This is a genomic window from Bullifex porci, assembly GCF_009695635.1.
In the GTDB taxonomy this organism is placed as follows: domain Bacteria; phylum Spirochaetota; class Spirochaetia; order Sphaerochaetales; family Sphaerochaetaceae; genus Bullifex; species Bullifex porci.
In genome coordinates this window covers 1-57,671 of record NZ_VUNN01000003.1, presented here as the reverse complement: position 1 = coordinate 57,671, position 57,671 = coordinate 1, and the positions used below count along the sequence as shown (strand labels likewise).

Below are 57,671 nucleotides of genomic sequence, written 5' to 3'. Positions count from 1 at the left end.
GGGTGCTATGGTCTATCCTCAGGCTTATACTATGCTCCTTGCTCATCTGCCGATAGAAATGAGCTTTTAGCACTTTTGAGAGTTGTTAGAAAGCATGATAAGCTATTTTGTGTTCACCATAGAATTGAAGGTCCTGAGATTGTTTCATCAATTAAGGAGGTCCTTGATTTAGCCTTAGAGACAGGTGTAAGGCTTGAAATAAGTCATCTAAAGATAATTGGTAGAAAATTTGGATATCTTTTAGATGATATATTTAATTTATTTGATGAATATACAGCAAAGGGTGTTGATGTCAAATTTGATCAATACCCATATCACTATGGCTCAACCTCTCTATTTTCTCTTCTACCTGCACATGTACTTGCACTTCCTAGAATAGAACAAATGAGAGTTTTAAAGGATGAAAGAGAACGAGCTATTATAAAGGATGAGATGCTGCATCCAAATGGATGGGAAAGCTTATACCCTGTTGTTGGCCCAGATGATATTTCAATTTTATCTTTAGATCATACGCATGAGTATGATGGCTTATCACTAAGTCAAATTGGAAAAATAATAGATAAAGATCCTCTTGATACACTTTTAGATTTATTAGCAGATGAGAAGGGTGCTGCTGTTATGATAGATGTAACAGAGAGTGAAGAAACCTTAGAGAGAATATTAAAGCATCCATTAATGTGCTTTGGAACAGATTCCTTATATTCAACACCTATACCTCATCCAAGGAGCTTTTCAGCAACTATCCATCTGCTAAAGGATTTAGTTCTTGATAAAAGGATTATCACCTTTAGTGAGGCGATAAGAAGAATGAGTAGTGAGAGTGCTTCTCGATTAGGCTTAAAGGACGTTGGTATAATAAAAGAGGATATGAGGGCAGATATAAATATTTTAAATTTAAATACATTAGCTCCAACAGCTACCTTAAGTGGTGGCTTTACAAAAAATGAAGGTGTTGAATTTGTTATTGTTGGGGGTGTGGTAGCATATGAAAAAGGGGTATATAATAATACGCTAACAGGTAAGCTATTTTAAAGGGAGGATTAATGAATAGATTATATATTTTTGACTTAGGAGGAGTGTTAATAAAGAATTTCCATACACTTCCTGAGATGGCTAAGATAATGGGTGTAAGCGAGAAGGAGCTCAATGATGATTTCGAGCTATATGCTAGACCCCTTATGGAAGGCTATATGTCAACTAATGATTATTATGATCATCTTCTTACACATTATGGCTATAAGGTTAATGGAGATTTCTTTAAAGATACCTTCCATCCAGTTAGGAATGAAGTGATGATTGAAATTGCTGGAAAGCTTAAAGCTAAGGGCAATAAGACAGCTATAGGTTCAAATACATTTGCTCCTCATTGGCCAATTATTGATAAGCTTGATATTAGAAAAAGCTTTACAAATTGCTATGCTTCTCATGAAATTCACTTAATAAAGCCTGATAAAGAATTTTGGCTATATATAATGGATAAAGAGGGCTTTACACCTGAAAATACTACCTTTGTAGATGATTATATTGAAAATATCGAAGGTGCTGCAGCATTAGGAATAGAGACCTTCCATTATACAGGTGATGATGAAGCTTTACTTAACTTCTTTAAGGATAGGATCTAAAACAGAGCTTCTGTTTTAGACCCATTTTGTTTTATCTAAAAGAAATAGGGGAAGTAAATACACAATCTCCATTCTTTTCATATGCTCTAAGATATACAGCGCCTTGGCTTTCTGTTTTTATAGATTTTTTTATGTGGCAACAGCATTCTCTATTTGTTCTTAGTAAGCCTACTTCTATTGCAGGGGAAACGAAACCATTAATATATTGAGTCTGTTGAGTTTCCTTTAACTCTGACAGCTTAAATTCATAACATTTATTAATAATCTCATTATTCCAAAGGACTTTCACTGAACAAATAATTTTAGTGTTTTTATTACCTTCTACTTCAAGAGCTAAACCTGCAGTACTATCTGTTTGCGCTGTTGGGTTTCCATCTGTAACGACATGTAAAACTACTTTTTTACCATCAAAACTTAATCGAGGTAATGTTGAACCACTATCTTTAGGTACATCAAGAGGATCAACCATATCAATTCCTCTAAGCCTTCCAATATAGTCCTTTATCTCTCCATTTTCTGCCTCAAGTTCAATATCCCAAATAGCCGCCTTATGCTTTTTTCCCCATCCAAACTTAAATGAGATAAATCCTTCATAGCTGTCATCACCATTAAAGGAATACTCTCCTGCTATAACATTGCCATCTTGAATTATTTCAACCTTTTCGAGTTTATCAAAACCTGCTACAAACCCGTCTATGTTTATAAATCCATTATGTTTTGGAGCAATGTCCCCTGCTATAGCATTATTTACAATTAATAATGTTTCTATAGGATCCCCACTTGCGGCGGAAGTATGTCTTGCTTTAAGAGCATTCCAAATACTTTCTCTATCAATATTAGGAAGAAAAATTATTGTTCTTCCAGAGCCGTAGCTTCCTGGAGCCGCATTATGATGGTCTGTTGATCCAACTACACCGAAGTGGTGTTTTAAACTTAATCCTCCTTGATATGTATTTTTACCGCTTCTTGGCCCCATAGTATGTAAATACAAAGGATGAGCTTCATAGCTTTCTGCACATCCATGCATTGATACTATCTCTACTACTGGAGATACTTTTTCATTAAAGTATTTCCAACTAATACCTCTGTATCCTTCTTTATATCCAATATGATGAGGCGTTGAAAGGAATCTATCTGTTTGTTTCTCATCTCCATTTAGAAGATTTGTTAATCGATTATCCTCTTCCCCTTCTTCAACTGGATTTGGAAGGTCTTCATCTGTATTTTTACATAAAATAGTATAGTCTCCATACTTAAAACTATGATACTCATAGGAGAAGAATGGAATAAATCCATCACTTTCACACTCTTTCATCAACCTCTTGTACTCAGGCCAATTACGTCTAAGCTTTGCAAAGCCTTCCTTATGATATTTTACAACATCTGGTGGAATCATCATTTTGCTATCATTTTCCATATCAGGCCAAGCAAAATGTCCAGTTACAGAGAAGAAATCTAATTGTGTTTTTGCAAAAGCAATTGCATTCTCGAGTTTTCCGTAACCATAACTAATTCCACAATGGTTATGAATATCTCCAACATATGAATTTAATGAGGAAAACTCTTCATAGATTCCAAGTTCTTTAAGCTCTTTCTCAAAGTTTTTTGCAATTCTATTCATAAATTCCTCCATTAAATATATTGAGTTTTATCATTAGAAGGAGTAAATGAAATAAACTCTTTACCATCAACAAATAAAATGTTTTTATCTTCAATAAAAGTAGGGTTAAGTTTTATTGCATTTTCCTTGAATAATTTTTCATCTATCTCTCTGCCACCTGCTAAGACAAAGTATGCAGATTTTTGTGAATAAGCTCTTAGCTCACAATTTGCTAAATGGTCAGAATATGGAGATAGCTTAGTATTACACCAAATAGCAATCTTACCTTCTCCTAAAGTTAAGAATATCCAATTCTCATACTTTTCAACCTTCTCAAATTTACATTCAGGAAGATATAAATGTGTGAAATCAATAGGATAGTCATCATTTAGTACAAATATACTTGCAAGCATATTTCCATCTTGTCTTACAGCAGGCATTATACCATTTCCATACCAATATCCAGGTCTCATTGAAGATGAGTCTGAAGATGCTCCTGGACAGTTTGCAAAGACAAGGGCCTCTCCTGAAAGTGCTACAGACCACATATGTTGCTGATAACCAAAAGTACCAGGTTCAAAATAGGTAGTACCGTGGAAACGTTCATTAAAGCTCTTAGTATATAAATGAGTATTCAGATATTTCTCTGGATTCTTATCAAGAGTAACATTGTGCCAACGAACAAAATTATCATTCCTTGGTGATTGTACTGAGGTAAGGATATAATCATCTTTTTTATATAGCTTGATTAGTGCATCACCTGTAGAATACTCCTTATCTTGAGAATTATTCATTAACTCGATTAAATCTGAAGGGAGCTGGTATGATGAGGTTGCATAATAGCTAAGCCAGCCTTCTCCAAATGAAGTAGGATTTTCTGGATTAGCAAGGTTCATGAGAGCTTGGGCTCCTTGTTTAAATGGATTAATAACACCTCTATAAACCCTTCCCATTGGAGCAATAATACATCCTTTAAATGTATGGAGTGCTAATTCTCTAAGCATTAAATCTGTAATATTCTTAGCTCTTTTTGAGATTTCTTCATCTGCATAATCGATAATATTTAGTAGGCAGGCAAAGGTGACATTCATGTATACAGTGCTTAAAAATTCCTCGAAGCCATACTCTTCAAGATCATCCATCCATTCTTTTGTAAGCCTACGGCCAAATTCTGATAATTCCTTTCCTGTCATCTTAGCTCTTGGAAAATAATCATCAGGATACATTTGTCCTACAAGCATTGCACATGAGTAGAATAGCAGTGAGTGGTTTTCACTCCAAAAGCACATTGCATCACTACCTTCCATAGTCATCCAATATCTATAGTTTAAAAGTACCTCTTTTATTCTAGCTGAAAGAGTAGGGGCGATCTCATAGTTTTTTAGATATCGTATTACTCCTGAAATAAGAAAATCTGAGCAGTCAAAACGTCTTTCAATTTGATTTAGAGTTTCATAGAAATACTCTTCATCTCTTTTCCCTTCAATTCCTAGAGCCTTACGTGCTAAGATATTTTGGATATAAAATCCGAATTTATCGCCACGTGATAAGCCATCTGCTGCTGCAATCACTCCAAGCATGCGTTTGTAGTTTCCATCTTTATCCTTTATTGACGAATAAATTGGAATAACCTCACTTGCTATTTCAAATCTTCTTGATAGATTTTTAATTTTTAAGAGGATATACGGATTCCCTTTTGGAATATCTACCTCTGTGCAAGGATGAAGCTTTTCCCAGCTATATCTGTATTTTACTTTTCCATAGTCAGGAGAAGCCATGTCAAATCCAAGTTGAATATCATCTCTTTTTGAAGGAAGCATTAATTTATGGTCTTCAAGGACAACATTATCTAGGAAGGTTGCTATTATTTCATCCTCTTTGTTTCCAAATACATGAAATTCAATGTCTTTATCTTCCTCGTATGATATTCCAAACAGATTACGAGTATCTCTAACACCTAAATTTTGGAATAGAATTAATAATTCGTTGTCACCTTTTTTTGCATTTACTACAAAACAATGTTTCTTTATAGGTTTGTATACTGGAATGTCATCATTAGCTACCTTTTCTCCATTAAAAAATACAGTAACAGCCCCATAAGTCCAAATTGTAAGATTAATTTTTTTCTCTTTTTTTGAATGTAAATTTGTTACAGCATTAAATGAGACATAAGATAGTTCAGAGTAGAATGTAGATTTATCTACATAGTAATTACCGTGTGAATAGTAAAAATCCCATTCTTCATGGTTTAGATTAGTAGGATAGCTAAGGTTTCGAATAGCAACCTTTTCTCTAACCCGTTTTTCAAATCTCAACTGATCAACATCTGTAAACTGAGGATCATATTGTTTTTCTATAACATTTGAAATTCTAAATTTATCAACATATTTCATATTTTTAACCTTTAACAGCACCAGCTGTTGTGCCCTGCATAAAGTACTTACTAAATAATAAATAAATTAAAATCATAGGAATAATTGCGAGTGTTGCACCAGCAAACATAATATTCCACGCAGCTGCTCCATCACCATTATTTTTGAGCATATTTACGCCTACTGTAAGAGGTCTCATACTGTCATTTGACATTGTAAAGACTAAAGGAAGTATATATTCGTTCCATCCTGCTCTAAATGATAATAGTGCAACGGTAGATGTAATAGGCTTTAGAAGAGGGAAAATAATTTTATAAAAGGTTTGGAAGAATGTGCATCCATCTATTCTTGCTGCCTCGTCAAGCTCCTTTGGAATTGAATTGACAAATCCTCTACATAAGAAGATATAGGTCGCTTGACCTGTGCCTGTAATTATAAAAATTACACTCCACAAGGATTTATTTAGGTGTAGCTTTACTGAAAGTTCGAATAAAGGTCTTAGTGTTACAGAGCCAACATTTACAAACATAAAAGCTAAGAATATTCCATAAATAAACTCTTTTCCTTTAAATTTTTTTCTTGAAAATACATAGCCTGCCATTGTAGCTGTAATTACAGTAAGAAGCATAACTCCAATGCCAAGGAATATTGAGTTTTTAGTATAAACAGAGAAGTTAGCTGTCTGCCAAGCTTGAATATAGTTTTCAATTACCCACTTTGAAGGAAATAGCTTTGCACCACCAAGTAATAGTTCTTGGTTTTCCTTAAATGAACCTAATATGATATAAATAATAGGATACAGCATTAAGAGAGAAAAAAGGACTGTAATAAAAGAGATAATTCCTCTTCCTATCTTTTGATTTGTAGATAAAATTGCTCTTGATTTTTCCATTTTTTCCTCACATTACATCATCAAGTTTTTTAGCAAACTTATTATAGATTACAGTTACAGCACCAATAATTACGGCAGCAATAATACTTAATACAGTTGCATATCCAATTTGGATATTGAAACTAGATGTTGAACCAAAGATAAGCTGGTAAATGTATAAGAACATTACCTGAGAACGGTTGTTAGGTCCTCCTCCTGTTAATACCATTATCGATTGGTAATCCTTAAAGGCTGTAGTGATAGCTAATAAGAGAATAACTTTTAAAATAGGTGAGAGCATAGGAAGAGTAATCTTAAAGAAGGTTTGTCGTGCATTTGCTCCATCAATCATACAGCTTTCATATACCTCTGAGGAAACGCTTGAAAGTCCTGATAGAAAGTAAATCATATAGTTACCAACACCACCCCAAACAGCAACGATAATAACAGATGTCATTACCCATTTAGCATCTCCAAGCCAATCAATTGGTGCTGATATCAAATGCATAGATTGTAATACAGTGTTTAAAGGTCCCTTAAATACTGCAAATATAAAGGTAAAGATAAGAGCATAAATTGATGCACTTATTACTGTAGGTAGAAAGAATATCATTTTAAAGCCTTTGCTACCTGGAATATTTTTGTGAATTATTACAGCTAAAAGAAGAGAGAGAGGTATTACAATAATTAACTTACAAATAGCATATTCAAATGTGTGTAATACACTTTGCCAAAATACTACATCGGTAAAAGCTCTTTTTATATTATCTAAGCCGGTGAAGTATGCAACAAATCCATTGTAATCATATAGAACATATCTAAACAACCAGAAGAATGGATATATTGAAGTTATAAGTAGCAGTATTAAGCTTGGAGAAAGCATTAATCCTGCGCTAATACCTTCCTTTCTTCTGAGCCTTTTTGCTTCTTGTGTCATCATTTAAGTTATCTCCTGAAAAAATAACCCGGATGAGTATTCCCACCCGGGTGAAGGTTTAAAGTTAAATTACTTTGATAAGTATGAAATTTCACCAGCGTTAGGATTAAGTGGATCGTAATTAGCAATTACAACTCTTTTTACTTTGCCAAGTTTAATATCCTTCTCAAGTGCTTCATTATATCTCTTGTTAAGATCTGCAATACACTTATCAACATCTGTGCCACTAACAATACAGTTCCAAATTGCTTTAGCATAGCTATCTCCAGCAACAGAAACTGCAGGTACAGAAGGATATAAGCCTTCATAGCTTACTGGCGCGAAATCTGCTAAGCGACCAATTTTTGACATATCAACAACACTCTGCATGTATATTGAGAGAGGAAGTGCATAACCTTTTTCTACATAACCCTTTACAACACTTTCACTATTTAGATATTTTACTACTTCCCAAGCTGCATCCTTATTTTTAGATGATGAGAACATGAAAAGACCTTTCTGTGGACGAGAATCTACTGTTCCCTTTGTTGTTCCATCTAGTGAAGGAAGTTCTGTTACAGCCCATTCAAAATCTTTAATAGGGAATTGGTCAGTAAATACACCTGCTTCTTGTGATGCATTACCCCAAGTTGCAAATGTACCATTAGCGAACTGAGCTCTCATTGCATCAACGCCTTGGGTATTTGAACCAGGGAACATTGCGCCCTCTTTGAAGAATCTTTGAGCTAAGAGCATTGCTTCTTTGTAGCCATCAAAATTGAATACACCGTTTTTATAGTCATAGTGGTAAATACCACTCTTGTTGATAATACCCTCTAACCATCTTTCAAATTGAGCAGATGCACATGTTGAAATACCATAATATTCTCCATTGCCATCTTTTGAAATCTGAATAGTCATATCTACAAGCTCTTCAAGAGTCTTTGGGAACTCTGTATAACCTGATTTCTTAAGTAAATCAACGTTATAAATCATTCTAGTACCACTTCTCATTACATTGTAAATACCATAAGGTTTACCATCGATAGCATTGATACCTTCTACAATGTGCTTACTTGCATCTGTTACCTTTTCAAATTCAGGATCCTTTAAAAGGGATTCAGGATATGCTTCAAGCATGCCAGACTTAACAAAAGTTTGTAAATCAAAACCTGTTCCTCTTGCATTCATATAGAATAAATCTGGTGCATTTCCTGATGTGTAAGACATTACGAGCATGTTAGGATAGTCTTCAACAATAGTTGTGAGCTTTATTTCTATTTTATCGTTACTATTATTAAAGTCCTCTACAACTTTAGACATATATTCAGCGTCATGTCTGTCATTTGTCCAAATTTCAACTACTGTCTTTTCTGTTTTTGTAGTAGCTGCAGCTTCTTGTGAGCCTGATGCAAAAACTAAAGAAAGTGTACAAGCAATAAGCATTGCAATCAATACAATCTTTTTCATTTATATCTCCTTTTTTTTTGTTGTTGATAAAATTCTGAGTCTATTTTTTTAATCCTTGTATGACTCTTATTTTAGTAAATGTAACATTTTTTTAGGTTGCTATTTTGGTTTATGGTTATTTATAGTATTGAGTAGGTATGAGTAGTAAAACATTTTCAATTATAATAATAGATGATGAACCTTCAATTCGAAATGGGATTAAAAATATTATTGAAAAGGATCTTGAAGGTGTTTTTATTCCAGCTCTAGCTAAAAATGCGGCTGAGGGTTTTGAATTAATAAAGCAGTATAATCCTGATTTAATTATTTCAGATATTGTAATGCCAGGATTAACAGGATTAGAGCTATTAAAAAATCTTAGAGAAGAAGGGTATGATACTCCTGTAATATTAATCAGTGGTTATGATGAGTTTGCTTATGCTCAACAAGCAATTAAGTTATCTGTTAGTGCATATATATTGAAACCTATATCAAAAAATGAATTATTAGCAACAATCTTAAAAGAGATGAATAATAAGGTTGAAAATAATAAATACAGGTATGATGACGAGGCTATAAAAGCCGCATCAAATATGTTTTTAGAACGGCTTATTAGGGGTGAAGTGAAATCAGAAGAGGAAGCATCTAAGGGGATTAAAGCCTTTATTCCTAATATGAAGGAGGGGGATAAAACAGTTTGTATTATTGTTGCAAAGTCAAAGGCTGTTGATTTATCTGCTATAGATTATTTAGCTTCATTTCCTTATTTAGGATATACTATCGTAATTTTGCCTGGAAAAGAGCAATATGCTATTCACTCAATGAGAATACTACTAGAGTATGATAATACCTTACAAATAAGTGTTGGGTGCAGTGTTAATCAATTCTTTTTATTAACAAAGTCATATAATAGTGCATTACTCTCTCTTTCATATTCATTTTATAAGAATGGAAATAAACTTTTTACTCAAAGTGATATTTCTACCATTAGACCTAATATGACTACAAGCGATATAGATAGTGAGAGTGTTAAATCTATTTTACTCACAAGAAATGAAGAAGAAATTGAAAAATGGATTGATAAATTTATAAACTCTTTACTTGATGGAGGAACACCTCCTCCTAACTATATTAAAGGAATGTGTATCTTTTTATTAAATGATGTAACAAAAAGATTATATGATTCCTCCTTGCTCAATAAAAATTATTTAGAAAATTTATCTACAGCTGATATAAATATGGTTGATAGCATAGGTGAGTTAAAGGATATTCTTAATAGCAAGCTAAAATATTTAATGAATATTTCAATTCCTAATTCAATCATGGGCAATGATCCTATAATTCATCGTGCGAGACAAATGGTGCTATCAAGTTATGATAAATTAATAAAATCATCAGATATTGCAGAAAAACTTGGGATGAATGCTTCCTATTTCTCTGTATATTTTAAAAACAAGACTGGTGAGAATTTTAGAGATTTTACAAACAGAGTAAAGATAGATGAGGGGAAAAGATTATTAATTGAAAGTGATCTATCTGTTGAAGAGATTGCTCTTTCTCTAGGTTACTCTGATTATAGATCCTTTAATAGAATATTTAGAGGACAAACAGGAAAGACTCCTTCGGATTTTAGGAAAGATAAAGTATGAAAAATTACTCTGATTTAAAATTGCATCAGAAAATATCTATAGTAATGGCTACTATCTTTTTATCCCTTGCTATTATTTTAACATCTATCAGTTTAATGATGTTTACATCTTTTTATGAAAAAGAGGCAACTGATATTGCAACTCAATGGGCAAGAGTTTCTGAAAGAAATATCAGTCAGATTTGGTCTAATATTAGCGAGAGAGTATTAAAAACAGTAGTTAAGGGAGATTTTGTTACTAAAATTACAAATACAAAATTATCAGAGTTACAAAAAAGGGTTGATTTACAGGATTCAATTGAGAATATTAATTCATCCTCATCATTTATTTATTCATCCTTTTTCTTAACAAATAATAATGAAATTATTTATTCCTTTAATGATATTCCAACAGATGAATTAGGTAACTTTACTTTTGATAAATTGAAAAATATTGACGGCATTACTGTGTTAAAGGAGTGTAACTCTCCATTTAAAAGAGATGGTTTAGTTATTCCTATTTTAATACCTTATAAACAAATAGATAGTTCTCCTTATCTTGGGATTACATCTGATAGAGATGTTAATTTGATACTTGTAATCTTATTGAATTCTACTTTACTAAAAAATGAACTATATGAGAGTACTTCAAAGGAAGTCTTTTTAAATCCTAGATTATTTTTTAATGGAGAATTAATTTTAGGCCCTGAATTCGATATTGGTGATATGCTTGTTGTTAGAAATGAATGCTCAATTGAAGGCTTAGAGGTAGAAATCTCTGTAAATAGATCAGAGCTTACACCAATGAAGAGTATTTTATTTATTTGGGTTATTAGTCTTACTTTTATATTAATTTTAATAGGTGTTATTTTAATTCGTTTAACAGCATTACGTTTAACAGCACCATTCTCCCGTATTACCCGTATGATGAGGGAGATGAAGGATAGTTCGTATCATTTTGATGTAAAGCCTGAAAACAGTGATGAATCAGGATTATTAATTGCTGGATTGAATGATATGTACAAGGAACTATCAGATACAATGCAAAGAATAAAGGAGGAGGAAGAACAAAAATATAAGTATCTTTCTCAAATGCTTACAGAGCAAATTAATCCTCATTTTACATACAACACTTTAGAAATGATAAATATGGAAATTGCTAGTGGAAATTATTTAAGTGCTTCTGATATGGTTTCTGCTTTTTCTCTCTTTTTACGACATTCACTAAATCATGGAGAATATTTGATTACTGTTTCTAATGAGCTACTTCAAGTTGAAAATTATATGAAGATAATGAACTATCGGTTAAATGGAGTAATTGAATTCAGAGTTAACGTTTTAGATGATTGTAGTGATATTTTAATTCCTAAATCAATATTGCAGCCTTTAGTTGAAAACTCGATAAAACATGGTTTTGATAACTTAAATTCGTCCATGCTTTTTAATCCTTTTATCGAGGTAAGTATAAAAAAAGAAGAAGATGTTCTAATTATCAGTGTTGTTGATAATGGTATTGGAATTGATATTGAAAAAGCAAATGCTTCTATTTCTGGAGATGATAATAAGCAGGTAGGACTTGCTAATATTTCAAAGCGATTAAAGATGTTTGATAAAGATTGTATTATCTCTTTTTACTCAATTCCTTACTTTTCAAATGAAGTAAAAATTGAAATACATTTAAATAACTAATTACTGCATTCCCTGCTTTAATAATTATACAATTAACGTCTTCACAGTTTCTAAAACTTCTAAATCTGCAGGAAGCCAATTAACTGTTTTTAGCTCATCCTTTTTAAGCCATTTAGCATTTTCATGCTCCTTTAATATTAAGCTTCCACTTATTATCCTAGCTTGATAGCATAGCATAGAAAGATGGAAATTAGGGTAATCATACTCAACAGCTTTAATTAAAGATCTAACCTCTATTTTTGTATCAAGCTCCTCTAATATTTCACGCTTTAAAGCTTCTTCTGGGCTTTCACCTGCTTCAATCTTACCACCTGGAAACTCCCACCAATCCTTATACTCTCCATATCCTCTTTGAGTTGCAAATACTTTTTTATTATCGATGATTACTGCGGCTACAACTTTTATACTTTTCATTTTAAGTGGAATATACCACAGTAAGCGGTTTTTTTCCTTAAAAACTAAAAATAGACTTGAAATTAGAGTTGAATTTAATGACCATTTTAATATGGATGATTTAATTTTTAAGAGAAATACTATTATTTCTAGATCGATAAATGCAGAAAATAGAAATGGAGAGAAGGGTAGAGGAGGAATGGCATCCTCTGTCTTAGGACCTTCTAGAAAGGGTTCTCCTTGCTTACTAAATATCTTACCTAATTCGATAACAGAGTTATGTAATATTACAGGACTAGGTATGATAAGACATATTTGGATTACAGTTGATGATAGAACAGATGATAAAAATAGATTTCTTCTTCGAGATATTGTTTTAAGAATGTATTGGGATGATGAAGAATATCCATCTGTAGAGGTTCCTCTTGGTGATTTCTTTTTAAATGGATTTGGAGAAACCTATCCAGTTAACTCAGCTCTAGTACAGGTTGTTCCTTTAAGAGGCTATAACTGCTACTTTAAGATGCCTTTTAGAAAGAGCGCAAGAATAACTATTGAAAACCAACATGCAAATCCTATTCCAGCCTTCTTTTATCAAATTGATTATACTCTAGGTGATGCTATAGATGATGATACTCTTTACTTTCATGCTCAGTGGAGAAGAGAAAATCCAACAGTTTTAAAGAAGGATTATACACTCCTTGATAATATAAAGGGTGAAGGTGCATACCTTGGAACCTTTCTATGTATTTCAACTCTATCAAGGTACTGGTATGGAGAGGGTGAGATGAAATTCTATATAGATGGCGATGAGGAATATCCAACTATATGTGGAACTGGAGTTGAAGATTATTTTGGAGGCTCCTGGAGCTTTGCTCGCCATGAAAACAATAAGACAATTGAGACAAATTATTCATATCCTGATTTAGGATATCCATTTTACTCTCGCCATGATACAGGACTATACAATGCTTATCATAACGATGATGTTCCACCTATGAGAGCCTTCTATCGTTGGCATTTAAATGACCCTATTTTCTTTAAAAAGGATTTAAAAGTTACAGTTCAACAGATTGGAGTATCACATAGTGGACTTTTTGAAAGGTCTGATGACTACTCATCTGTTTCTTTTTATTATCAAAGTGAGCCGCATCAAAAATTTCCTGAATTGCCTAAAAAAGAATTAAGATGGCCACGCTAGGAGGTTTTTATGGTAATTAGCTATGAAGATTTATTTAATTTAATGAAGGAAAAGCTAGTAAAGCACTCTTGTCCTGAGGATTTAGCTACACGTGCTGCAAGAAATATGGCTTCATCCTCTCGCGATGGAGTTCTCTCACATGGAGTTTATCGATTTGAAAGACTTATTACTATGATAGATAGTGGATTTGTTAAGCCTGCAAATCGCCCAAGCTTAGAAAGAAGTCTAGGAGCCTTAGAGGTTTGGAATGGTAACCTTGGAATGGGTAATACTAATGCTGAGGATATGATGACTAGGGCTATTGAGCTTGCTAATAGCTATGGAATTGGCTGTATCGCTTTATCTCATACAAACCATTGGATGAGAGGCGGTGCATTTGGTGCTCAAGCTGCAGAAAAGGGTTATGCAGCAATTTGCTGGACAAATACAATTGCAAATATGGCTCCTTGGGGTGCTGCTAATAAAGCTATCGGAAATAACCCATTAGTAATGGCTGTCCCATATAAAGATAGCTATGTGCTTTTTGATGGAGCTATGTCTCAATTTTCTTATGGAGCTCTAGAGAAGGCTATAATAGCAGGAAAAAAGCTTCCAGTTCCTGGTGGCTATGATAAGGATGGCAATCTGACAGATGATCCAAAGGCAATTAGCGAAAGTGGAAGAGTACTACCTATGGGGTTCTGGAAGGGCTCAAGTATATCAATATTAATGGATATGATGGTTAACTCAATAGCAGGTGGTTTTACAGTCCCTGATATAGCTAAGCAGGGTAATACTCCTCTAGCAGAGCGTGATTTATCTCAAATATTTATAGCTATTAAGGTAGAGAAGGGTATTGGTGATAATGCTGTTTCAAATATAGTGGAGGCTATAAAGGGTTGTACTCCATTAGATGGTGCTAGTAGTGTTAGGTATCCAAGTGAGAATTTAATGAAAATTAGAGAAAAAAGCTTAAAGGATGGAATCGAAATCACAGATGATTCCTATAATAGAATAGTTAATTTATAGCTAATTTTTTAAGATAAGTAAGCGTTTTGCTTGCTTATCTTAAAATTATCATAAGATATATCATATGTAGTCACGTATATATAATGCTAATAGGATAATATTTTTATAAATTGATATAATATAAAATCTTATTTCTAAAACTAGACATTTGTATATATTTTAATGTGTTTTGTTTTATGAATAAATGGTGAAAAAAAATACATTTTTTTGTATAACACATTGACTTAAGAGTAGAAAAAGTTGTAAATACTTGTTATCAAGCTTAGAGATTAAAGGAGGTCAAAGATGACAGTTTTTAAAACAATAGATATTAAAAAGCCACTTCCTTTGATCGCTCTTATTTCTCTTATTATTGTAGTGCTACTTAGAAACTAAACCACCGGCTTAGTTCTTTTTTGTTGTAGCCCGTGGTTAAAAAGAATCACGGGTTATTTTTTTTATTAGGAGGTCTTGATGGAAAACATGAAGAGACGAACGACTCTTGCAATACTTGTTAATAACAAAGCAGGTGTTCTCATGCGTGTTGTCGGTCTGTTTTCTCGCCGCGGCTATAATATTGACTCACTTTCTGTAAGCGAGACAGAAAATCCACTCATTAGCCGTATTACTATTGTCGTTACTTGTGACGCAATTATTATTGAGCAAATAAAGAGACAGGTAGAAAAGCTATTTGATGTAATTAGAGTATATGAAATGACTCAGGGTGGATCCTTACAGAGAGAACTTGTCTTAATTAAGGTAAAGGCAGATGAGGAAACTCGTTCTCACATCGTTGAAATCGGGGACATCTTCAAAGCTAAGATTATTGATGTCACTCCTTATACTGTAACAATGCAATTAACTGGAACAAGTGAGAAATTAGATTCATTCTTCTCACTTATCAAGTCTTATGGAATTGTAGAGCTTGTTAGAACTGGTACTACTGCTCTTGAACGTGGTTCTAGAGCTTTAAGCGATATTGAATTTGAAAATTAAACTCATGGAGGATGATATGAGCAAAATGTATTATGAACAGGACGGAAATCTGGACTTACTCAAGGGTAAGACAGTTGCTATCATCGGTTACGGCAGCCAGGGACATGCACATGCCCTTAACTTGCACGAGAGCGGTGTTGATGTTGTTGTAGGTCTTTATCAGGGATCTAAGAGCTGGGCTAAGGCTGAGGAAGCAGGACTAAAAGTAATGACTGCAGCAGAGGCTGCTAAGGCTGCTGATATCATCATGATCTTAGTAAATGATGAGAAACAGGCAAAGCTCTATAAGGAAGCTATTGAACCAGGTCTAACAAAGGGTAAGTATCTTGCTTTCGCTCATGGCTTTAATATTCATTTCGGCCAGATTAAGCCACCAGCAGATGTTAACGTAATTATGATCGCACCAAAGGGACCAGGTCATACAGTAAGAAGCCAGTTCCAGGAAGGTAAGGGTGTTCCATCTCTTATTGCAGTTCATCAGGACCCATCTGGTGATTCAGAGCAGATCGCTCTTGCATATGCTTGTGGTATTGGTGCTGGTAGAGCAGGTGTATTTGTTACATCCTTCAAGGAAGAGACTGAGACAGACCTCTTTGGTGAGCAGGCTGTTCTTTGTGGTGGTGTTACAGCTCTTATTAAGGCTGGATTTGATACTCTTGTTGAAGCTGGTTATCAGCCAGAGATGGCATACTTTGAGTGCTGTCACGAAATGAAGCTTATCGTTGACCTCATCAACCAGGGGGGTCTTGCATATATGAGATATTCAATCTCTGATACAGCTGAATATGGCGACTATATTACAGGACCAAAAATCATCACAGATGATACTAAGAAGGCAATGAAGGAAGTTCTTAAGGATATCCAGGAAGGAACCTTTGCTCGTAACTGGTTATTAGAGAATATGGTAGGTAGACCATACTTTAATGCTCGTAAGAGAATTGAAGCAGAGAGCCTCTTAGAGACAACAGGTGCTCGCCTCAGAAGCCTCATGAGCTGGCTTAAGAAATAATCTTAATTAGGAGTTATAGAGATGGCAGATAGAGTCTATTTTTTTGATACAACGCTAAGAGATGGTGAGCAGGCTCCAGGTTACTCCATGAACTTGGAAGAGAAAATTAAAATTGCAAAGCAGCTCGAAGCACTAGGAGTAGATATCATTGAGGCTGGCTTTGCCATCTCATCTCCTGGTGATAAAGAGAGTGTTACTGCAATTGCTGGTGCAATAAAAAACTGTACAGTTGCATCCTTAGCTCGTGCCTTAAAGAAGGATATTGATGCAGCCTATGATGCTGTTAAGCATGCAGTAAGCCCTAGAATTCACCTCTTTTTAGCAACAAGTGATCTTCACCTACAATATAAGCTGAAAATGAGTAGGGAGGAGGCTCTTGAAAGAATTAAAGAGAATGTACGTTATGCTTCTTCTCTTTGTTCTAATGTTGAGTTTAGCTTGGAGGATGCTACAAGAACAGATCTTGATTATATGTGTCGTGTAGTTGAACTCGCAATTAAGGAGGGTGCAACAACAGTTAACCTTCCTGATACAGTTGGTTATTCTACTCCTGATGAGATCGCACTTATGGTCTCATATGTAAGAAATCACGTTCCAAATGTTGATAAAGCTATTCTTTCTATGCACTGTCATAATGACCTTGGCCTTGCAGTATCAAACTCAATGGCTGGTGTTGTAGCTGGTGCAAGACAGATTGAGTGTACTCTTTGTGGTATTGGTGAAAGAGCTGGTAACGCAGCTATGGAGGAGCTTGCAATGCTTATGCATACTCGTCCTGATTTATATCCATACCAGAATAATATTGTTACTACAGAGATTACTCGTTCTGCTAGATTATTATCCTCTACTACTGGTGTAAAGATTAATCCATCTAAGGCTATTGTTGGTCAAAATGCATTTGCACATGAGTCTGGTATCCACCAGCATGGTGTTATGGCAAATAGTAAGACCTATGAGATTATGACTCCAGAGAGTGTTGGCTTAACCCAAACCAATTTAGTACTTGGAAAGCACTCAGGTCAGCATGCCTTTACTAAGAAGCTTGTAGAGCTTGGTTATGATTTACCAAAAGAGGATGTTGATCGCCTATTTGCAGAGTTCAAGAAGCTGACAGATAGAAAGAAAACTATCTCTGATAGAGATATTATCGCTTTAGTAGAATCTACAGAGGATGTTAAGAGTCAGCTTTGGACACTTGATAATTTCGTTGTTAATAGTGGTAATCATATGACTGCAACAGCATGTATTACTCTCAAAAAGGGTGAAAAGCTCTATCAAGAGGTTGCTGCTGGTACAGGTCCTGTATATGCCGCATTAAGAACGGTAGAAAAGATTATTAAACACCCATTCAGCCTTGAGGATTATCAATTACAGGCTGTAACGGAACATAGGGACGCTCTCGGGGAAGTATTAGTCAAAATTAGCGATAACAATGGTGTGTTCCGTGGTAGAGGTGTTTCAACCGATGTTATTGAAGCAAGTATTTTAGCTTGTCTCAATGCTGTTAATAAGATGCTCGATGAGAATTCGAGTGGTATGAGAACTGGTGAAAGTGCCATGAAGATGAGCTTTGAAAATGATATGCTCATGGGTCACACCGATAAAACTGAGGAGAAGTGAGTTATGGGAATGACTATAACTGAGAAAATCTTAGCCAAAGCAGCCGGATTAGATAGTGTACATTCAGGTCAATTAATTATGGCTGATTTATCAATGGTTCTTGGAAATGATATTACTAGCCCAGTTGCTATTAAGGAATTTCCAAAATTTGGAAAGAAGACTGTCTTTGATAATACTAAGGTTGCAATGATCCCTGATCACTTTGCTCCTAATAAAGACATTAAAGCGGCAGAGCAATGCAAATGTGTAAGATGCTTTGCTAATGAACAAAATATTAAAAACTACTTTGAAGTAGGTGAGGCTGGAATCGAGCACGCTCTTCTTCCTGAGAAGGGATTAGTTACAGCAGGAGATGTTGTAATTGGTGCTGATAGCCACACCTGTACCTATGGTGCCCTTGGTGCCTTCTCTACTGGAGTTGGTTCTACAGATATGGCTTGTGGAATGGCAACAGGAAAGGCATGGTTCAAGGTTCCATCATCAATTAAGTTTGTTTTAAAGGGTAAGTTTAATAGATATGTAACTGGTAAGGATCTTATCTTACATATAATTGGACAAATTGGAGTTGATGGTGCTCTTTATAAAAGCATGGAATTTACAGGAGAGGGAGTTGCTTCCCTTTCAATGGATGATAGATTTACAGTTTGTAATATGGCTATCGAGGCTGGTGCAAAGAATGGTATCTTCCCAGTTGATGAAAAGACCTTAGCTTATTTAAAGGAAGCTGGTGCTAAGACTCCTGTAATCTTTAATAGTGATAGTGATGCTAGCTATGACGAAGTAATTGAAATTGATTTGTCTAAGCTTGAAAGCACAGTATCCTTCCCACACCTCCCATCTAATACAAAAACCTTTAGTAATATGCCTAAAGTAAAGATTGACCAGGTTGTTATTGGTTCTTGTACTAATGGTAGAATTTCAGATTTAAGAGCTGCTGCTGAAATCTTGAAGGGAAGACATATTGATAAGTCTGTTCGTGCTATCATTATTCCTGCAACTCAAAAGATATATCGTGAAGCAATGCATGAAGGTCTTTTTGATATTTTCCTTGATGCTGGCTGTGTAATTTCTACTCCTACCTGTGGACCATGTCTTGGTGGCTATATGGGTATCTTAGCTGCCGGAGAAAGAGCTATTTCAACTACAAATAGAAACTTTGTTGGAAGAATGGGTCATGTAGAGAGTGAGGTTTACCTTGCTTCTCCACATGTAGCTGCAGCAAGTGCTGTAACTGGTTATATTACAGATCCAAATGCACTATAAGGAGGAGTGATTATGAAGACTAAAGGAAAGGTATTCAGATATAAGGATAATGTTGATACAGATGTAATCATTCCTGCACGCTATTTAAATACTAGCAATGCTGAGGAGCTTGCTTCTCACTGCATGGAGGATATTGATAAGGATTTCGTTAAGAAGGTTAAAAAGGGTGATATCATCGTAGCTGATAAAAACTTTGGATGTGGCTCTAGCCGTGAGCACGCTCCATTAGCTATTAAAACAAGTGGTATTGGATGTGTAATTGCTCGTTCCTTTGCTCGTATCTTCTATAGAAATTCAATTAATATTGGTCTTGCTATCCTAGAGTGTGAAGAGGCTTGCGACAATATTGAAGCAGGTGATGAGGTAGAGGTTGATTTCGATAGTGGAGTAATTAAGAACCTTACTAAAAATGAGGAGTATCAGGCTGAACCATTCCCTCCATTTATGCAGAGCTTGATATCTGCAGGCGGGCTAGCTCCATATATGGCAAAGGAGAATAATTAATGAATTTAAAAATTGCTGTAGTTCCAGGTGATGGAATTGGACCAGATATTGTTGCACAGGCAATTAGAGTTTTAGATAAGGTTTGTCAGCTAAATAACCATAGTGTAAGCTACGAGACTGTTCTTGCAGGTGGAGCTGCTATTGATAAGGTGGGAGTATCTCTTCCTCCTGAGACTCTAGAGGTATGTAAAAAGAGCGATGCAGTTCTTCTTGGTGCTGTAGGAGGTCCTAAATGGGATAAGGTTGAGTCCTCTAATAGACCTGAAAAGGCTCTTTTAGGACTTAGAAGTGGCTTAGGACTCTTTTGTAATCTTAGACCAGCTATTTTATATAAGCAGCTAAAAAGTGCTTGTCCTCTTCGTTCAGATATCATTGGTGATGGCTTAGATATCATGGTTGTTAGAGAGCTAACTGGTGGTATTTACTTTGGTAAAAAGGGTAAAAGCGAAGATGGAAATGAAGCTTATGATATCATGAGCTACACAAGGCCTGAGATCGAAAGAATTGCAAGAAAGGCCTTTGAAATTGCTCAAAAGAGAAATGGAAAGGTAACTAGTGTCGATAAAGCAAATGTTCTTGAGACAAGTAGACTTTGGAGAGCAACTACTGAAGAGGTTAAGAAGGATTATCCAGATTGTAGCTTAGACCATCTTTATGTTGATAACGCTTCAATGCAGCTAGTTAGAAACCCACATCAATTTGATGTTATTTTAACTGAGAATATGTTTGGTGATATTTTATCTGATGAAGCAAGTATGATTACTGGTTCTATTGGTATGCTTCCATCTGCATCCTTGAGAGAGGATAGCTTTGGTATGTATGAACCAATACATGGCTCTGCACCAGATATTGCGGGCTTAGATATTGCTAATCCAATTGCAACTATTTTGTCTATAGCTATGATGCTCAGATATACCTTCAGCTTAGCTAAGGAAGCAGATAGTGTTGAAGCTGCTGTTTATCAAGCACTTGAGGATGGCTACAGAACTCCAGATATCTATACAGATGGAATGATTAAGGTCGGTACTGTTGGAATGGGTGACGCTATAGTGGAGAGAATTAAATGAAAAGAAGTGATGTAATGACACAGGGGCCAGAAAGAGCTCCTCATAGAAGCCTTATGAAGGCTCTCGGATGGACAGATAAAGAAATTAATATGCCAATGATTGGTATCGTCTCTGGTTATAATGAGATAATCCCAGGACATGTACAGCTTAATCGTATTGTTGATGCTGTAAAGGCTGGAGTTAGAGAAGCTGGTGGTAATCCTGTAACCTTCCCTGTTATTGGTGTTTGTGATGGTATTGCAATGGGACACACCGGTATGAAGTACTCTCTTGCTTCCCGTGAGCTAATTGCTGATTCAATTGAGGTTATGGCTACAGCTCATCCTTTTGATGCCTTAGTACTTGTTCCAAACTGCGATAAAATTGTACCTGGTATGCTTATGGCTGCCCTAAGATTAAATCTTCCTACTATCGTTGTATCTGGTGGTGCAATGCTAGCTGGTCACCTTCCAGGAGGGGACAAGAGAGGAATGAGTCTTTCTAGCATGTTTGAAGCAGTAGGTAAGCATGCAGCTGGAAAGATGAATGATGAGGAGCTTCTTCAGTGGGAAAATAGTGTATGTCCTTCATGTGGCTCATGCTCAGGTATGTACACTGCAAATAGTATGAACTGTCTTTGTGAGGCTATTGGTGCTGCGCTTCCTGGAAATGGAACTATACCTTGTGTATATTCAGCAAGAGAGAGACTTGCCAAGGAAAGTGGCTATAAGATTATGGAGCTTCTAGAGAAGAATATTAGAATTCGCGATATCATGACTCCAGATGCATTTGAAAATGCTTTAAAGGTTGATATGGCTCTTGGCTGCTCAACAAATACTATGCTTCACCTGCCAGCATTAGCTCATGAAGCGGGCTTTAAGATTGATATTTTCAAAGCTAATGAGATCTCTGCACAGGTTCCAAATCTTTGTCACCTAGCTCCAGCTGGTAAGGACCATATTGAGGATTTAAATCTTGCTGGTGGTGTTATGGCTGTAATGAAGGAGCTTGATAAGAAGAATCTTCTTAAGAGAGATTTGATGACTGTAACCTGTCATCCAATTTCAGATAGCTTTGATAAGGCTCATAACTGGGATAATGAGGTTATTAGACCTATTGATAACCCATATTCTGCAACTGGTGGTATTGCAGTCCTTCGTGGAAACCTTGCTCCAGATGGTGCTGTTGTTAAGAGATCAGCAGTAGCTCCAGAGATGCTAGAGCATACAGGTAAGGCAAAGGTATATAACAGTGAAGAGGAAGCTATTGCAGCAATCTTCTCCGGTAAGATTGTCTCAGGAGATGTAGTTGTTATTAGATATGAAGGACCAAAGGGTGGTCCAGGTATGAGAGAGATGCTCTCCCCAACCTCAGCTATTGCAGGTATGGGACTTGATAAGGAAGTAGCATTGATTACAGATGGTAGATTCTCAGGTGCTACTCGTGGTGCTTCAATTGGACATGTATCTCCAGAGGCTGCTCTAGGTGGTACTATTGCCTTAGTTGAAAGTGGTGATGAAATACACATCGATATTAACAATGGAGTTCTTGAGCTCTTAGTAAGTGATGAAGTATTAGAGGAAAGAAGAAAGAATTTAAAGCCACATCAGCCTAAGATTAATAGTGGATACTTAGCACGCTATGCTCAGAGAGTTACATCTGCCAATATGGGTGCTATCTTTAAGGAGAATTAAATTGCAAATAACAGGTGCACAATTAATAATAGAATGTCTTATTGAACAGGGAGTTGACCGTGTATTTGGTTATCCAGGTGGTCAGGTAATCCCTCTCTATGATGCATTGTATATGAATAGGGATAGAATTAAACATATCCTTACAGCCCATGAGCAGGGTGCTAGCCACGCTGCTGATGGATATGCTAGATCCTCTGGAAAGGTTGGTGTATGTATTGCAACCTCTGGTCCTGGTGCTACTAATCTTGTTACAGGATTAGCTACAGCATATATGGACTCATCTCCAGTAGTTGCTATTACAGGTAATGTTCCTGTAACTCTTCTTGGTCGCGATAGCTTCCAGGAGGTTGATATTACAGGTGTTACTATGCCTATTACTAAGCATAACTACATAGTAAAGGATAAAAATGAGCTTGCAGCAACTTTGAGAGAGGCTTTCAAAATTGCTAAAGAGGGTAGACCAGGTCCTGTCTTAGTTGATATCCCAAAGAATATTCAGCAGGATTTAATTGAGTATGAAAGAGTTGAGATCGAGCCAGTAAAGAGAAGCACCTCTAGATTAAGAGATGATGATATTGAAAAGGCTATTAATTTAATTTCATTATCAGAGAGACCTATGTGCTACATTGGTGGTGGCGTTATTAGATCTGATGCTTCAGCTGAATTAGTTGAATTTATCGATAGAATTGATGCTCCAGTATGTTCTTCTCTAATGGCATTAGGAGCTGTTCCAAGCTTTAATCCACGTTTTACTGGTATGGTTGGAATGCATGGAACTAAGGTTAGTAATTTAATGGTCAACTCCTGTGACCTATTAATAGTCATTGGTGCTCGTTTCTCTGATAGAGTTATTAGTAAGGGCTCTACCTTTGCAACTCAAGCGCGTATCCTTCAGCTCGATATTGATCCAGCAGAGTTTGACAAAAACATTATCTCTGATAGTCATGTTGTTGGTGATATAAAGGAGATATTAACAATTCTTAACTCTCGCCTTGAAAAGAGAGAGCATAAGGATTGGATGGATAGAGTTCAGGATGCAAAGAGACGCTTCCCTATGAAGGTAACCTTAGAGTCTAAAAGACCTAGAGAGATTTTAAAGGCTCTTGATGATGTTCTTTCTACTGAGAAGGATGCATTTGTTGCTACCGAGGTTGGTCAGCACCAAATGTGGGCAGCTCAATACTTAAAGCACAACAAGCCAAGACATTTCCTTACTTCTGGTGGCTTAGGTACCATGGGCTTTGGTACAGGTGCTGCAATTGGTGCTCAAATTGCTAATCCTGAAGCAAGGGTAGTAAATGTTGCAGGTGATGGTTCCTTTAGAATGAACTGCAATGAGCTAGCCACTATTGCAAGATATAAGCTCCCAGTAGTTATCCTAGTCTTTAATAACCATTGCTTAGGTATGGTTAGACAGTGGCAAAACCTATTCTTCCAAAAGCACTATAGTGAGACTACTCTTGATACTCCACTTGATTGGGTTATGCTTGCTAATGCTTATGGCGTTAAGGGTATGAGATTAAAGGCCGATGATGATGCTGAAGCAATCTTGAAATCTGCATTCGAACTTAATGAGGGTGTAGTTGTTGATTGTGAGATTCCTATCGATGATAAGGTTCTTCCAATGGTTGCTCCAGGGGCATCAATTAATGATATGATGGGCTTTATCGATAACGAAGGGAACTGAGCAATTAGTTTTTCTTGACACAGAAGAATAATCTGTTAATAATAGTATTGTTAGCAGATTATTTTCTACAATAAGAAATTGGCTCGGTATTGACGAATATTATTGATATTGGTAATATCGTAAAAGTGTCTTATCACGGAAATAAACTAGAGAGGTTAAAATAAATGGCAACTCCAAAGTATAAAACATCAAAATCTAAGGCAGCATCACGCAAGGCTGCTAACATGAAGCTCGCAGCTCCAACTCTTTCCCCTTGCCAGACATGTGGAAACCTTGTTCCATCACACCAGGTATGCCCAAAGTGTGGTTACTACAATGGTAAGCAGGTCATCGAGAAGGATGCTGAATAAGGAGAATTAAAATGACACAAGATCAAGTTCTTGCAAAAGTAAGAGATCTCGTTGCTGAGAAGCTTTCTGTCGATCCTGCAAAGGTTGTTCCTTCTGCATCTTTCAGAAAGGATCTTGGCGCTGACAGCCTTGATACATATGAGCTTGTATATGCTATTGAAGAGGAGTTAGGCGTTACCATTCCTGATGATATGGCTACTGAGTTCGAGACAGTAGGCGATGCTGTCAAATTCTTAAGCGAACAGCTCGGCTGATTGTGGAAAAGTACTACCTAAAGGCTCCTCAGCTTAATCAAAAGCGTATTGAGGAGCTTTCAGTTTTTCAAGATACAATTGGTATCCATTTTACTGAGATAAGGTTGCTCAATCTTGCCTTTACCCATACCTCATATGCAAATGAGGTAATAGGTGATGTTGATAATAATGAGCGTCTAGAATTTCTTGGTGATAGTATACTTGGTATGGTAACTGCTGAGTATCTTTTCGAAAATCTTCCAGTTCTTAAGGAAGGTGATTTTTCTCGCATTAAAGCATCTGTTGTTTCTGAGGATAGCTTAAATGAGGTTGCTTTAAAGCTTGGTGTTTCTGATTATCTACTACTTAGTAAGGGTGAGGAGATGCATCAAGGTAGAAAAAAGAAAGCAATCCTTGCCGATTGTATGGAAGCAATAATTGCTGCTATTTACCTTGATAAGGGCTTTGAATGTGCAAAGAGCTTTATTCTTTCCTTTATTGTTGGGCAGGTAGAGAAGGTTTTAGAAGGTAGAAATAATAATAAAGATTATAAGAGCATATTACAAATTTACTTTCAAAAGAAAAAAAATAAAGTACCAGAGTATTTCTTGGACCATGTTGAAGGTCCTAATCATGAACAGAAATTCTTTGTTAAGGTTTTCTTGGGACAAAAGTGCTATGGTATGGCAGAAGGAAGTAATAAGAAAATGGCAGAACAAAATGCTGCTCATTTAGCTCTTAAGCAGCTTGGACTTTGTGATTAAAGAGCAATAGCTTATAACTACTGCTCTTTTTTGTTCTTAAATATTATACCCTAATGATTTAGCGATAGATAAGAACTCTTCTTTAGGTAATTTTGAGTTCTCAATTGCACAGTCTAAGGTAATATTGCCTTTTTTAACTAAGTCTAATAAAGCTTCAGCCCTGCCTGATTTAAAGGATTTTTCAACATTCCTTGCAACATACTCACGCATAGCTTCACAAACTTCGTCTTCACCAATTTCACTTGTCTTATAATACATAGTACACTCCCTAATTACATCGTCTTTCATTGTCTTATAATCACTTGATATAAGGCTTTGCATTAAATTGTCTAATTCTTCTCTGCCTTTATTCTTTGCATTTATATAAATTATACGACTGCCATCATCAAGTGACAACTTCGATTGGTCATCATACCTCTTAAATTCATATAACTGCTTACCTTTATCAAAGATATCATCCTCCATCAAGAATATAACAATTTGGTCCTTTATTTTATTATAGTCCTTTTCTCCAGCTTCCAAAGTATATTTAACATCTATTGCCGATGATATATACCTTGCTCGCTTTCTCAAATTACCCGTGTTAGTTGCTTGTACCTCTATGTTATATAAATTACCCTCACTATCAACTGCAAGGCAGTCTAGTATGACAGAGTGACTATCTTTAAAGAGGTGAATATCATCTTGAGTATTTACACTTAAGATTTTTATATCATCTCTATTTAAAGATAATCTGACGATATGCTCTACAAGAATAATATTACCCTTAGCCATTGTTCGAAATAAGGTGTCATCAATTGGCCTTAATTCCTGCACAATTTCCCTTTCTTCTTTTGTATATTTTGTTCTTATGATCAAAATTATAATCCTTTTTGAAAATGTAGTATTTGGCGAGAAAGTATAACGAGAATTTACTTTCTCTTTTTTTATTACCTCCTACTAGTAATACAAAAAAATTTTTAATTTTTCACAAATTTGAGGTTTAAGACAATTTTGATAGAAATAATTTAGTAAGATTAATGAGCTTATCCCTATCATTTAGCGAAGGATCCTCAATAACCTCTTCGAGTAAGTATGAGAGAACATTTCCGATAGTTTTACCTTGAACATTAAATAAGCTTTTAATGTCGTTTCCATTAAGCTTTAAGTCTTTTAGAGTAAGCGCATTTTGAGTTTCTAGTTCTTTTTGAATTCTATTTTCAAATTCATTTAAGAGTGTAAAATCTGCTTTTTCATCCATTGATAGAGCATCTGCTTTTCTCAAGTCAAAGAGATATGGAATATCATTTATCCCTACACGTAATATAAATCTTCTAACAGCACTATCTGTCCAATTTGGAGTATATGAGAACATATGATTTTTTACTAAATTGGTTGTTCTCTCAATTTCTTCATTTGAGCACTTAAGCTCTGTTAGATTTTTTCTTGCAATATTTGCAGAGATTAATTCATGACCATAGAAGGTGTAGCCTTCTTGAGCGCTACCTCTACGAGCCTCTATTTTTCCAAGATCATGAAATAATATAGCTAGCTTAACTATAAATGGATAACCTAAGCTTTTAGCAGCCTCAAGCGCAGAAAGGGTATGAAAAAAAACATCTTCCTTATGATTTCCTAATTGCTCAAAGCCATATGCTTGGTCTAAGCATGGAATAATATACTTTAGCAACCCTGATTCTCTTAAGAGCTTAAAGCCATAAGAAGGGTTAGGGCTATCAATTATTTTAAATATTTCTTCTCTGATTCTTTCCTTTGAAATAATAGTTATTCTTGATGAGTCCTTTTTTATAGCATCGAAGGTAGTATCTTCAATTTTAAACCCAAGCTTTGATGCAAAACGTATTGCTCTTAGCATTCTTAATGCATCTTCATCAAAACGTTGCTTAGCACATCCTATAGCCCTTATAACTTTATTTTTTAAATCCTCAAGGCCATTGTGCAAATCTATAATAGCTCCATCCTTTGTAGAAGCAGCAAATGCATTTACAGTAAAGTCTCTTCTAGATAAATCTTCCTCAAGAGAGCGTACAAAGGATATATTATCTGGATGACGGCTATCTGAATACTTACCCTCTGTTCTAAAAGTTGTTATTTCATATGATTGCTTATTAAAGATAACTGTAACAGTTCCATGCTTGATCCCAGTTGGAATTGTTGCTTTTGGAAAAAGCTTTATTACTTCATCTGGTGTTGCATCTGTTGTGAAATCAGCATCATCATTTTCCTTTTTAAGGAGAAAATCACGAACTGCTCCTCCTACAAGATATAGTGAGAAGCCTGCTTCATTAAACTTCTTTCCGAGTGCTAACATGTCGCTATTAAAAGGGTATTTTGTCATCAAAAATAAGTGTATGAAAAAACTCATAAATATGCAAACACACGATTATAGTTTCTCTATGTCATATTGAACAAAATATGAGTATATAATAACATAATTGCAATATCTTTTAGGAGATTTCATAATGTTTAAGAGCGTAAACAATAAAGTTGATTTTGCTTCAATGGAAGAGGGTGTTCTCAGCTTTTGGAAGCAAAATGATATCTTTAAGAAGTCGGTTGAGGGTAGACCGGCTGACAATGAATATGTATTTTATGATGGACCTCCTTTTGCTACAGGTCTTCCTCACTTTGGTCACTTTGTTCCAGGTACAATAAAAGATGCAATTCCTCGCTACCAGACTATGAAGGGTAAGAGAGTAGTTAGAGGCTTTGGATGGGACTGCCATGGACTCCCAGTTGAGAGCTTAATTCAGAAAGAGCTTGGAATTTCAGGTCATAATGCTATAGTTGAATATGGTGTTGACCGCTTCAATGAAAAGTGTCGTTCATCTGTTTTGAAATATACTAAAGAGTGGGAATATGCCGTAAATAGAATGGGTCGTTGGGTTGACTTTGAAAATGGATATAGAACCATGGATAAGGACTATATGGAGTCCATTTGGTGGGTATTCAAGACCCTATATGACAAGGGACTTATCTATGAAGGCTTTAACATCCTTCCATATTCTCCTGCTTTGGCTTGTCCTCTTTCAAATATGGAGGTTAACCTTGGCGGCTATAAGGATGTAACAGATCCAGCTGTTACTATCCGCTTCGCAGTAGATGGTGAAGAAAATTCATATTTCTTAGCATGGACAACAACTCCATGGACACTTCCATCAAACCTTGCGCTTTGTGTAGGTCCAGATATTGACTATGTTAAGCTTGAGGATGTTGAGAGCCATGACTATTACTACCTTGCAAAGAACCTAATTGGTAAGTATTACAAGGATGCAAAGGATTATAAAATCGTTAAAGAGGTTAAGGGCTCTGAGCTAAAGGGCATGACATATGAACCTCTATTCCCTTACTTTGCAGACCTCAAGAAGCAGGGTGCCTTTGTTGTTGTTTGTGGTGACCACGTAACAACAGAGGATGGCTGTGGTATCGTACATACAGCTCCTGGCTTTGGTGAAGAGGACTACCAGGTACTTAAGGGTACTGGAATTCCTACAATCTGTCCAATTGATGAAGAGTGTAAGTTTACTTCTGAGGTTCCAGATTGGGAGGGTGTATTTGTTAAGGATGCAGATAAACCAATTATTCAGTGGTTAAAGGACCATGGTAAGCTCGTAAAGAGAGAAAACTACCTCCACTCATATCCATTCTGCTGGAGAACAGGTGCTCCTTTAATTTATAGAGCAATGAGCTGTTGGTTTGTTGATGTACCAAAGATTAAGGAAAAGATGCTTGCTGCTAATGAGCAGATTACTTGGGTTCCTGACCATATCAAGCATGGACGCTTTGGTAAGTGGCTTGAGGGTGCTAGAGAATGGGCTATTAGCCGTAATAGATTCTGGGGTAACCCAATTCCTGTTTGGAAGTGTGATGGTTCTGATTACATTGAAGTAATTGGTTCATGTGCAGAGCTTGAAGAGAAGAGTGGAGTAAAGGTAACAGACCTCCATAAGCACTTTGTTGATAACATCACATGGCCAAGCCCAGATGGAAAGGGAACAATGAGAAGAATTCCTGACGTTCTCGACTGTTGGTTTGAGTCAGGCTCAATGCCATATGCTCAGATGCACTATCCATTTGAGAACAAGGAAAGATTCGAAGCTCATTTCCCTGCTGACTTCATTAATGAAGGTCTTGACCAAACTAGAGGCTGGTTCTATTCACTTACTGTTATCGCAGCTGGTATCTTCGATAAGCCTGCATTTAAGAACTGTATCTGCTCAGGTATTGTATTAACTGCTGATGGTAAGAAGATGAGTAAGAGCTTACATAACTACACAGACCCAATGGAGATCGTTAAATCCTATGGTGCTGATGCTCTTCGCTTTGCGCTTTTAAATTCAACAGTTGTTAAGGCTGATGACTTAAAGTTTAGTGAAGAGGGTGTTAAGGAAGTAATTAAGACTTTATTACTACCTCTTTGGAATGCTTATTCCTTCTTTGTTACATATGCTAACATCGATGGATATACACCATCAGAGACACCATATGATGAGCTTGCTAATCCTCTTGATAAGTGGATTATCTCAGAGAGCAACCACCTTGTTGATGCAGTTACTAAGGCCTTTGATGCATATGATGTTCAAGCTGTATGTCAAGCTATTGTTGCCTTTGTTGATGATTTAAATAACTGGTACATCAGAAGATCAAGAAGAAGATTCTGGAAGAGTGAGAGTGATAGCGATAAGAAGAGTGCATATGATACACTCTATAAGGTACTCATGACATTTATAAAGGTATCATGTCCTGTCATTCCTTTTGTAACCGAAGAGATTTATCAGAATTTAAGAAGTGATGATATGCCAGAGTCAATTCATCTTTGCTCTTTCCCTGTTTACAACGAGAACGAGAGAGATGGTAAGCTCGAGAAGGAAATGAATCTTGTAATGAAGGCTGTTGCAATGGGACGTTCCTTAAGAGCAAACTCTAACCTCAAGGTTAGACAGCCTCTTTCTGTTTACTTCATTGTTGATAGAGATGATGAGGATAGAGCTATCCTAGAAAAAGATAGTGATATCATTCGTGAAGAGCTTAACGTTAAGAAGGTATTACTCCAAAGCGATGAGGGTGAGCTTGTAACATACTCTTGTAAAGCTAATTTCAAGGTACTTGGATCTAAGCTTGGAAAGAATATGAAGGAAGTTGCAGCTATCATTCAGGGCTTCACATCAAATAAGATTGCTGAAATCCTTGATGGTAAGGCTGAGAAGGTTGCTTTCAGTGCTGGCGAGATTGATATCACTAAGGATGATATCCTTGTTCAGAGAAGCGAGAAGGAAAACGTTAAGGTCGTTAACGAAGGTGCTTTGACAGTTGGTTTTGATACTGAAATAACTCAAGAGCTCTTAGAGGAAGGACTTTCAAGAGATCTAGTTAGAGCAGTTCAAACAAGACGTAAGGAAATTAATTTAGCTGTTTCTGACCACATCAGACTTACAGTATTCTCATCTGAGGTTGCTAATAAGGCATTTGAGAATTTTAAGGCTTATATTGCAAATGAAACTCTTTCTGATGAGATTATCATCGCAGATAACGATGGTATTGAGGCTGAAGTTGGAGAAGAAAAAGCAAAGGTAAAGGTAGAAAAAGTATGAAAAAATGGATCCTCCTCTTTGTTGTTGTAGTTTTATTACTCGCTTCATGTAAACACACACATGAATTTACAGATGGATATTATTTCCAAGCTATGGGGGAGGATTCTGAAATTGTTGTAACCGTTGATACTCAAAAGGCTAGAGAGGTAAGACCCTCTATTTTGGGTGTCAATGATTCTCTTCTAAATAGTATCCTAGAAAAGAGCTCACGTATTTCTGTCTCTCTTTCAAAGGATGAGTATTTAGAGGATGATCCTTATCCTGCTGATATTGCATCTATGGATATCTCTGGTGCAATAGAAGGGGATTATAGCAAGTTCATGATTAACACTGGACTCGGCTTTTCAAAGGAGTTCTCAAAGTTTAAGGAGGATGGAGTAAAGTTCTATTCAAATGAGGGTAGAACTATAGAGCTTGGTTCTCCTACCAATGGCGTTATACTTTTCTCTAATGATAGCTATGCAGAGCTCTATGATAGTACTATTAAAAATAGAGTTATCAAGATTAGTGATGAAAAGGCAAAGCTATTAGGTGAAAGTGTAATGGGCTTATATGTAAGATCTCCTCAGACAATGATTTCTCTTGGCTTTGATTTACCTTATTCTGTTATCATCCAGATGAGTGATGCAGTTATATATGTAATAGAGAATGAAGGTGTCTTCTACCTCTATGCTGATATTACAATGAAGAGTCCAAGCTTAGCAAAGACACTAAATACTCTACTTAGGAACCAAGTAGTTGCTGAGCTAAAGAGATTAGGTGAAAAGCCAGATTTCAAGGCTCTTGCTTTGCAATATTATACCGAAGATGATAAGGTAATGATTCGTGATCGAGTTATGAGTGAGAGTGAGCTTGCTGCTTTTGAGCTACAGATTAAAGCTGCTAGCGGGAGTTTAATTTAAAATGCCGATCTATAATTATAGATGCAAGAATTGTCATAAAGAATTTGAATTGCAGAGATCATTTAGTGATGCACCTTTAGAGGATTGTCCATATTGTGGTGCAAAGAAATCAATTAATAAGATATATTCTGATGTAGCTGTTGTATATCACGGCTCAGGATATTATTGTACAGATAATCCTCATTCTGGATCATGCAATTGTGATCATTGCAAACACTAAAAAAGGAAAGAATATGAAAAGGATATTAACAGGAGATAGACCTACAGGAAAGCTCCATATTGGACACTATGTTGGATCTTTACAAACAAGAGTTGCTCTTCAAAATGATTATGAAACCTTTATTTTGATTGCTGATGTACAGGCACTAACAACTCACTTTGAAAGACCTGAGTTAATTAATGAGAGTATTTATAATGTAGCAATGGATAATATTGCTGCTGGACTTGATCCTGAGAAGGTAACCTTTATTCAGCAGTCAATGGTACCAGCTATTGCAGAGCTTACAATTTTTTATTCAATGCTCACAACAGTTAACCACCTCTTGATTAACCCAACAATTAAGAGTGAATCAAGAAACTATGGCTTTGGAGAAAATGATGGTGATTTCAGCTATGATTTCTCTAAGCTTACATATGGATTTTTAGGATATCCTGTATCACAAACTGCAGATATTACCTTCTGTAATGCCGATTTAGTTCCAGTAGGAGAGGACCAGGTTCCTCACCTAGAGTTCTCTAGAAAGCTAGTTAGAAAGTTTAATGAGCTCTATGGTACATCAATTACTGTTCCTGATTACAAACTCTCTCAAGTTCCAAGACTTGCTGGCTTAGATGGTAATAGTAAGATGGGTAAGAGCTTAGGAAATGCTCTCTACCTTTCTGATACTCCAGAAGAGGTATGGAATAAGGTTAGAAACGCTAAAACAGATACTAATAGAATTAGTGTTAAGACTCCTGGAAACCCAGATGTTTGTGCTGTTTATCACTACCACAAGGCCTTCAATGCTGGAGAGGTTGAGAATGTTTGCTCAATGTGTAAAAACGCACAGATGGGATGTGTTGCATGTAAGAAGCTATTAAATGAAAAGCTTAATGCGCTTCTTGATCCAATGAGAGAGAGAAGAAGTAAGTATGAAGCAAATCCTTCCTTAATTAAGGAAATAGTTGCTGAAGGTACTAAGAAGGCAAATGAAATTGGAAATGAGAACATTCGCCAAATAAAAGAAAAGATGCATGTAACAATGTAAAAATATAGCTCTTTGGGATTTTCCTCAAAGAGCTTTTTTTTACGATTCTTAATTGAAAAGCCTCCTATATTAAAAAGGCTGGCATCTCATCCACCAGCCTAAGGAGGTGCAAACCCGGAATGGTCTACAAAACTACAGAATAATTATTTGTTTATAAAATAACTAAAGTCAAGTAAATTATTTCTTATTAAGATTTTCTTTAGCAACAGCAAGCATTAGCTTAATTCTGTTCTCTTGGTTTACCTTTGTTGCTGAAGGATCGTAATCGATAGGGACAATATTACTAAGAGGATATTGCTCCTTTAGAGGTCTAATCATACCCTTAGCTACTATGTGGTTTGGAAGACAGCCAAATGGCTGAGTACAAACTATATTAGAATATCCCTTCTTAATTAGCTCTACCATTTCAGCTGTTAGTAGCCAGCCTTCACCCATCTTACACCCAAGATCGATAATGCCTTCACTATATTTTTGAAGCTCCTTTATAGAAGCAGGAGCCTTAAAGCCATTTCTCTCTAAGGCATTTTCCATAACCTTCTCATAGGTATGTAGATATGGTAGTGCAATGTGCTTCATAAAGAATGCATATATAGGCTTTCTGCCATAATACTCATTATCTTTAATTCCATTGCTAAAGCCATATAAGAAGAAGCCTAGCATAGGAGGTAGCATTACCTCACACCCTTCAGACTCAAGAAAGGCTTCTAGGTTATTATTTCCTAGCATTGCATACTTCATGTAGATTTCTCCAACAACACCAACCTTGACCTTTTCTTCCTTTGTAACTGGTATTGCTTTGAAATCATCACTCATTTTATTTAAATTATTTTTTAAATTATGACCAAAGTAGCCTCTATTTTTCTCATAGTAGCTTGTAAGCTTATTTGTCCATTTTTCAATTAGCTTATCTGTATCACCCTTATTTACCTCATATGGCCTTACCTGATGAGAAAGCATCATGAGCATATCGCCATAAATGAGACCAGTAAATGCTTGAATAAGGATACTAGCTGTAATTTTAAAGCCAGGATTACTATTCATCCCCTGAAAGTTTAAGCTTATTACAGGGATTTGTGGGTATCCTGCCTTCTCTAAGGCTTTGATCAAGAGAAAGTAGTAGTTACTTGCTCTACAGCCTCCTCCAGTTTGAGTAATTACTAAAGCACATTTATTTGGGTCTACGATTCCACTTTTTATTGCATCTATCATTTGACCAATAACTAATAGAGCAGGGTAGCACATATCGTTATGAACATACCTTAATCCCTCCTCTATTACATTGTGAGAGTTATTATTTAGTAGGATACATTTATATCCATGAAGAGCTAATGGCGCTTTCATGATATTAAAATGGATATTAGACATATTAGGGATTAAAATGGTGTAATCCTTCTTCATCTCTTTTGTAAATGGTACACTCATTTTCTATCCTCCAAAGCTGCCAAGAGTGAGCGTATTCTTATTTTTACAGCACCTACATTTGTTATTTCGTCTATCTTAATTTGTGTATAAATCTTATCCTGCTTTCTCAAGATTTCTCTAACCTCATCTGTTGTTACTGCATCAAGACCACAGCCAAATGATACAAACTGAACTAGGTCCATATCATCTTGAGTTGCAACATAGCGTGCTGCATCATATAGTCTAGCATGATAGGTCCATTGGTTTAGTACATTAACATTATCCTTTGGAACTCTATTGCTAATTGAATCCTCTGTAATTACACAGCAGCCAAGTCCTGTTAATAAACGATCTATGCCATGGTTTGTTTCTTCATCAACATGGTATGGTCTACCAGCAAGAACAATAATCCTTCTATGCTCATTTCGAGCCTTAGTAATTAGCTCCTCAGCCTTTGTGCATACCTTTTTGTGGTAATCCTCAAGAGCTGAAAAAGCTTTTTCTGTAGCCTTCTTTACAGCACCTTTATTTAAACCAAAGGTTTCGCTAATACGCTTAATAAAGTGCTTTTTATTATCTACAGAAAGATATGGAATTAAGAGCTTAGTATTTCCTAGCTCTTGGTTTGCTTTTATAACCTCTCCATAGTATGCAACTACAGGACAGTTATAATGGTTATTACCCTTTTCCTCATCTACATTATATGATGAGCAAGGAATAAATATCATATCGACATTCTTTTCCTTAAGAAGCTCGATATGTCCATGCATAAGCTTTGCAGGGAAGCATACTGTATCACTTGGGATACTTCCTTGTCCCTTAACATATACACTTCTTGATGATTTTCCACTTACAACTACATTAAAGCCTAGCTCATCAAATAGAGTGTAGTAAAATGGTAGAAGCTCATACATACCTAAAGCTAAAGGAAGACCGATTGACTTCGCATCCTTATTCTTACTTTCTCTATCTAAATATGAGTAGAGTAGCTCCTGCTTATATTTATAAAGATTTAGCTCCTCTAAGGCTTTAGAATCCTTTTTAAGAGTTGGACGCTCACAACGGTTACCACTAATCATCTTACGCTCTCTAAAGCTATTTACAGTTAATAAGCAATGGTTAGTGCATCCATTACAATTTATATTTGTTACCTTATGAGAGAACTCATCGAGCTCCTCTTCAGTTAATATAGAGCTACTCTTAAGGTCTTCCTTAATTGCTCTCTTTTGAGCATATAGTGCTGCTCCAAAGGCACCCATTAGTCCAGCAATATTAGGTCTAATTACATCACGCCCCATCTCAAGCTCAAAGGCTCTAAGTACTGCATCATTTAAGAAGGTTCCACCTTGGCAAACTATATTCTTTCCAAGTGCATCGGCGCCTGGTGCTCTTATTACCTTATAAATTGCATTCTTTACTACACTGATAGCAAGTCCTGCTGAGATATCCTCAATAGGGGAGCCATCCTTTTGAGCCTGCTTTACAGATGAATTCATAAATACTGTACATCTTGAGCCAAGCTCAACTGGTGAGTGTGATTTTATAGCTAAGCCTGCAAACTCTGAAACACTCTTACCCATTGCCTGTGCAAAGGTTTGTAAAAATGAGCCACAGCCAGAGGAGCATGCCTCATTTAAGAAGATATCATCAATTGCACCATCTCTTATTTTAAAGCACTTAATATCTTGGCCACCGATATCGATGATAAAGTCAACATCAGGACGGAAGAACTTAGCGCCTAGGAAGTGAGCTTGAGTTTCAACTAATGAGTAATCAAGCTTGAATGCTGTCTTTAATAAATCCTCACCATATCCAGTAGATGCTGCTGCTCTAATATGTATATATGGAAACTCTGTATAAAGTGTTTTTAAAAACGATGTAACTGCCTGTACTGGGTCTCCATTATTTGATGAATACCTAGTTAGTAAAAGCTTTCCATCGATACTAATTAAACACATTTTAATTGTTGTAGAGCCTGAATCAATTCCAAGGTATGCATCTCCAACATAGCTTTTAGGATTCATAGCCTCAACAGTAGCCTTATTATGTCTCTCTACAAAGCTTTTGTAATCAGCATCACTATTAAAGAGTGGAGATAGCTGGTTAAAATTCCCTTTACCACTGTAGCTTTGAATTAATGAAATACATTCTGATATTGAAAGCTGTGTGGCTGATGGTGATAGAGCTGCTCCTAAGGCAACGTAATAAAGAGAATTTTCAGGACAAATTCCAGTAAGCTTTAACTCCTGGTCAAAGAAGTATCTTAAACGAGATAAGAAGGTTAGGGGACCTCCTAAGTAGAGGACCTTTCCCTTTATCTTTCTTCCCTGTGCTAGGCCTGCAATAGTTTGGTTTACTACAGCTAATAAAATAGAGGATGCTATATCCTCTACCTTTGCACCCTGGTTAATAAGAGGCTGGATATCTGACTTTGCAAATACACCACAACGAGATGCAATAGTATATATCTGCTTTGATTTCTTTGAGTAGTAATCAACCTCATCTCTACCAATTCCTAGTAGGGTAGCCATTTGGTCAATGAATGCTCCTGTACCACCTGCACAGGTACCATTCATTCTTACCTCAAGTCCATTTGTTAAGAAGAGAATTTTAGCATCCTCTCCTCCTAATTCTATTATTGTATCTGTATCTGGCTCATATTCCTTAGCTGCAACTCTAGTTGCATATACTTCCTGTACAAAGTTTATATTACACTCAGTTGCAACACCCATACCTGCTGATCCAGAGATTGATATAGTGACTTTTTCATCCTTTGTAAAAGGCTTTACCTTTTCTAGCATTTCTGCACTCTTTTCCTTTATTAAGGAAAGGTGTCTCTGGTAATCGGAATAAAGTATTTTTTTATCTTCGTCTAATAGAACGACTTTTATAGTTGTAGAGCCAACATCAATTCCTAAATGCAACATATAATGAAAAATGCTATTTGTATCGAAAAAAGTCAATTATGAATATTAACTATTTTATAATAGTAATTAGTTAATATGTAACAAACTGTAAGGTATGTGTTAAGAAAATAAAATTTCTGTATTGATTTAAAACTCCCCTAGTGCAAAGAAGCACTAGAGGAGAGGAAAATCTTAAATACTGGGGGAATTAGATTTAAGATTTAAATTCAAAAGATTATGGGTTAGAAGGATTATTAGATGGAATAAAGACTTCTATGCCGTATAACAATTTGTCATCAAGAAGAACTATGGATTTTGGAGGATTAGAAGTTGTTTGTTTCATTCTAAAATATCCTGTATGACGTACCTCATTAATGGTATAGCCATCAGTGAAATCAAAAATCATTTCATCTAAAGCAACATTTTCCTCTGTATGTACATAAACTGTTCCATTAAGTGTTACTTGGAAGCTGTCAGGATAGTCTTCTTCAGGAAATTCAACATTTAATTTGGTTTCTAAAGCGTTTCTAGATAGTGTAATTCTTGCATTTTTAAAAGAATAATATACGCCGCCATCTTCTGTACTCTTGAAGCCTACTCCTTCATAATATCCTGCTGCTTCGTTAAGCATAGCCATTATATTTGAGGCATATGCAATTGTTCCTAAATTACGATATTCATCATAATGCTCAGCTTTATTTTCTTCTGTAATTTCAACGTAATCTTTTTGTGTGACTGTGAATGTACCATCTGAATTCCTTTCTGCAAAAGAACCAACTGCTAAGTATTCGAATGGGTCAGTACTGAAAGAACCACCTGTAATAAAACCTGTCTTATCATCAGACTTTATTGAAATGCTTCCTTCTTTATTATTACTAATAAAATTACCGCCATCAATTACAATTCTTACGTCTTCTGGATTAGCGTTATCTTCTAATTCTCCTTTATGCTGATAGAAAGGAATATAAGCACTGAGAGTTCCTGAATTAATGGTTACTTCTACTGGTAAATTAGTTGTATGTTGTTTTACGAAAACTGCAGAAGATTTTACAGTACTAATTGAACCACCGGAGCCAGCATCTGTTCCATAACCATCGCCACCTGTAATATCAGCACCATTGATTTCAAGTTTTCCTGCTGCAATATTGATAGCATTTCCTTTACTTGTTATTTCAGCATCACCAATGATAGTATTGGAGTATCCTGCGATATAAATACCACTATTTTCATTACAAATGATTTTAGCACCATCATTTATTTTTAATATAGGACAACGATCAGTATTATTTATGTTTCCATTAATATAAATAGGCTGGTAGCCTTCTAATTGTCCATAAATATCAATGCTAACATCATAAGATTTATTGTTGGTATCATATAATGATATTGCATATGTGCCTTTTACAATAACGTCCTTATCAATTGTTAATTTACATTCTTTTGTTTCAGAATTATTGCCATTACCGTATATTAAGAATGTAAAACCATTTTGTCCATCTATAGTTCCTGATCCTGTAACTTTGACATTACCACCATTAATATCCTCACCATTAGCTGAGATTTTAAAATATTTACTTGTAGTTATATCATTGCCATTAAGATTAATAACAATATCTTGACCGTTATTAATATTTACTGTTTCAGACAGTGTTACATTTTCACAAAGAACAACACTCTTTCCTGCTTCAATAGCAGATTTTAGTTCATTTTCATTAACTACTAAGACACCATCATTCTCAAAATGAATTGATGGATTAGAAGAAATATACATATCAACATTATTAGTATCATCTACTGTAACATCGTTAGTGAATGAATCAACATAGATACCAGTTGCATATGTCTTATTAGAAAAATTAGCTGTTGCAATGTTGCTCAATTCATTGTTTTGTATTACTACATTATCGCTAATATATGTTTCATTACCACCAGCAATTATGATACCATTGTACTTTGTTCTCTCAATAATATTATTTTCAATGATTGAATTACTGATTTGATTGAAGTACATACCATACTTTGAATCATAAATCTCATTATCTTTTATAATTAGATTAGATCCTGCAGCATGAGTTGTTTGGATACCAATAGTATTTTGTTCACAAATAAGAGTATTGTTTTCAATTATTATTGGTGCCTCTTCTGTTCCATTTACCTTAAAGATATATATTAAAGCCATCTGAGCTTTAGCTGTTTCTCCACTTTCAAGAACAAGATTTCTAAGTGTTACACCAGCTGATTGAATTAATAAACCAGAATCAGCACAATCTTGACCTGGGAACATAACCACTACTTTTTTCCCATTTCCATCAATAGTTACTGGTTTTGTAAGAGGAAGATAATCTGAAAGAACTAAGTCTTTTTCAAGGAGAATATTTGCACCTTCAGTTAAAACTGCTTCACGTAGTTCTGATTCATTTGATACCTTTATACCAGTCCATTCCCAAGATGCAACAAGAGTAATATCAGATGTTATTGGTTCTTCAAAGGTGAATGTTTGATTATTAAGTGTCCAACCCTTAAATGTAGCACCTGTTCTAGTTGGATCTTCAGGAGCATTAATTATGCTACCTTTTTCAATTGCTAAGGTGTCAACTTTTGTACCACCATTAGAATCGAATGTAACTGTGACTTGGTTAATTAAAGAAGGGGTCCATTTAGCTTTAAGTGTGATGTTAGCTGTTACAGGAGTATTGAAATTGTAGGACTCGTTATTAAGTGTCCACCCCTTAAAAACATATCCATTTTTAACTGGATCTTTAGGTTCTACCGCAGTATTACCTTTTTCAACAGATTGGGCTTCTACCTGCCCCCCCCCAGAGCGTCCTAAAAGTCCATTTATTAGCCATTTTTTACTCCTATATTTGCCTCTCAGAGCATCATAGAGGGCTTCTGAGAGCTCTTTTTTATAATTTTATAGTTTGTTGTGTAAAAAATGAGGCCTAATTTTTAAGCCTTAAAAGTATCATTAATAAAAATAGCGGTTTCCCTCTATTTCCCGCATTATTTACCTAATGCGGTCATTAGAGTTGTTGTTGGAAATATTGAAATTAACCTTTTAAAGTTATAACCAAGAGCAGTAAGACATATCTCTGCCTTTACTTTTCTAATACCTTTTAATAGGAAATGATCTCCATTCATATATCTTTTAATAGTTCCAAAAGGATGCTCTGAAAGACATTTACGGTTATCCAATTTCTCTCTATCTGGTTTAAACCTAAAAATTACTTTCTTTTTAACTCTAACTTGTGTCCTGGTTGTTATAGCTTTTGGAATCTCAGCTATATCTTCATCTTTACCATCAGTTCTAAAGTTAGCCTTTTTAATTCTACAGTCTTTAGAAAAATCTATTTCTTTCCATCTAGTTGTCTTCGATGCTTTAAAGCACTTCTCTTTAAAAGGGCATTTAGAACATGCTAGTTTGTTTACATATCTAATTGCACCATTTGCTTTAACAGCTTTGTGTCTTAGTATCGTACCAGCAGGACAATAAACTCTATCAGCCTTTATATCTCTAACAAAGTATCCTTTAGTTGCTAATTCTATCTTTTGCTCATCTGTTAGATTATCAATTCCCATAGGGTCTTCTTTACTAACATCATAAACTTTAGAAGTCTTTACTAATACATTTCCTTCTTCATCTTTCTCAACTTCAAGACATTTTTTATAGCAATTAGGAACAACTCCAGCATGTAAACATTTCTTTATATCTTCTCTTTTTGAAGAATTCTTTTCCTCTTCAGTTATTTCTTTTTCTTCGTAGTCAAAGCTTAATTCAATTTCCTTCTTATGGACTTTGTAGCCTTCTTCATTTTCAACTTTTGAGAGAAATACATTTGGCTTTATACCATTTTCTAAACATGCTGCCATATCTTCTGGTTGTTCATAGCCATTATCAGCAACAATTTCTACTATTTCACCATCTTCTTTTCCACATCCAAGAGCTGTTTGCTCTATTAAACCATGATCAGTGCACTGGTTTGTTACGTCCACATTCTCTATCATATGGCTTTCACTATCTACAGCTGTTTGAACATTATATGATGGATTATATCCACCATAGTGGTTTTTCATTAATCTTGATTCACAATCATTTTCTGCATACTGCTCTCCTGTCTCTTCGACAACTTTGCGTATAGTTTCATGCTTTTCTTTTCTATCCTCGTATGCCTTTAAGGCTTTTTCTAATTCATCTTTCTTAATCTTAAGTTCTTCATTATTTTCTATATAATCATTTGCATCTAATTCACTAAGATAGTTTTTTATTTCAGCTATTCTACTATTATCATTAGCGATCCTGTCATCTATTTTGTTTGCTGTATAAACTCCATCCTTAGCTTGAACAGCTCTTATCTTTGTTCCATCTATTGCTTTATAACCACTAAATACATTCTTACCTGTTGCTTTAACAAGATCCGTTGAACAAAACTCTCTAAACTTTACAAATACAGCTACTATTGCTTCAATATTATTCTTTCTGAAATCAGATATTGTTCTAAAGTCTGGCTTTAAGCCTTCTACCAGCCACATTGCCTCTATATTAACTTTTACTAATCGTGCTAGCTTTCTTGATGACTTTACTCCAGACATATATCCATATAAATATAGCTTTACTAGTGTTAATGGATTATATGATGGTCTTCCCATAGCTGGGCGTTCGCTATATTTTAATGAAATTTTACCTTTTAACGTCTTTTCAACAAAAGAATCTATTACTCTAACAGGAGAATCCTCACTTACCATCATGTCTAATGATGTAAATTCTAGTTGATTTCTGTTTGTTCCTATTACATATTCCATGCATAATATGATATCAAATTAAGCACTTTTAATCAAGATAAATACTTGTATTATAATAAATTAAATAAGATTTTTAAGAGGTTTTAAGAGTTGTTTTAGACTATTTTTAATAGCTTTACTAAGCTGAATTTTAATTTTAGTTTCTCAGACTTTTAGGACAGTCTCCCCCCGTCGGTGTCAAAAGTAACTGTAAACTTTTCAACAACAGGGGTCTTGTTTTCACAAGATACGACAAGAGTCATTGCTAAAAGAAGTGCAATGCATACGAACATAAAATTCTTTTTCATGTCTTACCACCTATTAATAAGATTTTGTTCTTCTAATATAACCTATCTGTTGTATTTTCTCAAATATTTATGTTTATTTTGTTATATTTTTTGCTTAAAATGTTTGATTTACAATTTGAAAAATAATTACCTAAGATTACAAACGAAAAAAATTGCACAAAGCTTTTTTACTCTGTGCATTTATATCTTAATTATTTTCTATCTCTTCGCCTTTAGCGTTGTAGGCAAAGATTTGAGTTTCTTCTACTGCTTGATCAAGCATTTTATCCATTTCAAGCTTTTCAAAATGCTTAGTCATTAGCTTTTTATCTGGATTAGTTACAGGGTGCTTTGGAGAGAATATTACACAGCAATCTTCAAATGGAAGTATTGAGGTTTCATAGGTTCCTATTTTTTTACTAATTGTAATTATCTCTTCCTTATCCATACCAACTAATGGTCTAAGTACTAGATATTCTGTCATGCTATCGGTAAAGGCCATAGCAGGAAGAGTTTGTGAAGCAACCTGGCTTAATGCTTCACCTGTGATAATAGCGTTATAGCCTCTCTGCTTACAAAGTCTTTCAGCAACCTGCATCATGCAGGCTCTAAACATTAATGTTGTCTCATCCTCATATGCATGATCTCTAATCCAGAGCTGTTGCTGAGTAAATGGAACAACAAAGAGTCTTGTTCCGCCCAAGTAAGGGCTAATTAGCTTTGCTAAGGTTTTTACCTTTTCTAACGCTTCATCACTAGTATATGGATAAGCGTGGAAATAGAGACAATCGAGATTAACACCTCTCTTTGCCATCTCAAAGCCTGCAACAGGGGAGTCGATACCACCAGAGAGTAGTAAAATACCCTTTCCTGCCGTTCCAGCTGGAAGTCCGCCGATGCCCTTCTTTTGGCTTGTATATAGATAAGCTTCACTACGAATTTCTACATTGAGAACAAAATCTGGATTTGTAAGGTCAACTCTCATATCTGGGTAGATATTATGAATTAAATCTGCAAGATCACATGCAATATCATAGCTTGAAAGTGCAAAGCCCTTATCCTCTCTTCTAGCATGGACCTTAAATGTTTCCTTGCCGCTTAAGCCTGCTTTCTTTAAGAGATATTCAGCCTTACTTCTGATTACCTCCATATTCTTTTCGCAAACTACAGCCTCTGCATATGCGATGATACCAAATGTTGTTGATAAAGCCTTATCAATTACCTCATCTGGACACTCCTCATCTATGTAGAAAAAGATTCTACCCTTTTGCTTTACAACGTTTGAGTGATATGGTCTTAGCTTATCCTTAATATTATGTCTTAATCTATTTTCGAATAATGCTCTATTTTGACCCTTAAGTGATATCTCACCAAGCTTTATTAAATATAATTTCTTCATTTAAATTCATTTACCTTTTTTATAATTGTTTGTGCAAGCTCTAGAGCAATTTTTTCATCACTTTCTGGTGAAAATGATATTCTAATAGTTCCTTTTGCATCCTGCGGAGTGTAGCCTAAGGCTAAAATAACATTTTCACTCTTTCCTTTAGCGTTATTTGAACAAGCAGAGCCAGAGGACACAGCAAAGCCCTCATCACTAAGCATTCTAGTTAATACTTCTGAAGGAAGTGGAGTAGTGATAGTAAGTACATAGCCTGTTATGTTATTAGCAGGGGAGAGTACCTTTATATTGTTGTTAATAAATATCTCTCTTAATTTTAAATTTAAATCTAGGATATTACTCCTTGGTTTAAACTCTTTTAGAGCAGTATAGAATGAAACTATTGCAGGAAGATTTTCAGTTCCACCTCTAACTCCCTTTTCTTGACCACCTGCTTTAGCTAAGGCTTGTATTACACCACGCTTTAAATATAGAAGTCCTATACCTCTTGGACCATGTATTTTATGTGATGAAAATGAAGCTCCATCGATATCTAAATCTGTAAGGTTTAGATCAATTTTTCCAAGTGCTTGAACAGAGTCTGAGAAAAAGAAAATCTTTCTTTTAAACTCCTCCTCCTTCCTTCTTACAACCTTAACAAGTGCTTTTATATCATTTATAGTGCCAACTACATTATTAACAGCTTGAATTGCAACTAGCTTAGTCTCTGGAGTTAAAGCACCTTCAAGCTCCTCTGGAGTGACATATCCACCCTTAGCTTTTAATATAACAACATCAAAGCCCTTTTCCTTTAGTATTGGAGCAAAGGAAAGAACTGCTTCATGCTCTATAGCTGAAAATATAACTCTTCCTGGTCTCTTAAGCCAAAGAAGGGATGAGATAACAATACTAATTGCTTCGCTAGCTCCACTAGTGAAGAATAGCTGCTCAGGCTTTGTATGTAAAATATTTGAAAAGCCTACCCTTGCTCTTTCAAGCTCCTTTTTAGCTTCTAATCCAAGTGTATGCTTAGAAGAAGGGTTTCCTGGATAATTTAAGCTTGTTTCTATATAACTATTGAGTGCGTCGCTACTTATCTTTGTAGTAGCAGCGTTATCAAAATAATATGAATCTAACATAACTCTATTTTCTCAGAATGCATACTTTTTTTTCAAGTAGGCTATTTATTAGTTGTATCATTGTTTGTAAAATAAATACATGGAAAAGGTTTTTACAGTCACATTACAGGGCGGAAAAACAACAGATGTTTTTTTCGCCGATAGTATTAAAGATTTATCATCTAAATTATCAAGCTATGGACTAAACGCCCTTTGGGTCTTTGATACTAATACAGCTCCTCTATTTAAGAATCTTCCACCTAATAGAATAGTATTAGAGAGTGGTGAAAAGAGTAAGAATTGGAAGAGTATAGAAAGAATAATCTCTGCCGCTCTAGATTTTCACCTTGCTAGAGATTCCTATTTTATTGCATTTGGCGGTGGAGTTGTTTGTGATATGACAGCATTAGCTTCCTCTCTTTATATGAGGGGTACTAAGCTTATCTTAGTTCCTACCACCTTACTTTGTATGGTTGATGCCTCTGTAGGTGGAAAGACAGCAATAGACTATGCTGGGGCTAAAAATTTAATTGGAACCTTTAATCCAGCACAGGATGTTTTAATATCAAGTGATGTATTAAGAACACTATCAGAAAGTGAGTATATCTCAGGACTGGGGGAAGTATTAAAGCATGCTATCTTAAGTGATAATGAGGACCTTTACAATTTCCTAGTTAATAATAAGGATAAGGTTCTTAATCGTGATAGAGCTACAGTTACTGAGATGGTTAAGCTATCTATCGCTGTAAAGAATAACTACATTGAAAGAGATCCTGAGGAGAAGAAGGGTATTCGTAGTGCTTTAAACTTAGGTCATACATTTGCTCATGCACTTGAATCAATTACTCATTTTTCAGGTATTAGCCACGGAAAGGCTGTAGCTTGGGGATGTGGAAGAGCCTTTGAGGCAAGCTATGAGCTTGGCTTAATAGATGAAGCATTCTATAAAAAAGTAAGTAGCTTATTTGAAATGTATCCTTTTGATATGTCCTATAGAGTAGGGCGTGGCGAGTGGCTTGATTTCCAAGAAGCAATTGGAAAGGATAAAAAGAGAATGAGTGGTAATGTAAAATTTGTTCTAATAGAGGGCTTTGGAAAGCCTGTATTAAAGCCACTTGATATGAAGCTTGTTCAAAGAATAGTTATTGCAAGTCCTAGAATAAAATAAAGAGCTAATAACCATAAAGCCATTATGAGACTTTATGGTTATTTTTTTATTCAGCGCTATAGTCAACAATTTCATCAATTTGCTTTAAAAGAGAGGTAACCTTCTTTTTAAGCTTTGTATTTTCCTTTGTCCTAATATTCATCTCTGATAGTGCATAGTACGTATCATCGATCATACCAGTAATTGTACTATAGAGCTTAAAGCAGAATTTTTTATTATTATCTATATACTTTAAGCCAACAAACAGAATCTGGTTATTTACATATGGACAAAATAGATTATCTAATTCCTTTTCAACCTCTTTATAATTCTTTTCTAAATCGAAGTTCTTATTAGAGTATGTTGATAATGTCTTATCGGTCTTAACGATTGCACCTTCTTGGACTAAATCCTTTAGCTTTACAGCCTTTGTAGTAAAAGCGTTATTCTCCTTTAAGAAGACATTAATCTTTCTAACCTTACCACGCTCAAAGCCCTTCTTAACAAGGTATGGAAGATCGAAAAGAGGAATAATAGCACTTGTTTTCTTTTTCTTTGTTGTAAGAGGATAATCTCTATCAAAGATTCTAATAAAGTCGCCCTGAACCTTTTTCTCCTCCTCTTCCTTCTTCTTTTCCTTTTTATTTTTGACGAGTGCCTCAATTAAGCTCTTATCAAGGAGGTTTAAGGTATTGCTATCAAGAGGGGAAACGGTACGTGCAAACATTCTAGATGTCTTTACGATTTCACCTGCTAGTAAAAACTTTGGAGGAGCTGCAAACCAGGATGAGGATGGATGTATATATATTTGATTAGCTGTTAAGGAGCGATATACACCTCTTGAATATTGATAGCAAACATATTGAATTAAGCCAGATGCTAAGCATGTTAAATATTCACTAACACTACCACCACTAGTAATAGGAATTTGCATTGAAGATACTATCTCTTCAAGTTGCTCTTCGATGTGAATAATTTCATTCATTGTTTGCTCATCAAGGTAGTATTTCTTTAAGAAGGCTGCTGCATCCTTCTTTCCTGCCTCAAGCTGAGCGCTATATTCATTAAAGAGCTTTAAATACCCAAAGAAGTCTCCATATTTAGCACTTTGGAAGCGCTCCTGGCGCTTTCTTGCAACCATCTCATATCCTCTTGGGTATAGAAATGGTCCCTTTGTTGATAAAAAGGCTGTAGCAATTAATACTTCCTTAAGTACAGAAGGGAAGTTCCTTATTGCCTCTACAATTACTCTAGAGTGTCTAGGTAGGAGAGGAAATTGAACCATCATCTCACCTATAGAGGTTAGATGTCTATTATCGTCTATTGCATTAATAAGCTTTAGAGTTTCCTCAGCAGAGTGAAGTGCTGCTAGCTGTGGCTTAGTAATAAATAGGAAGTTCTCATAATCGTAAATACCAAGATCACTCATTCTAAGAGCAACCTCAGCTAGATCAGAGCGTAATATTTCCTCTTGGTTGAATTCAGGTCGTTGCTCTAAGCTCTTTTCACTATATAGCCTATAGCATGTTCCCTCTTGAGTTCTACCAGCTCTACCAGCTCTTTGCTGGGCACTTGATCGGCTAATTGGGAGTGGAACTAGAGCAGATGTAAAGTCCTTTTGGTTGTAGAAGTTAACCTTAGCAACACCTAAATCAATTACTGTGGTAATACCATCTATAGTAATACTAGTTTCTGCAATATTAGTTGCTATTACAACCTTTGTTTTTCCCTCTGCAGTAGGGATAAATACTCTCTCCTGTTCCTCCTTAGAGAGTCTTCCATATAGAGGATAAACCTGTAGAGAGGACCATATTGGAGCATTTCTTAATGCTGTCTCATATGTCTTTATTTCATACTCTCCACTACAGAAGATTAAGATATCTCCACGTTTATTTTTTACATTATCCTCTACTATATTTAATATAGTAAGACTATTTGCTTTCTCCTCTAGCTCTCTTGGATCTATAATTTGCTGAAGCTTTTCAAGAGCACTCTTATTATCTTTAAATGGATTTATATACTTAATTTCTATAGGGAATAATTTAGCATCGATAGAGATTATTTTTGCACCATCAAAAAATGTAGAAAACTTTTGAGTATTAATTGTTGCAGAGCTAATTATTACCTTTAAATCCTTTCTTTTTTCTGTAATTTGCTTTAATAAGCCTAAAATAAAGTCGATATTAAGACTTCTTTCATGCGCTTCATCGACCATAATAACAGAGTAGCGAGAGAGTAGTGGGTCACTCTTTAATTCCTGTAGCAGAATTCCATCTGTCATTATCTTAATTCTAGTAGTTTCATCACTAGTATCGGCAAAGCGCATAGTATATGCACATAGATTACCCTCTAGTTTAAGCTGACTTTTAATGTATTCACAAATTGATAGAGTAGCAATTCTTCTTGGCTGAGTAATACCAATCATGCCTGATAAATCATACCCAGCCTCCATCAATATGATAGGAAGCTGAGTAGTCTTACCACTACCGGTAGGACTTTCTATTACAATTACTTGGTTCTTTTCTAGAGCATCAAGAATATCTTTTTTATGCTTATAAACCGGTAGCTGTTGGTAGTTAATCAACTATTGTGCTCCTTTATTATCTTAGCAATTGTATTAATGTCTGCAGCTGTTGTATCTCTTGTGATTAAATCCTTTAAGCTTTCCTTACAATCATCATCGAACATAACAACAAAGCGTGTACCACATTTAGCTGCGTAATCATAGAAGGCCTTCATCTTCTTTCCAGGTAAGAGATAAATATCTGTCTTTATTCCTTCACCTCTTAAGATGGAAGCACACTCTACTGCCTTCTTCTCTTGTCCTTCCTTCATGTAGATAATAACATCTGCATTTGCAACCTCTTTAAGTAGAGGGTGCTTAAGCTCTTCAAGTGCAGCTAGAAGTCTATCAAGACCGATAGATGAGCCAACACCCTGTAAGCATTCCTTACTATATAGTGAGGTTAAGTTATTATATCTACCACCTGAGCATACAGAACCAATAGATGGAAGCTCGTCGAGGAAGGTTTCATATACAATACCTGTGTAGTAATCTAAGCCTCTTGTGATAGAAGGATCTAAGATAAAGTGCTTTTCAATTCCTTGAGCTTGTAAGAGTGCATAAATCTCTCTAAGTCTATTTGAAGACTCACACTCTCCACCAGCTAAAGCTTCAAGACGGTTTACACAATCTAAGAAATTTTCATCCTCAGCTCTTGAGATATATGAGATAATCTTCTTTGCCTTTTCTTCACTTTCAGTTAGCTCAATTAACTGTTTTGTAACTTCCTCTTCTCCAATCTTTCTAAGCTTATCGACTAAGCGTAGGATATCAACACTCTTATCTAAGATACCATTGTGCTCCAAGAAGGTATTAAATAACCCTCTGTGTGATACATGGAAGGTATAGCCTTCAATGCTTAATGCTTTAAAGGAAGCATCCATCAATGAAAGAATTTCATAATCTGATAGAGCGTTATCAGCACCTACCATATCGAAGTCGCACTGGATAAACTCTCTATATCGACCCTTTTGAGGGTTTTCTCCACGCCATACCTTACTCATGTGGTAGCGCTTAAAAGGAATTGGAAGAGAAGAAAAGTTTGTAGCTAAAAAGCGAGCAAATGGGACAGTAAGATCAAAGCGCATAGCAACCTCTCTCTTACCATTATCCTGGAAGTGGAAGATTTGCTTATCTGTTTCGCCACCACCTTTTCCAAGCAATACATTTGTGTATTCGAGTGCAGGTGTATCTATTGGTACAAAGCCATAGGATGTAAATACATCCTCTAGCATTCTCATTATCTTTCTTCTTGGGATCTCTGTCTTTGGAAGACTGTCTCTAAATCCCTTAAGTACTAATGGTTCGATCATAATAATTCTCCGTTTCCTATAATTTACAGAAAAAATACATTTTATTCCACTTAGCAAAGTGATAAGCTGACAAAGAAGTTATGGTTGATAAAATTTATAGTGAATTAGTTAATGTCGGTGAATCGGAGTTTAGCTATAATAGTGAAGGCTATGTGATTCAGAAATGTAGAAATTTTTTACTCCTTTGGGCTTGTAGTGATACTCCTATGACAATTTATGAGTATGAGCTAAAAGGGGAGTTCTCAGTTGAGGAATTAAAAAGCTTTTTAGCTCATAAGCTTTTTGATGATAAATCTATATTAGATATATTAAAGGCCTGAGTTACCTCAGGCCCTATAAAATTATTTTTCTTCCTTCCAAGCTCTTCCGTAGTAGGAATCAAGGTAAAGCTGCTTAATTTGACTAATGAGTGGGTATCTTGGGTTAGAACCTGTACACTGGTCATCAAATGCTTTTACTGAAAGCTCATCAACAGCCTCTAAGAATTCCTTCTCATCAACACCCCAATCCTTAATTGAAGCAGGGATTCCAAGATCCTTCTTAAGCTTTTCAATACCATCGATAAGAGCGTCAACCTTCTGATCCATAGTCATACCTGGCTTAATCTCAATGTAGTTACCATTTGGAGTATCATTTACATTCATTGCAATGTAATCTGCTACACGTGCATATCTGCTTGTTACTGATGGGAACTCATACTGAGGGAATGCTGCCTGCTTTGTAGGGTTATCATTTCTGTTGAAACGTATAACGTTACTAAGTAGAAGTGCATTTGCCATACCATGTGGAACGTGGAATCTAGCACCAAGCTTGTGAGCCATTGAGTGACAAACACCTAAGAATGCATTAGAGAATGCCATACCTGCCATTGTTGAAGCATTGTGTACCTTTTCTCTTGCCTTCTTATCGCTGCCATCTCTATAAGCAACTGGGAGGTACTTAAAGATAAGTCTTGCTGCCTCAATTGAAAGACCGTTTGTGTAATCTGTACTCATTGATGAAACGAGAGCCTCTAAAGCGTGTGTTAATACGTCAACACCACAAGAAGCTGTTAAGCCCTTAGGCTGTCCCATAGCAAGCTCAGAGTCAACGATTGCCATTGAAGGTGTTAATGCATAGTCAGCGATAGCCCACTTCATTCCTGTATTTTCATCTGTGATGATTGCGAATGGAGTAACCTCAGAGCCTGTACCAGAGGTCGTTGGGATACAAACCATCTGTGCCTTCTTACCCATGTTAGGGAATGAGTAGATTCTCTTTCTGATATCCATAAATCTTAATGCAAGACCCTCGAAGGATACTTCTGGATGCTCATATAAAAGCCAAATAATCTTAGCAGCATCCATAGGAGAACCACCACCTACAGCGATAATGATATCTGGGTTATATGCATTTACAAGCTGCATAGCTGTGTTGATTGTTCCAAGTGTTGGATCTGGCTTAACCTGGTGGAATACCTCTGTTTCGATACCAAGTGAATCAAGCTGATCTGTAATCTTGTCAATCATACCTGAATTAAAGAGGAAGCTATCTGTTACGATGAATGCTCTCTTCTTGCCCTTGAGCTCCTGTAAAGCTACAGGGAGACAACCATATTTAAAGTAGATTTTAGGTGGTAATCTGAACCAGAGCATGTTTTCTCTCCTTGCTGCGAGTGTCTTAATGTTAAGAAGGTGTTTAGGTCCAACGTTCTCTGAAATAGAGTTGTTACCCCAAGAACCACAACCAAGAGTTAAGCTTGGCTCTAAGCGGAAGTTATAGATATCACCAATAGCACCCTGGCTTGCTGGCATGTTGATTAAGATTCTACTTGTTTTTACTGTTCTACCGTAGGAATCAACCTTTTCCTTTTCGTTTTCATCGATGTAAAGAACTGATGTATGACCAAAACCACCCATAGCAATAAGGCGAGCTGCCATATCAGCACCTTCACCAAAGTTATTACACTTATACATACCAAGTACTGGTGAAAGCTTTTCATGAGCAAATGGTTCATCAACTGCGATCTTTGTAACCTCTCCAATGAGAACCTTAGTTGTCTTTGGAACCTCAAAGCCTGCAATTTGAGCAATTACATAAGCTGGCTGGCCAACAATCTTTGGATTTACTGTACCTCTCTGAGGATCAAGGATAATAGGGGAGAGCTTCTCAGCCTCTGCCTTAGTTAAGAAGTGTGCTCCTTCCTTCTTGAGCTCAGCCTTTACCTGGTCATAAATATCCTTGTGACAGATAATTGATTGCTCAGATGCACATACAACACCATTATCAAAGGTCTTTGACATTAAAATAGATGCAACAGCCATCTTGATATTAGCACTCTTATCGATAAGAGCTGGAGTATTACCTGCACCTACACCAATTGCTGGCTTACCTGAGGAATAAGCAGACTTAACCATTCCAGGACCACCAGTTGCTAAGATTAAGTTAACTAATGGATTCTTCATTAGGTAATCTGTCTTTTCCATTGAAGGCTCTTCGATCCATGCAACGATATCCTCTGGAGCACCAGCTGCAACTGCTGCATCACGTACGATTCTAGCTGCATCACAGGTACATTTCTTTGCTCTTGGATGTGGTGAGAAGATAATGGCATTTCTAGTCTTTAATGAGATTAAAGCCTTGAAGATTGCTGTACTAGTTGGGTTAGTTGTAGGGATGATACCGCAAATAACACCCTTAGGCTCTGCAATCTTTTCATAACCGAAGCCAAGGTCCTCTTCGATGATATCACAGGTTTTATCGTCCTTATATTTATGGAAGATATATTCAGCTGCGAAGTGGTTCTTGATAACCTTATCCTCAATTATACCCATTCCTGTCTCTTGGACAGCATCTTGAGCTAATGTGATTCTCGCATTGTTTGCTGCAATTGCAGCTGCGCGGAAGATGTTATCAACCTGTTCTTGAGAGTAGGAAGCATAAATAGTCTGTGCTCTCTTTACTCTTTCAATTAATTCCTGTAGTTCATTCTGTCCAGGAAAGGCTTCAGTAATGGTTGCCATAAAACTGTTTCTCCTATTAGTTTTTTTAATCGATAAATAATTATATATATGGGTAAAAAACAATAGTCAATACAACTAATTAAAATTTTTTAAAGTATATTATTTTTCATATATTAATGAGAAAAATGTTTATGAAAACGTTTGTTATATTAAAATAATATTCTTATTATCACATTATTAAGAATAATTGGTATATTAATTTCTAAGCTTATAAAATAATTCTGAAAGGGGTCACAACAATATTTCGAGGATTTCAATAGCTAAAAGAAGCACTAAAATAGGGATTAGATATTTACTCCTTTTTCTTTCCTTGAGCTTTACTACCATGCCTTCTTCTAGGCATAGAGCCATTTCAATTCTTTTAAATAGCTTCTCATCTGTATTTGAGAAATTACTTATAAATGCAGCATTATAAGAGAATACATCTGATAAAAAGCTTGAGCCCTTAAGCTTTAAGGCTGCAAAGCTTTGAGAGATTGCAACTAATGAAATTAGCTGTAAGCCCTTAACAATACCTTCCTCTAAAGCGCCCTTAGTTACAAAAGAAAATAGTACCTCTCCATTTTGAGAGAATAAATTACAAATAATTATAGCAATTAATGTAATAGAATAGTTTATCCAGAGTACCTTTCTTTTTTGTACTAATGAAAGAACTATTGAAATAGAAAAAATTAATAATAAAAATAGTGGCTCTTTGACAAAGAAAACTAATAGAGCACATATGATGTGTAAAATAACTGTTGCTGGGTTATCGTGTCTTTCATCACTATTATTTATAATTGGTGGCTCACTATTTAGCTTTAGATGCTTTGCTAAGAATGCTGTAATTATACTTGTTAGCTCTGAAAGAGGTAGCATTACAATTGATAATCTTAAAAGTGCAGAGCCTAAGAATAGGGAAGCTACAAATAGCTGTGTAAATGTAGATACAATTGCAGATACTAATGAAATAGTATATAGGGATATATACCTATTAAATGCTTTAAAAAGTATGTACATTACAATTGCACATATTACAGATGATGATAGTGCAATAACACTAAATGGAGAAAGCATAGTTCCTTGGCTTAATGTACTTGCTAGCCACTTACCTAGAGAAAGAAGCATATATTCCTTAAAGCTTAGTTTATCGAGAGCATATAGCATTGGTATCATAGCAAAGCCATAGCGTAGGAATGGTAGGGGGTGAATTAGCATATTTTCTGCAACAGAGAAAAATAGTGAAAGTGCGATTAAATATGCTAAAAAGCGTGTTCTATCAGAAGGTGAGTGCATCTGTCTCTCCTTCGCCCTCAATTTGGACTATTACTTCATTTGGAAGACAAACTAAACTCTCTGGATATCTAGAAATACTTGATCTCATACAGGTATGGTTTGGACATGGAGAATATAGTATCCTAACTCTTCTTTGCTTGATTTCAACCTGAGTTATTCCCAGTGGTCCCTCTACCTCTATGATTCTATCCTTTGTAATATCATAATTATAAATCTTTCCATTCGCTTCAATTTTTACAACAGAGCTCTTCTCCTGACTTGTTGAAATTAGTGGCCAAAGAGATAGGAGAATAATTAGTGGAATTAATAGATAATCAAGCTTCTTCATTGCTGAATAATATAGCACAGAAACAGTGAAGATTGTGAAGATTTAGCCACATATTTATGTAATTAATAAGTAGTTATAGGTAATCTTTCTGTAATTTTTTAGCTATTACTTTTATTATTTTCTCCAATTTGCTAGAAAAATTGCCATGAGCAGGATATTTATCGCTGATAGTGATCAAAAATTTGTTTCCCTATCTTCCTCTTATCTAACTTTATCAGGATATACAGTAAGTGAGTTTAGTGACCTTTCTTCTTTGAAGGACACCTTAAGGTCATTCTTTCCTGATCTCTTACTTATTGCAAGGAGCTTCCCTGATGGAGATGGATTAATGTTTTTAAAACAAATTAGAGCAAAAAATCCAATGCCAATAATTGTTATTGGTCAAGATGGTAGTGAGAGTGAGAGAATATTAGCTTTTGAATTGGGATGTGATGATTATGTAGTTAAGCCTTTATCCTTTAAGGAGCTTTCTTTAAGGATTAATGCGCATCTAAGACGTATGGTTAAGTCTGAAATAAGACAGGGCGTTGTTTCTTGGGTTTTAGGAAAAGAAACCTTGTCCTTAGATATTGCATCCCATGAAGTCTTTTTAAATTCAAAGCCAATTAAGGTTACAAATTAACCGCCGAGAAAGCTCACGCGCCTTGGCCGTGAGATGAAAGGCGATAATGCGTAATGCCATAAAATGTGCTATAATGATGTCATGCGGACACTGACAGTAAAACTGTATGGTAGCGATGACTTCGGATACCTTAGTGATATGATAAATATCGCCGGGATCATATACAACACGGCACTGACAATCATACAGGACCACTACGATGCGACAGGGAAGCTTTTGGATAAATACGAACTCCAAAAACAGCTCCGTGGTCTTCGCAACGCGGATGAAAACCGCCACTGGCGATATGTGGGAAGTCAGGTAGTACAGGAGATAACCGACAGGATATACAGGGCATACCGGCTGTTTTTCACTAACAGGGAGAAGGGAGTCAAATGTTCGCCACCCCGTCGTCGCAAGGTCAAAAAGTACAAAAGCGTCACCTACAAACAGGCGGGATACAGATTCCTTCCTGACGGACGGTAAACGTGTTTTCAGCTGATATTTAAGTTTTTTTCCGATTGTATGAAAATTCTTCTAAAAGGACGAAAACAACATGTATAATCACTATCCAGAGCAAACAAGACGTAATGTAGTAGCAGCTCATAGAGCTGGTATTACTGTAACAAACCTTTCTAGAGCCTTAAATATTCCTCGCTCATCTATTCATACTTGGGAAAAATCCAAAAATTATGCTGATGTAGCACCAGCAGATGAAACTCTACTTAGTCATCTAAATATAAATACTTTACTACCAGCTAAAGTAGAGAAGAAAACAAGTAGCTTTGTAAAAGTTGTTAATGAAGAACCTAAATATACTGAAGGCTCTTTAGTTATTAAGAAAGGCTCATTAACAGTCGAGATAAATAAGTTAATGAATAACTCGGATCTAATATCTTTAATAAAAGCTATTGGAGAATGCAATGTTCTTTGAATACGACTCTTATAGCTACTATGTAAGACCAGGTTTTACAGATGCAAGAAAGAGCTTTAGAACTCTCTCTTGCATTGTGGATGAAGAGATGAATTTAGATTCAAGAGCAAAAGCAATGTTTATCTTTTGTAATAAGGCAAGAAACACATTAAAGATATTAGTATGGGATAATGGATATTGGGTATTAACTAAGCGATTAGAGAAAGGATCCTTTGCTTGGCCAAGCAGTAATGAAGAAGCAATAACTATTACAAAAGATGATATAAAGAGGATAATTCAAGGTGAAGATATATTTAGAAGATTACCTCAAATGGCGAGAAAAATAATCTATTAAATTGTTGTAAATAATAGAGATAATTTCTTGTAATAGTTGTAATTATTTGCGTTTTATGATAGTATATTTACATGAAGAAAAAGGCAAATAATATATCAAAAGAACAAGCTTTAGAGATGCAAATTAAGCTCTTACAAGAGACTATTAATAATAAAGATAATATTATTAAGAAACTTGAAAGTGATAAGTCAAATCTTGAAAAAGAGAATGCTGATCTTAAAGCTCAGTTAGCTAGAAAATATAGAAGAACTAGCGAAGCCATTTCTTCAGACCAACTATTACTATTTAATGAAGCAGAGTTTAATGTTGAGGATGGAGCCCTTAATGATAACTCTGACGATTTGCCAGAAGATAGTGCTGCTAATACTGATCCTTTAAGCGATAAAGCTAAAAGAAAGTATGTTAAACATAAGAGCCAATACTCTATGCTCAACCTTCCTGCAGATATGCCAGTTACTGTTATTCATAAACAGCAAGAAGCTCCTGTTTGTGAATCTTGTGGTACTGTTAAAGTAAAGGTTGGAGAAAGAGTTCATGATACTATTGTTAAGACTACTTCTTATTCAATTGTTAGAAGGATTACTGATGTTTATGAGTGTCCTAAGTGTGATGGTTCTGTTAAGAGTACTTCTAAAACAGATAATATCTTAGAAAACACTGTTGTAGATC

The 57,671-nt window shown here is 35.6% G+C and carries 47 protein-coding genes (1 of these 47 running past the window's edge); 28 read left to right on the top strand and 19 right to left on the bottom strand.

The window, feature by feature from the left end:
- Positions 1 to 1,032, top strand: partial view of an N-acyl-D-amino-acid deacylase family protein gene (locus tag FYJ80_RS02490; protein WP_154424549.1) — the 3' portion only. 534 nt of this gene lie to the left of the window's left edge; the window shows 1,032 of its 1,566 coding nt (coding positions 535-1,566); the start codon falls outside the window, past its left edge; the stop codon is at positions 1,030 to 1,032.
- Positions 1,033 to 1,043: 11 nt separating this feature from the next.
- Complete coding sequence (locus FYJ80_RS02485) at positions 1,044 to 1,622, top strand: HAD-IA family hydrolase (protein ID WP_154424548.1); 579 nt, start codon at positions 1,044 to 1,046, stop codon at positions 1,620 to 1,622.
- Positions 1,623 to 1,653: 31 nt separating this feature from the next.
- On the opposite strand, the gene FYJ80_RS02480 is transcribed toward FYJ80_RS02485, so the two are convergent.
- From FYJ80_RS02480 to FYJ80_RS02460, 5 genes are all read right to left on the bottom strand, one after another.
- Positions 1,654 to 3,243: a hypothetical protein gene (locus FYJ80_RS02480; protein WP_154424547.1), complete on the bottom strand. Its 1,590-nt coding sequence runs from the start codon at positions 3,241 to 3,243 to the stop codon at positions 1,654 to 1,656.
- 11 nt (positions 3,244 to 3,254) lie between these two features.
- On the bottom strand, positions 3,255 to 5,615 hold the full coding sequence (locus tag FYJ80_RS02475; protein WP_154424546.1) for a hypothetical protein: 2,361 nt from the start codon (positions 5,613 to 5,615) through the stop codon (positions 3,255 to 3,257).
- A gap of 4 nt (positions 5,616 to 5,619) precedes the next feature.
- Positions 5,620 to 6,486: a carbohydrate ABC transporter permease gene (locus tag FYJ80_RS02470; RefSeq protein ID WP_154424545.1), complete on the bottom strand. Its 867-nt coding sequence runs from the start codon at positions 6,484 to 6,486 to the stop codon at positions 5,620 to 5,622.
- Positions 6,487 to 6,493: 7 nt separating this feature from the next.
- Entirely contained in the window at positions 6,494 to 7,405 is a 912-nt protein-coding gene (locus tag FYJ80_RS02465; RefSeq protein ID WP_206360927.1) for a carbohydrate ABC transporter permease, read from the bottom strand.
- Between the two features lie 66 nt (positions 7,406 to 7,471).
- Entirely contained in the window at positions 7,472 to 8,851 is a 1,380-nt protein-coding gene (locus FYJ80_RS02460) for an ABC transporter substrate-binding protein (protein WP_154424544.1), read from the bottom strand.
- A 137-nt stretch (positions 8,852 to 8,988) separates the two neighbouring features.
- Between FYJ80_RS02460 and FYJ80_RS02455 the strand changes: the two genes are divergently transcribed.
- Together FYJ80_RS02455 and FYJ80_RS02450 are read left to right on the top strand one after the other, a co-directional pair.
- Positions 8,989 to 10,479 (top strand): response regulator transcription factor, encoded by a 1,491-nt coding sequence (locus FYJ80_RS02455; protein WP_154424543.1) that lies wholly within the window; start codon positions 8,989 to 8,991, stop codon positions 10,477 to 10,479.
- Positions 10,476 to 12,146 (top strand): sensor histidine kinase, encoded by a 1,671-nt coding sequence (locus FYJ80_RS02450; RefSeq protein WP_154424542.1) that lies wholly within the window; start codon positions 10,476 to 10,478, stop codon positions 12,144 to 12,146. Before FYJ80_RS02455 ends, FYJ80_RS02450 begins: the two co-directional genes overlap by 4 nt.
- A gap of 24 nt (positions 12,147 to 12,170) precedes the next feature.
- On the opposite strand, the gene FYJ80_RS02445 is transcribed toward FYJ80_RS02450, so the two are convergent.
- A complete protein-coding gene (locus FYJ80_RS02445) occupies positions 12,171 to 12,560 on the bottom strand; it encodes a (deoxy)nucleoside triphosphate pyrophosphohydrolase (RefSeq protein WP_154424541.1) in 390 nt (129 codons plus the stop codon).
- 91 nt (positions 12,561 to 12,651) lie between these two features.
- Between FYJ80_RS02445 and FYJ80_RS02440 the strand changes: the two genes are divergently transcribed.
- The 13 genes from FYJ80_RS02440 to rnc all read left to right on the top strand — a co-directional run bounded on the left by FYJ80_RS02440 (position 12,652) and on the right by rnc (position 25,893).
- A complete protein-coding gene (locus FYJ80_RS02440) occupies positions 12,652 to 13,740 on the top strand; it encodes a glycoside hydrolase family 172 protein (RefSeq protein WP_154424540.1) in 1,089 nt (362 codons plus the stop codon).
- A 9-nt stretch (positions 13,741 to 13,749) separates the two neighbouring features.
- Positions 13,750 to 14,748 (top strand): 3-dehydro-L-gulonate 2-dehydrogenase, encoded by a 999-nt coding sequence (gene yiaK, locus FYJ80_RS02435; RefSeq protein ID WP_154424539.1) that lies wholly within the window; start codon positions 13,750 to 13,752, stop codon positions 14,746 to 14,748.
- Positions 14,749 to 15,201: 453 nt separating this feature from the next.
- Positions 15,202 to 15,723 carry an acetolactate synthase small subunit gene (gene ilvN, locus FYJ80_RS02430; protein ID WP_320595932.1) on the top strand — a complete coding sequence of 174 codons (522 nt, stop codon included), beginning with the start codon at positions 15,202 to 15,204 and terminating at the stop codon, positions 15,721 to 15,723.
- 16 nt (positions 15,724 to 15,739) lie between these two features.
- The gene (gene ilvC / locus FYJ80_RS02425; RefSeq protein WP_206360926.1) at positions 15,740 to 16,732 is read left to right on the top strand and encodes a ketol-acid reductoisomerase; all 993 of its coding nucleotides are present in this window, start codon (positions 15,740 to 15,742) and stop codon (positions 16,730 to 16,732) included.
- A 21-nt stretch (positions 16,733 to 16,753) separates the two neighbouring features.
- Entirely contained in the window at positions 16,754 to 18,352 is a 1,599-nt protein-coding gene (locus tag FYJ80_RS02420; protein WP_154424537.1) for a 2-isopropylmalate synthase, read from the top strand.
- 3 nt (positions 18,353 to 18,355) lie between these two features.
- Positions 18,356 to 19,615: a 3-isopropylmalate dehydratase large subunit gene (leuC, locus tag FYJ80_RS02415; RefSeq protein ID WP_154424536.1), complete on the top strand. Its 1,260-nt coding sequence runs from the start codon at positions 18,356 to 18,358 to the stop codon at positions 19,613 to 19,615.
- 12 nt (positions 19,616 to 19,627) lie between these two features.
- A complete protein-coding gene (gene leuD, locus FYJ80_RS02410) occupies positions 19,628 to 20,119 on the top strand; it encodes a 3-isopropylmalate dehydratase small subunit (RefSeq protein ID WP_154424535.1) in 492 nt (163 codons plus the stop codon).
- The gene (gene leuB / locus FYJ80_RS02405; RefSeq protein ID WP_154424534.1) at positions 20,119 to 21,186 is read left to right on the top strand and encodes a 3-isopropylmalate dehydrogenase; all 1,068 of its coding nucleotides are present in this window, start codon (positions 20,119 to 20,121) and stop codon (positions 21,184 to 21,186) included. Before leuD ends, leuB begins: the two co-directional genes overlap by 1 nt.
- The gene (gene ilvD / locus FYJ80_RS02400; RefSeq protein ID WP_154424533.1) at positions 21,183 to 22,859 is read left to right on the top strand and encodes a dihydroxy-acid dehydratase; all 1,677 of its coding nucleotides are present in this window, start codon (positions 21,183 to 21,185) and stop codon (positions 22,857 to 22,859) included. The genes leuB and ilvD overlap by 4 nt, the downstream gene beginning before the upstream one ends.
- A 1-nt stretch (position 22,860) precedes the next feature.
- Entirely contained in the window at positions 22,861 to 24,546 is a 1,686-nt protein-coding gene (gene ilvB, locus FYJ80_RS02395) for a biosynthetic-type acetolactate synthase large subunit (protein ID WP_154424532.1), read from the top strand.
- A gap of 164 nt (positions 24,547 to 24,710) precedes the next feature.
- Complete coding sequence (gene rpmF / locus FYJ80_RS02390; RefSeq protein ID WP_154424531.1) at positions 24,711 to 24,896, top strand: 50S ribosomal protein L32; 186 nt, start codon at positions 24,711 to 24,713, stop codon at positions 24,894 to 24,896.
- Between the two features lie 11 nt (positions 24,897 to 24,907).
- On the top strand, positions 24,908 to 25,150 hold the full coding sequence (acpP, locus tag FYJ80_RS02385; protein ID WP_154424530.1) for an acyl carrier protein: 243 nt from the start codon (positions 24,908 to 24,910) through the stop codon (positions 25,148 to 25,150).
- Between the two features lie 2 nt (positions 25,151 to 25,152).
- Entirely contained in the window at positions 25,153 to 25,893 is a 741-nt protein-coding gene (gene rnc, locus FYJ80_RS02380) for a ribonuclease III (RefSeq protein WP_320595935.1), read from the top strand.
- 36 nt (positions 25,894 to 25,929) lie between these two features.
- On the opposite strand, the gene FYJ80_RS02375 is transcribed toward rnc, so the two are convergent.
- Complete coding sequence (locus FYJ80_RS02375) at positions 25,930 to 26,709, bottom strand: Rpn family recombination-promoting nuclease/putative transposase (protein WP_154424528.1); 780 nt, start codon at positions 26,707 to 26,709, stop codon at positions 25,930 to 25,932.
- 166 nt (positions 26,710 to 26,875) lie between these two features.
- The gene (locus FYJ80_RS02370) at positions 26,876 to 28,231 is read right to left on the bottom strand and encodes a CCA tRNA nucleotidyltransferase (RefSeq protein ID WP_154424527.1); all 1,356 of its coding nucleotides are present in this window, start codon (positions 28,229 to 28,231) and stop codon (positions 26,876 to 26,878) included.
- A gap of 124 nt (positions 28,232 to 28,355) precedes the next feature.
- Between FYJ80_RS02370 and ileS the strand changes: the two genes are divergently transcribed.
- The 4 genes from ileS to trpS are packed head-to-tail and all read left to right on the top strand — an operon-like array spanning position 28,356 to position 33,633.
- The gene (gene ileS, locus FYJ80_RS02365; protein WP_154424526.1) at positions 28,356 to 31,484 is read left to right on the top strand and encodes an isoleucine--tRNA ligase; all 3,129 of its coding nucleotides are present in this window, start codon (positions 28,356 to 28,358) and stop codon (positions 31,482 to 31,484) included.
- A complete protein-coding gene (locus FYJ80_RS02360) occupies positions 31,481 to 32,386 on the top strand; it encodes a hypothetical protein (RefSeq protein ID WP_154424525.1) in 906 nt (301 codons plus the stop codon). The genes ileS and FYJ80_RS02360 overlap by 4 nt, the downstream gene beginning before the upstream one ends.
- A gap of 1 nt (position 32,387) precedes the next feature.
- A complete protein-coding gene (locus FYJ80_RS02355; RefSeq protein ID WP_154424524.1) occupies positions 32,388 to 32,606 on the top strand; it encodes an FmdB family zinc ribbon protein in 219 nt (72 codons plus the stop codon).
- 13 nt (positions 32,607 to 32,619) lie between these two features.
- The gene (trpS, locus tag FYJ80_RS02350) at positions 32,620 to 33,633 is read left to right on the top strand and encodes a tryptophan--tRNA ligase (protein ID WP_154424523.1); all 1,014 of its coding nucleotides are present in this window, start codon (positions 32,620 to 32,622) and stop codon (positions 33,631 to 33,633) included.
- A gap of 177 nt (positions 33,634 to 33,810) precedes the next feature.
- Here the strand turns inward: trpS and FYJ80_RS12030 are convergent, their stop codons facing one another.
- From FYJ80_RS12030 to FYJ80_RS02310, 6 genes are all read right to left on the bottom strand, one after another.
- A complete protein-coding gene (locus FYJ80_RS12030; protein WP_154424522.1) occupies positions 33,811 to 35,055 on the bottom strand; it encodes a 2-hydroxyacyl-CoA dehydratase in 1,245 nt (414 codons plus the stop codon).
- Positions 35,052 to 37,961 carry an acyl-CoA dehydratase activase gene (locus FYJ80_RS02340; RefSeq protein ID WP_268878550.1) on the bottom strand — a complete coding sequence of 970 codons (2,910 nt, stop codon included), beginning with the start codon at positions 37,959 to 37,961 and terminating at the stop codon, positions 35,052 to 35,054. The genes FYJ80_RS12030 and FYJ80_RS02340 overlap by 4 nt, the downstream gene beginning before the upstream one ends.
- A gap of 214 nt (positions 37,962 to 38,175) precedes the next feature.
- Positions 38,176 to 40,782 carry an InlB B-repeat-containing protein gene (locus tag FYJ80_RS02335; RefSeq protein ID WP_407921430.1) on the bottom strand — a complete coding sequence of 869 codons (2,607 nt, stop codon included), beginning with the start codon at positions 40,780 to 40,782 and terminating at the stop codon, positions 38,176 to 38,178.
- A 161-nt stretch (positions 40,783 to 40,943) separates the two neighbouring features.
- Positions 40,944 to 42,740, bottom strand: a complete 1,797-nt coding sequence (locus FYJ80_RS02320; protein ID WP_154424520.1) for a transposase — start codon at positions 42,738 to 42,740, stop codon at positions 40,944 to 40,946.
- Between the two features lie 474 nt (positions 42,741 to 43,214).
- Positions 43,215 to 44,405, bottom strand: coding sequence for a tRNA uracil 4-sulfurtransferase ThiI (gene thiI / locus FYJ80_RS02315; protein WP_154424519.1), 1,191 nt, complete (start codon positions 44,403 to 44,405; stop codon positions 43,215 to 43,217).
- The gene (locus FYJ80_RS02310) at positions 44,402 to 45,526 is read right to left on the bottom strand and encodes a cysteine desulfurase family protein (protein ID WP_154424518.1); all 1,125 of its coding nucleotides are present in this window, start codon (positions 45,524 to 45,526) and stop codon (positions 44,402 to 44,404) included. The genes thiI and FYJ80_RS02310 overlap by 4 nt, the downstream gene beginning before the upstream one ends.
- A 79-nt stretch (positions 45,527 to 45,605) precedes the next feature.
- Here FYJ80_RS02310 and FYJ80_RS02305 point away from each other — a divergent pair, with 79 nt between their 5' ends.
- A complete protein-coding gene (locus FYJ80_RS02305; protein WP_154424517.1) occupies positions 45,606 to 46,673 on the top strand; it encodes a 3-dehydroquinate synthase in 1,068 nt (355 codons plus the stop codon).
- 46 nt (positions 46,674 to 46,719) lie between these two features.
- Here the strand turns inward: FYJ80_RS02305 and FYJ80_RS02300 are convergent, their stop codons facing one another.
- Both FYJ80_RS02300 and hisS read right to left on the bottom strand, forming a co-directional pair.
- Positions 46,720 to 49,236, bottom strand: a complete 2,517-nt coding sequence (locus FYJ80_RS02300; RefSeq protein WP_154424516.1) for a helicase-related protein — start codon at positions 49,234 to 49,236, stop codon at positions 46,720 to 46,722.
- Positions 49,233 to 50,528, bottom strand: coding sequence for a histidine--tRNA ligase (gene hisS, locus FYJ80_RS02295; protein WP_154424515.1), 1,296 nt, complete (start codon positions 50,526 to 50,528; stop codon positions 49,233 to 49,235). The genes FYJ80_RS02300 and hisS overlap by 4 nt, the downstream gene beginning before the upstream one ends.
- A gap of 80 nt (positions 50,529 to 50,608) precedes the next feature.
- On the opposite strand from hisS, the gene FYJ80_RS02290 reads away from it, so the two are divergent.
- The gene (locus FYJ80_RS02290; RefSeq protein ID WP_154424514.1) at positions 50,609 to 50,848 is read left to right on the top strand and encodes a hypothetical protein; all 240 of its coding nucleotides are present in this window, start codon (positions 50,609 to 50,611) and stop codon (positions 50,846 to 50,848) included.
- Positions 50,849 to 50,869: 21 nt separating this feature from the next.
- Here the strand turns inward: FYJ80_RS02290 and adhE are convergent, their stop codons facing one another.
- The 3 genes from adhE to FYJ80_RS02275 all read right to left on the bottom strand — a co-directional run bounded on the left by adhE (position 50,870) and on the right by FYJ80_RS02275 (position 55,133).
- Positions 50,870 to 53,530, bottom strand: coding sequence for a bifunctional acetaldehyde-CoA/alcohol dehydrogenase (gene adhE, locus FYJ80_RS02285; RefSeq protein WP_154424513.1), 2,661 nt, complete (start codon positions 53,528 to 53,530; stop codon positions 50,870 to 50,872).
- 231 nt (positions 53,531 to 53,761) lie between these two features.
- Positions 53,762 to 54,805, bottom strand: coding sequence for a Gx transporter family protein (locus FYJ80_RS02280; protein ID WP_154424512.1), 1,044 nt, complete (start codon positions 54,803 to 54,805; stop codon positions 53,762 to 53,764).
- Positions 54,789 to 55,133 (bottom strand): NusG domain II-containing protein, encoded by a 345-nt coding sequence (locus FYJ80_RS02275; protein ID WP_154424511.1) that lies wholly within the window; start codon positions 55,131 to 55,133, stop codon positions 54,789 to 54,791. Before FYJ80_RS02275 ends, FYJ80_RS02280 begins: the two co-directional genes overlap by 17 nt.
- Positions 55,134 to 55,278: 145 nt before the next feature.
- On the opposite strand from FYJ80_RS02275, the gene FYJ80_RS02270 reads away from it, so the two are divergent.
- The 5 genes from FYJ80_RS02270 to FYJ80_RS02250 all read left to right on the top strand — a co-directional run.
- A complete protein-coding gene (locus tag FYJ80_RS02270) occupies positions 55,279 to 55,755 on the top strand; it encodes a response regulator transcription factor (protein WP_154424510.1) in 477 nt (158 codons plus the stop codon).
- An 81-nt stretch (positions 55,756 to 55,836) separates the two neighbouring features.
- Positions 55,837 to 56,220, top strand: a complete 384-nt coding sequence (locus FYJ80_RS02265; protein WP_154424509.1) for a hypothetical protein — start codon at positions 55,837 to 55,839, stop codon at positions 56,218 to 56,220.
- A 70-nt stretch (positions 56,221 to 56,290) separates the two neighbouring features.
- Complete coding sequence (locus FYJ80_RS02260; protein ID WP_154424508.1) at positions 56,291 to 56,668, top strand: helix-turn-helix domain-containing protein; 378 nt, start codon at positions 56,291 to 56,293, stop codon at positions 56,666 to 56,668.
- Complete coding sequence (gene tnpB, locus FYJ80_RS02255) at positions 56,658 to 57,002, top strand: IS66 family insertion sequence element accessory protein TnpB (protein WP_154424507.1); 345 nt, start codon at positions 56,658 to 56,660, stop codon at positions 57,000 to 57,002. Before FYJ80_RS02260 ends, tnpB begins: the two co-directional genes overlap by 11 nt.
- A 71-nt stretch (positions 57,003 to 57,073) precedes the next feature.
- A partial coding sequence (locus FYJ80_RS02250) for a hypothetical protein (protein ID WP_154424506.1) occupies positions 57,074 to 57,671 on the top strand: 598 nt, incomplete at its 3' end.

Bases quoted from the DNA above. Each gene is read 5' to 3' on its own strand.
- FYJ80_RS02340 (WP_268878550.1), bottom strand. From the start codon at position 37,961: ATGTTGCATTTAGGAATTGATGTTGGCTCTACAACTATAAAAGTCGTT.
- trpS (WP_154424523.1), top strand. From the start codon at position 32,620: ATGAAAAGGATATTAACAGGAGATAGACCTACAGGAAAGCTCCATATT.
- FYJ80_RS02275 (WP_154424511.1), bottom strand. From the start codon at position 55,133: ATGAAGAAGCTTGATTATCTATTAATTCCACTAATTATTCTCCTATCT.
- FYJ80_RS02485 (WP_154424548.1), top strand. From the start codon at position 1,044: ATGAATAGATTATATATTTTTGACTTAGGAGGAGTGTTAATAAAGAAT.
- yiaK (WP_154424539.1), top strand. From the start codon at position 13,750: ATGGTAATTAGCTATGAAGATTTATTTAATTTAATGAAGGAAAAGCTA.
- FYJ80_RS02310 (WP_154424518.1), bottom strand. From the start codon at position 45,526: ATGTTAGATTCATATTATTTTGATAACGCTGCTACTACAAAGATAAGT.
- FYJ80_RS02280 (WP_154424512.1), bottom strand. From the start codon at position 54,805: ATGCACTCACCTTCTGATAGAACACGCTTTTTAGCATATTTAATCGCA.
- FYJ80_RS02270 (WP_154424510.1), top strand. From the start codon at position 55,279: ATGAGCAGGATATTTATCGCTGATAGTGATCAAAAATTTGTTTCCCTA.
- ilvC (WP_206360926.1), top strand. From the start codon at position 15,740: ATGAGCAAAATGTATTATGAACAGGACGGAAATCTGGACTTACTCAAG.
- FYJ80_RS02440 (WP_154424540.1), top strand. From the start codon at position 12,652: ATGGATGATTTAATTTTTAAGAGAAATACTATTATTTCTAGATCGATA.
- FYJ80_RS02420 (WP_154424537.1), top strand. From the start codon at position 16,754: ATGGCAGATAGAGTCTATTTTTTTGATACAACGCTAAGAGATGGTGAG.
- FYJ80_RS02470 (WP_154424545.1), bottom strand. From the start codon at position 6,486: ATGGAAAAATCAAGAGCAATTTTATCTACAAATCAAAAGATAGGAAGA.
- FYJ80_RS02445 (WP_154424541.1), bottom strand. From the start codon at position 12,560: ATGAAAAGTATAAAAGTTGTAGCCGCAGTAATCATCGATAATAAAAAA.
- ileS (WP_154424526.1), top strand. From the start codon at position 28,356: ATGTTTAAGAGCGTAAACAATAAAGTTGATTTTGCTTCAATGGAAGAG.
- FYJ80_RS02455 (WP_154424543.1), top strand. From the start codon at position 8,989: ATGAGTAGTAAAACATTTTCAATTATAATAATAGATGATGAACCTTCA.
- FYJ80_RS02460 (WP_154424544.1), bottom strand. From the start codon at position 8,851: ATGAAAAAGATTGTATTGATTGCAATGCTTATTGCTTGTACACTTTCT.
- leuC (WP_154424536.1), top strand. From the start codon at position 18,356: ATGGGAATGACTATAACTGAGAAAATCTTAGCCAAAGCAGCCGGATTA.
- FYJ80_RS02320 (WP_154424520.1), bottom strand. From the start codon at position 42,740: ATGGAATATGTAATAGGAACAAACAGAAATCAACTAGAATTTACATCA.
- rpmF (WP_154424531.1), top strand. From the start codon at position 24,711: ATGGCAACTCCAAAGTATAAAACATCAAAATCTAAGGCAGCATCACGC.
- FYJ80_RS02360 (WP_154424525.1), top strand. From the start codon at position 31,481: ATGAAAAAATGGATCCTCCTCTTTGTTGTTGTAGTTTTATTACTCGCT.
- tnpB (WP_154424507.1), top strand. From the start codon at position 56,658: ATGTTCTTTGAATACGACTCTTATAGCTACTATGTAAGACCAGGTTTT.
- FYJ80_RS02475 (WP_154424546.1), bottom strand. From the start codon at position 5,615: ATGAAATATGTTGATAAATTTAGAATTTCAAATGTTATAGAAAAACAA.
- FYJ80_RS02480 (WP_154424547.1), bottom strand. From the start codon at position 3,243: ATGAATAGAATTGCAAAAAACTTTGAGAAAGAGCTTAAAGAACTTGGA.
- FYJ80_RS02450 (WP_154424542.1), top strand. From the start codon at position 10,476: ATGAAAAATTACTCTGATTTAAAATTGCATCAGAAAATATCTATAGTA.
- FYJ80_RS02370 (WP_154424527.1), bottom strand. From the start codon at position 28,231: ATGACAAAATACCCTTTTAATAGCGACATGTTAGCACTCGGAAAGAAG.
- FYJ80_RS12030 (WP_154424522.1), bottom strand. From the start codon at position 35,055: ATGAGTGTACCATTTACAAAAGAGATGAAGAAGGATTACACCATTTTA.
- thiI (WP_154424519.1), bottom strand. From the start codon at position 44,405: ATGAAGAAATTATATTTAATAAAGCTTGGTGAGATATCACTTAAGGGT.
- FYJ80_RS02305 (WP_154424517.1), top strand. From the start codon at position 45,606: ATGGAAAAGGTTTTTACAGTCACATTACAGGGCGGAAAAACAACAGAT.
- FYJ80_RS02290 (WP_154424514.1), top strand. From the start codon at position 50,609: ATGGTTGATAAAATTTATAGTGAATTAGTTAATGTCGGTGAATCGGAG.
- leuD (WP_154424535.1), top strand. From the start codon at position 19,628: ATGAAGACTAAAGGAAAGGTATTCAGATATAAGGATAATGTTGATACA.
- hisS (WP_154424515.1), bottom strand. From the start codon at position 50,528: ATGATCGAACCATTAGTACTTAAGGGATTTAGAGACAGTCTTCCAAAG.
- ilvD (WP_154424533.1), top strand. From the start codon at position 21,183: ATGAAAAGAAGTGATGTAATGACACAGGGGCCAGAAAGAGCTCCTCAT.
- FYJ80_RS02465 (WP_206360927.1), bottom strand. From the start codon at position 7,405: ATGATGACACAAGAAGCAAAAAGGCTCAGAAGAAAGGAAGGTATTAGC.
- acpP (WP_154424530.1), top strand. From the start codon at position 24,908: ATGACACAAGATCAAGTTCTTGCAAAAGTAAGAGATCTCGTTGCTGAG.
- adhE (WP_154424513.1), bottom strand. From the start codon at position 53,530: ATGGCAACCATTACTGAAGCCTTTCCTGGACAGAATGAACTACAGGAA.
- FYJ80_RS02355 (WP_154424524.1), top strand. From the start codon at position 32,388: ATGCCGATCTATAATTATAGATGCAAGAATTGTCATAAAGAATTTGAA.
- FYJ80_RS02260 (WP_154424508.1), top strand. From the start codon at position 56,291: ATGTATAATCACTATCCAGAGCAAACAAGACGTAATGTAGTAGCAGCT.
- leuB (WP_154424534.1), top strand. From the start codon at position 20,119: ATGAATTTAAAAATTGCTGTAGTTCCAGGTGATGGAATTGGACCAGAT.
- FYJ80_RS02265 (WP_154424509.1), top strand. From the start codon at position 55,837: ATGCGGACACTGACAGTAAAACTGTATGGTAGCGATGACTTCGGATAC.
- ilvN (WP_320595932.1), top strand. From the start codon at position 15,202: ATGGAAAACATGAAGAGACGAACGACTCTTGCAATACTTGTTAATAAC.